At 52.8% G+C, this 57,671-nt stretch carries 52 protein-coding genes (1 of these 52 running past the window's edge); 12 read left to right on the plus strand and 40 right to left on the minus strand.

Annotated elements, in window-relative coordinates; translation table 11 throughout:
* Positions 1-72: 72 nt before the first annotated feature.
* Together modB and modA are read right to left on the minus strand one after the other, a co-directional pair.
* Entirely contained in the window at positions 73-747 is a 675-nt protein-coding gene (gene modB, locus F556_RS0101180) for a molybdate ABC transporter permease subunit (protein ID WP_020615048.1), read from the minus strand.
* Positions 744-1,547, minus strand: a complete 804-nt coding sequence (gene modA, locus F556_RS0101185; protein ID WP_026297031.1) for a molybdate ABC transporter substrate-binding protein — start codon at positions 1,545-1,547, stop codon at positions 744-746. Before modA ends, modB begins: the two co-directional genes overlap by 4 nt.
* Positions 1,548-1,761: 214 nt before the next feature.
* Here modA and F556_RS0101190 point away from each other — a divergent pair, with 214 nt between their 5' ends.
* Positions 1,762-2,697 (plus strand): helix-turn-helix transcriptional regulator, encoded by a 936-nt coding sequence (locus tag F556_RS0101190; RefSeq protein ID WP_020615050.1) that lies wholly within the window; start codon positions 1,762-1,764, stop codon positions 2,695-2,697.
* Positions 2,698-2,703: 6 nt separating this feature from the next.
* On the opposite strand, the gene F556_RS39205 is transcribed toward F556_RS0101190, so the two are convergent.
* Positions 2,704-2,832 carry a DALR anticodon-binding domain-containing protein gene (locus F556_RS39205; RefSeq protein ID WP_083937867.1) on the minus strand — a complete coding sequence of 43 codons (129 nt, stop codon included), beginning with the start codon at positions 2,830-2,832 and terminating at the stop codon, positions 2,704-2,706.
* A gap of 81 nt (positions 2,833-2,913) precedes the next feature.
* On the opposite strand from F556_RS39205, the gene F556_RS0101195 reads away from it, so the two are divergent.
* Positions 2,914-3,105, plus strand: a complete 192-nt coding sequence (locus tag F556_RS0101195; RefSeq protein ID WP_157272578.1) for a hypothetical protein — start codon at positions 2,914-2,916, stop codon at positions 3,103-3,105.
* Between the two features lie 15 nt (positions 3,106-3,120).
* Here F556_RS0101195 and F556_RS0101200 read toward each other — a convergent pair whose 3' ends face one another.
* Positions 3,121-3,681, minus strand: coding sequence for an SLOG family protein (locus F556_RS0101200; RefSeq protein ID WP_020615052.1), 561 nt, complete (start codon positions 3,679-3,681; stop codon positions 3,121-3,123).
* A 193-nt stretch (positions 3,682-3,874) separates the two neighbouring features.
* On the opposite strand from F556_RS0101200, the gene F556_RS0101205 reads away from it, so the two are divergent.
* A complete protein-coding gene (locus tag F556_RS0101205) occupies positions 3,875-5,383 on the plus strand; it encodes a stalk domain-containing protein (protein WP_020615053.1) in 1,509 nt (502 codons plus the stop codon).
* Positions 5,384-6,077: 694 nt separating this feature from the next.
* Here the strand turns inward: F556_RS0101205 and F556_RS33025 are convergent.
* From F556_RS33025 to F556_RS0101235, 6 genes are all read right to left on the minus strand, one after another.
* Positions 6,078-6,878: an ABC transporter ATP-binding protein gene (locus tag F556_RS33025; protein WP_020615054.1), complete on the minus strand. Its 801-nt coding sequence runs from the start codon at positions 6,876-6,878 to the stop codon at positions 6,078-6,080.
* Positions 6,875-8,530 carry an ABC transporter permease gene (locus F556_RS0101215; protein ID WP_020615055.1) on the minus strand — a complete coding sequence of 552 codons (1,656 nt, stop codon included), beginning with the start codon at positions 8,528-8,530 and terminating at the stop codon, positions 6,875-6,877. Before F556_RS0101215 ends, F556_RS33025 begins: the two co-directional genes overlap by 4 nt.
* A gap of 3 nt (positions 8,531-8,533) precedes the next feature.
* A complete protein-coding gene (locus F556_RS0101220; protein WP_020615056.1) occupies positions 8,534-9,664 on the minus strand; it encodes a Fe(3+) ABC transporter substrate-binding protein in 1,131 nt (376 codons plus the stop codon).
* 237 nt (positions 9,665-9,901) lie between these two features.
* Positions 9,902-10,942, minus strand: a complete 1,041-nt coding sequence (locus F556_RS0101225) for an extracellular solute-binding protein (RefSeq protein ID WP_020615057.1) — start codon at positions 10,940-10,942, stop codon at positions 9,902-9,904.
* The gene (locus F556_RS0101230) at positions 10,935-12,389 is read right to left on the minus strand and encodes a sensor histidine kinase (RefSeq protein ID WP_020615058.1); all 1,455 of its coding nucleotides are present in this window, start codon (positions 12,387-12,389) and stop codon (positions 10,935-10,937) included. The genes F556_RS0101225 and F556_RS0101230 overlap by 8 nt, the downstream gene beginning before the upstream one ends.
* The gene (locus F556_RS0101235; RefSeq protein ID WP_020615059.1) at positions 12,386-13,054 is read right to left on the minus strand and encodes a response regulator transcription factor; all 669 of its coding nucleotides are present in this window, start codon (positions 13,052-13,054) and stop codon (positions 12,386-12,388) included. The genes F556_RS0101230 and F556_RS0101235 overlap by 4 nt, the downstream gene beginning before the upstream one ends.
* Positions 13,055-13,325: 271 nt before the next feature.
* Between F556_RS0101235 and F556_RS0101240 the strand changes: the two genes are divergently transcribed.
* A complete protein-coding gene (locus F556_RS0101240) occupies positions 13,326-13,976 on the plus strand; it encodes a universal stress protein (protein ID WP_020615060.1) in 651 nt (216 codons plus the stop codon).
* A gap of 69 nt (positions 13,977-14,045) precedes the next feature.
* Here the strand turns inward: F556_RS0101240 and deoC are convergent, their stop codons facing one another.
* The 6 genes from deoC to F556_RS33030 all read right to left on the minus strand — a co-directional run bounded on the left by deoC (position 14,046) and on the right by F556_RS33030 (position 18,378).
* The gene (deoC, locus tag F556_RS0101245; protein WP_026297032.1) at positions 14,046-14,693 is read right to left on the minus strand and encodes a deoxyribose-phosphate aldolase; all 648 of its coding nucleotides are present in this window, start codon (positions 14,691-14,693) and stop codon (positions 14,046-14,048) included.
* Positions 14,694-14,852: 159 nt separating this feature from the next.
* Positions 14,853-15,776 (minus strand): aspartate carbamoyltransferase, encoded by a 924-nt coding sequence (gene pyrB / locus F556_RS0101250; RefSeq protein ID WP_020615062.1) that lies wholly within the window; start codon positions 15,774-15,776, stop codon positions 14,853-14,855.
* Between the two features lie 111 nt (positions 15,777-15,887).
* Positions 15,888-16,487 carry a nitroreductase family protein gene (locus F556_RS0101255; protein WP_020615063.1) on the minus strand — a complete coding sequence of 200 codons (600 nt, stop codon included), beginning with the start codon at positions 16,485-16,487 and terminating at the stop codon, positions 15,888-15,890.
* A 95-nt stretch (positions 16,488-16,582) separates the two neighbouring features.
* The gene (locus F556_RS0101260; RefSeq protein WP_020615064.1) at positions 16,583-16,891 is read right to left on the minus strand and encodes a hypothetical protein; all 309 of its coding nucleotides are present in this window, start codon (positions 16,889-16,891) and stop codon (positions 16,583-16,585) included.
* A gap of 86 nt (positions 16,892-16,977) precedes the next feature.
* A complete protein-coding gene (locus F556_RS0101265; RefSeq protein WP_020615065.1) occupies positions 16,978-17,760 on the minus strand; it encodes an alpha/beta fold hydrolase in 783 nt (260 codons plus the stop codon).
* Between the two features lie 3 nt (positions 17,761-17,763).
* The gene (locus tag F556_RS33030) at positions 17,764-18,378 is read right to left on the minus strand and encodes a TetR/AcrR family transcriptional regulator (protein ID WP_020615066.1); all 615 of its coding nucleotides are present in this window, start codon (positions 18,376-18,378) and stop codon (positions 17,764-17,766) included.
* Between the two features lie 710 nt (positions 18,379-19,088).
* Between F556_RS33030 and F556_RS0101275 the strand changes: the two genes are divergently transcribed.
* Positions 19,089-20,960 (plus strand): SLC13 family permease, encoded by a 1,872-nt coding sequence (locus F556_RS0101275; protein WP_020615067.1) that lies wholly within the window; start codon positions 19,089-19,091, stop codon positions 20,958-20,960.
* Positions 20,961-21,024: 64 nt separating this feature from the next.
* On the opposite strand, the gene F556_RS0101280 is transcribed toward F556_RS0101275, so the two are convergent.
* On the minus strand, positions 21,025-21,486 hold the full coding sequence (locus F556_RS0101280) for a hypothetical protein (RefSeq protein ID WP_020615068.1): 462 nt from the start codon (positions 21,484-21,486) through the stop codon (positions 21,025-21,027).
* A gap of 214 nt (positions 21,487-21,700) precedes the next feature.
* Here F556_RS0101280 and F556_RS0101285 point away from each other — a divergent pair, with 214 nt between their 5' ends.
* On the plus strand, positions 21,701-22,852 hold the full coding sequence (locus F556_RS0101285) for a ParB/RepB/Spo0J family partition protein (RefSeq protein WP_020615069.1): 1,152 nt from the start codon (positions 21,701-21,703) through the stop codon (positions 22,850-22,852).
* Between the two features lie 77 nt (positions 22,853-22,929).
* On the opposite strand, the gene F556_RS0101290 is transcribed toward F556_RS0101285, so the two are convergent.
* Entirely contained in the window at positions 22,930-23,760 is an 831-nt protein-coding gene (locus tag F556_RS0101290; RefSeq protein WP_020615070.1) for a squalene/phytoene synthase family protein, read from the minus strand.
* Between the two features lie 176 nt (positions 23,761-23,936).
* Here F556_RS0101290 and F556_RS0101295 point away from each other — a divergent pair, with 176 nt between their 5' ends.
* Positions 23,937-24,734: an ion transporter gene (locus tag F556_RS0101295; RefSeq protein WP_020615071.1), complete on the plus strand. Its 798-nt coding sequence runs from the start codon at positions 23,937-23,939 to the stop codon at positions 24,732-24,734.
* Between the two features lie 65 nt (positions 24,735-24,799).
* Here F556_RS0101295 and F556_RS33035 read toward each other — a convergent pair whose 3' ends face one another.
* The 4 genes from F556_RS33035 to F556_RS0101315 form a co-directional block, all read right to left on the minus strand.
* On the minus strand, positions 24,800-25,384 hold the full coding sequence (locus tag F556_RS33035) for a PepSY domain-containing protein (RefSeq protein ID WP_020615072.1): 585 nt from the start codon (positions 25,382-25,384) through the stop codon (positions 24,800-24,802).
* Positions 25,385-25,491: 107 nt separating this feature from the next.
* Positions 25,492-26,076 (minus strand): PepSY domain-containing protein, encoded by a 585-nt coding sequence (locus F556_RS33040; protein ID WP_020615073.1) that lies wholly within the window; start codon positions 26,074-26,076, stop codon positions 25,492-25,494.
* A complete protein-coding gene (locus F556_RS0101310) occupies positions 26,073-27,479 on the minus strand; it encodes a sensor histidine kinase (RefSeq protein WP_020615074.1) in 1,407 nt (468 codons plus the stop codon). The genes F556_RS33040 and F556_RS0101310 overlap by 4 nt, the downstream gene beginning before the upstream one ends.
* Positions 27,476-28,171 (minus strand): response regulator transcription factor, encoded by a 696-nt coding sequence (locus tag F556_RS0101315; RefSeq protein WP_020615075.1) that lies wholly within the window; start codon positions 28,169-28,171, stop codon positions 27,476-27,478. The genes F556_RS0101310 and F556_RS0101315 overlap by 4 nt, the downstream gene beginning before the upstream one ends.
* Positions 28,172-28,296: 125 nt before the next feature.
* Here F556_RS0101315 and F556_RS0101320 point away from each other — a divergent pair, with 125 nt between their 5' ends.
* Complete coding sequence (locus F556_RS0101320) at positions 28,297-29,493, plus strand: AI-2E family transporter (protein WP_020615076.1); 1,197 nt, start codon at positions 28,297-28,299, stop codon at positions 29,491-29,493.
* A gap of 92 nt (positions 29,494-29,585) precedes the next feature.
* Here the strand turns inward: F556_RS0101320 and F556_RS0101325 are convergent, their stop codons facing one another.
* The 5 genes from F556_RS0101325 to F556_RS0101345 all read right to left on the minus strand — a co-directional run bounded on the left by F556_RS0101325 (position 29,586) and on the right by F556_RS0101345 (position 37,404).
* Entirely contained in the window at positions 29,586-31,409 is a 1,824-nt protein-coding gene (locus F556_RS0101325) for a glycoside hydrolase family 20 zincin-like fold domain-containing protein (protein WP_020615077.1), read from the minus strand.
* A 36-nt stretch (positions 31,410-31,445) separates the two neighbouring features.
* A complete protein-coding gene (locus tag F556_RS0101330; protein ID WP_157272579.1) occupies positions 31,446-33,782 on the minus strand; it encodes an Ig-like domain-containing protein in 2,337 nt (778 codons plus the stop codon).
* 85 nt (positions 33,783-33,867) lie between these two features.
* Positions 33,868-35,451 carry an extracellular solute-binding protein gene (locus tag F556_RS0101335; protein WP_020615079.1) on the minus strand — a complete coding sequence of 528 codons (1,584 nt, stop codon included), beginning with the start codon at positions 35,449-35,451 and terminating at the stop codon, positions 33,868-33,870.
* 101 nt (positions 35,452-35,552) lie between these two features.
* Positions 35,553-36,419: a carbohydrate ABC transporter permease gene (locus tag F556_RS0101340; protein ID WP_020615080.1), complete on the minus strand. Its 867-nt coding sequence runs from the start codon at positions 36,417-36,419 to the stop codon at positions 35,553-35,555.
* 19 nt (positions 36,420-36,438) lie between these two features.
* Positions 36,439-37,404: an ABC transporter permease gene (locus F556_RS0101345; protein WP_020615081.1), complete on the minus strand. Its 966-nt coding sequence runs from the start codon at positions 37,402-37,404 to the stop codon at positions 36,439-36,441.
* 297 nt (positions 37,405-37,701) lie between these two features.
* Here F556_RS0101345 and F556_RS0101355 point away from each other — a divergent pair, with 297 nt between their 5' ends.
* The gene (locus F556_RS0101355) at positions 37,702-39,963 is read left to right on the plus strand and encodes a helix-turn-helix domain-containing protein (protein ID WP_020615083.1); all 2,262 of its coding nucleotides are present in this window, start codon (positions 37,702-37,704) and stop codon (positions 39,961-39,963) included.
* Positions 39,964-40,711: 748 nt separating this feature from the next.
* Here the strand turns inward: F556_RS0101355 and F556_RS0101360 are convergent.
* The 10 genes from F556_RS0101360 to F556_RS0101405 all read right to left on the minus strand — a co-directional run bounded on the left by F556_RS0101360 (position 40,712) and on the right by F556_RS0101405 (position 50,888).
* On the minus strand, positions 40,712-41,704 hold the full coding sequence (locus F556_RS0101360; RefSeq protein WP_020615084.1) for an ABC transporter permease: 993 nt from the start codon (positions 41,702-41,704) through the stop codon (positions 40,712-40,714).
* Positions 41,701-43,224 (minus strand): sugar ABC transporter ATP-binding protein, encoded by a 1,524-nt coding sequence (locus tag F556_RS0101365; RefSeq protein ID WP_020615085.1) that lies wholly within the window; start codon positions 43,222-43,224, stop codon positions 41,701-41,703. The genes F556_RS0101360 and F556_RS0101365 overlap by 4 nt, the downstream gene beginning before the upstream one ends.
* A gap of 121 nt (positions 43,225-43,345) precedes the next feature.
* On the minus strand, positions 43,346-44,476 hold the full coding sequence (locus F556_RS0101370) for a sugar ABC transporter substrate-binding protein (protein WP_020615086.1): 1,131 nt from the start codon (positions 44,474-44,476) through the stop codon (positions 43,346-43,348).
* A gap of 267 nt (positions 44,477-44,743) precedes the next feature.
* On the minus strand, positions 44,744-46,045 hold the full coding sequence (locus F556_RS33045) for a S1C family serine protease (RefSeq protein ID WP_020615087.1): 1,302 nt from the start codon (positions 46,043-46,045) through the stop codon (positions 44,744-44,746).
* Positions 46,046-46,213: 168 nt separating this feature from the next.
* Complete coding sequence (locus tag F556_RS33050) at positions 46,214-46,858, minus strand: pentapeptide repeat-containing protein (RefSeq protein WP_020615088.1); 645 nt, start codon at positions 46,856-46,858, stop codon at positions 46,214-46,216.
* Positions 46,845-47,720: a hypothetical protein gene (locus tag F556_RS0101385; RefSeq protein ID WP_020615089.1), complete on the minus strand. Its 876-nt coding sequence runs from the start codon at positions 47,718-47,720 to the stop codon at positions 46,845-46,847. Before F556_RS0101385 ends, F556_RS33050 begins: the two co-directional genes overlap by 14 nt.
* A 55-nt stretch (positions 47,721-47,775) precedes the next feature.
* Complete coding sequence (locus F556_RS0101390; RefSeq protein ID WP_157272580.1) at positions 47,776-48,690, minus strand: VanW family protein; 915 nt, start codon at positions 48,688-48,690, stop codon at positions 47,776-47,778.
* A 197-nt stretch (positions 48,691-48,887) separates the two neighbouring features.
* Positions 48,888-49,211 (minus strand): HesB/YadR/YfhF family protein, encoded by a 324-nt coding sequence (locus F556_RS0101395; protein WP_020615091.1) that lies wholly within the window; start codon positions 49,209-49,211, stop codon positions 48,888-48,890.
* A gap of 2 nt (positions 49,212-49,213) precedes the next feature.
* On the minus strand, positions 49,214-49,759 hold the full coding sequence (locus F556_RS33055; RefSeq protein WP_020615092.1) for a glycosyl-4,4'-diaponeurosporenoate acyltransferase CrtO family protein: 546 nt from the start codon (positions 49,757-49,759) through the stop codon (positions 49,214-49,216).
* Entirely contained in the window at positions 49,749-50,888 is a 1,140-nt protein-coding gene (locus tag F556_RS0101405) for a glycosyltransferase family 2 protein (protein ID WP_020615093.1), read from the minus strand. Before F556_RS0101405 ends, F556_RS33055 begins: the two co-directional genes overlap by 11 nt.
* Positions 50,889-51,068: 180 nt before the next feature.
* Here F556_RS0101405 and F556_RS0101410 point away from each other — a divergent pair, with 180 nt between their 5' ends.
* Positions 51,069-52,568 (plus strand): phytoene desaturase family protein, encoded by a 1,500-nt coding sequence (locus tag F556_RS0101410; protein WP_020615094.1) that lies wholly within the window; start codon positions 51,069-51,071, stop codon positions 52,566-52,568.
* A 75-nt stretch (positions 52,569-52,643) separates the two neighbouring features.
* Here F556_RS0101410 and F556_RS0101415 read toward each other — a convergent pair whose 3' ends face one another.
* The 3 genes from F556_RS0101415 to F556_RS0101425 are packed head-to-tail and all read right to left on the minus strand — an operon-like array spanning position 52,644 to position 55,801.
* On the minus strand, positions 52,644-53,015 hold the full coding sequence (locus F556_RS0101415; RefSeq protein ID WP_020615095.1) for a response regulator: 372 nt from the start codon (positions 53,013-53,015) through the stop codon (positions 52,644-52,646).
* Between the two features lie 21 nt (positions 53,016-53,036).
* Positions 53,037-54,743 carry a hybrid sensor histidine kinase/response regulator gene (locus F556_RS0101420; RefSeq protein ID WP_020615096.1) on the minus strand — a complete coding sequence of 569 codons (1,707 nt, stop codon included), beginning with the start codon at positions 54,741-54,743 and terminating at the stop codon, positions 53,037-53,039.
* On the minus strand, positions 54,740-55,801 hold the full coding sequence (locus F556_RS0101425) for an HD-GYP domain-containing protein (RefSeq protein WP_020615097.1): 1,062 nt from the start codon (positions 55,799-55,801) through the stop codon (positions 54,740-54,742). The genes F556_RS0101420 and F556_RS0101425 overlap by 4 nt, the downstream gene beginning before the upstream one ends.
* A gap of 303 nt (positions 55,802-56,104) precedes the next feature.
* Here F556_RS0101425 and F556_RS0101430 point away from each other — a divergent pair, with 303 nt between their 5' ends.
* Together F556_RS0101430 and F556_RS0101435 are read left to right on the plus strand one after the other, a co-directional pair.
* Complete coding sequence (locus tag F556_RS0101430; RefSeq protein WP_020615098.1) at positions 56,105-57,142, plus strand: LacI family DNA-binding transcriptional regulator; 1,038 nt, start codon at positions 56,105-56,107, stop codon at positions 57,140-57,142.
* Positions 57,143-57,458: 316 nt separating this feature from the next.
* Positions 57,459-57,671, plus strand: partial view of an ABC transporter substrate-binding protein gene (locus tag F556_RS0101435; protein WP_020615099.1) — the 5' end (the start) only. 1,095 nt of this gene lie beyond the right edge of the window; 213 of the gene's 1,308 nt are visible here — the first part of the coding sequence; its start codon is at positions 57,459-57,461; its stop codon lies beyond the right edge, outside the window.

The raw sequence follows: 57,671 nt of genomic DNA on the forward strand, positions 1-57,671 counted from the left end.
TCACCCCCATCAACTACACCACTTCCGGCATTGTAGCATGAGAAGCGCCAGAAGTATATTCCAATGGCCCCTCTAACGACGGGAAGAACGAGCAAGCTGCGGGGTGAGCAGCAGCAGGCCAAATGAGATTATAATGATAGAAACCGTCCAGACCCATGCCATGGAATAATGGCCTGAATCCACAGCAACATAGATGGCCGTAGGCAGCGTCTGGGTTTTGCCAGGTATATTCCCTGCAATCATCAGGGTTGCACCGAACTCCCCCAATGCTCTGGCAAAGCCAAGAATATATGCCGTCAGCAGCGAACGCCAGGCCAGGGGCAGCGAAATATAACGGAACACCTGCCAGCCCCCTGCTCCCATCGAACGCGCCGCATCCTCCAAATGCCGGTCTACAGATAGAAAGCCCGTCTTCATCGTCTGATACACAAGTGGGAAGGCAACAACGACGGCAGCAATCACTGCTGCCCACCAGGAGAAAATAATCGGTGCCGACCATAACCATTCAGACGCTTGGCCAATCCAGCTGTTTCTGCCCAGCGCGACCAACAGCAGAAAACCGACAACCGTTGGCGGCAGCACCAGAGGCAGCAGGAACAATGTTTCGACGACAATGCGTCCGCGGAAGCGTGCCCGACTCATCCACCATGCGGCTGCAATGCCAAGAGCCAGCGTCAATACGCTGGCCAGCAAGGCGACTTGCAGAGATAATCTTATCGGCGTCCAGAAGGCAGTCCAGTCCATCATGAAGCGGTGCCGAAGCCGTATTGTTCAAAAATAACGTTCGCGTCCTCTGTCTGTAAATACTCGTAGAGGCGCTCAGCCTGCTCGGGGTAATTACTCTCGGCGATGATGCCAATGGGATAAATGACATCCGGATAGCTTCCCTCCGGGGCCGCGAAGGCAATATCGACTTGATCAGAGGACAACGCGTCGGTACGATAAACAAACCCTGCATCCGCATTCCCAGTCTCCACATACTGCAGTACGCTTCGGACGTCTTTGGCTTGGACGAGCTTGGCTTCCAATGCTGCCCAGAGTCCGGCTGTATCCAGTGCCGCTTTGGCATATTCCCCTGCAGGAACGCTCTCTGGAATGCCTATGGCGATATGTCTTACCGAATCTTGCGTCAGATCCTCGAGTGCCTTTACATTGTCTTGTCCTGCTGGGACGACAACGACCAGTTCATTGCGCAGTAGATCCACGTGCTGCTCAGCTGCAATCATTCCGTTCTCGACCAATTGATCAATATGTTTAGGCGCAGCAGAGAGGAATAGATCCGTTGGAGCCCCCTGCTCAATCTGTTGCTGTAGCGCGCCGGATGCTGCAAAATTAAATAGAAGCTTGATGTCCTGGTGTTCCGATTCAAACTCGGTTTGCAGCTCGGTTAAGGCATCCTTCAAGCTGGCAGCCGCAGATATGGTTAGCTCCACTGTTGGCTTCAGCGGTATGTCTCCATTCGTATTCACATTCGTGCCCGCTCCACTATGGGACGTATCAGTGCCACACCCCGCGAGAAATAAGGTCATTGCCAGTGTCAATCCCATTACCCGTGTGCCGTACCCCTTTTTCGTTGCTTTCAAGCGATCACTTGCCTTTCTGAATATAACTAATTATAACTGTTTATAACTAAACATCATTATAACTAGCAATCAGATCGCTGTAAACCTTACACTGGCATTTAAGATGTATGATACAATTGTATTCGTCCCGTCAGGGAGAGCATATTTTACGATGCATTTTCACATGAGGGGGCCCACCATGGAGCAAGACATGTCCTATACGACAGAAGAAATTGCCAAGATGCTCAAAGTATCCAAGCTGACCGTCTATGATCTCATTAAAAAGGGCGAATTGCCCTCCTATAAAGTTGGGAAGCAAATGCGAGTCGATGCTGCTGACCTGGATGCCTACAAATACCGGTCCCGTCATGCTGCTGCTACTCAGCCTGTAGTTCCTCCAGCATCGGCTGTGCAAGTCGCTCCCCCAGGATCGCTGGTCATTACTGGCCAAGATGTGAGCCTCGACATTCTCGCCAATCATTTATCCAAAGCGATGCCCCAGCTCCGCCCGCTGCGCAGCTATGTCGGCAGTCTGGATTCACTGATCGCCCTCTATCGCGGAGAAACCGATCTGGTGAGCACGCATCTGCTCGACGGTGACACGGGAGAGTACAATCTTCCTTATATCCGCCGGCTGCTGGTCAACGATTCGTATCTTGTCGTTCATCTGCTCGCTCGCCGGGCCGGGTTGTACGTGGCACACGGCAATCCCCGCGCGCTGCACGGATGGGCTGATCTGGCCCAGCCAGGGCTGCGGGTCGTCAACCGCGAGCGCGGGGCAGGTGCGCGCGTCCTGCTGGATGAGCAGTTGCGGCTGCATGGGATCCCTCGCCATGAGGTGCGGGGATATGAGGACGAGCAACCAAATCATCTAGCGGTTGCCGCCCGTGTCGCCTCCGGTGCCGCCGATGTCGGGGTCGGCATCGAGAAGGCGGCTGCCATCATCGGCGAAGCGATAACTTTCATACCGCTCATCACCGAACGTTATGACCTCGTCATGCGCAAACGGCCGGATAATGCCCAATGGCGGGAGCACGTGCTGCAGGTGCTCCGCTCCGATAGCTATCGGCAGGAGCTGGCGGCCATCTCCGGCTATGATCTGACGGACACGGGCAAGATTCTGCTAGAGACTTAGCTGACATCAGATCGATTCCGGCGCCTGCAGACCAATCAGGTAGAGGCCGGTCTTCAGGGTCCGGGCTGTTGCTCTAACAAGCCTAAGCCTGGCTTCCTGGATCAAGTGAATTGTGCTGAGCTTATTGTCACCCACTGCATTTTAAGGTACCTTTGTATGAGAGCACTTACAGTTTAGAGGAATTGGAGCGAACGAACGATGCGAAAGTATAATTTTATGAGACCGATTTTATTGTTAGCGGTCGCCTTCTTTGTCTATAATGCCGTATCTTCATTATGTATCCTCGCCTTCGGCATGACGCCTGAGGCCGCAGAGAATTATGCCTTCGTGGCCATGATGATCAGCGTGATCTTGGCCTTTACCCGGATGCGTCGCAACCAGAGAAAACAGCAACAACCGCCAGGTTAACGGGAGTGAGATCGCCTACCCCTGATCGTTGTCCCATTGGGCTTCATCCGCCAGATTCTGCACCTCTTCGGCTGTTATCACGAAATAGCCATAACCTTCTTGCTCATGCTTGCGCCAGGCCCGTTGTTTCATAAACTTTGGGCTGGCCTCTCCCCTTTCCTCATCGTAGAAAAGTAAAATCCCGTCCGACTTGCGCATCAGCAGATCATCCCGTGCAGCCAGCTGCCACGTCCCCTGATAGGGTCCCTTCGTAACCAGGCCGTAATAATCCACCTGTTTCACCAACTCCTGATAGTACGTTTGCTTCTCTTCCTTCCAATTGGCCTCCGGATTCTCGTAAGCCGACATGATAGCAACCTTTAATTGGGGATATTCGCTGCGCAGCCCGATCACAACTTCACACGCCCAGAGATCTACCCCGTATTGACCAGGAGTCAGCACCCACTCTAATCCTTCATCCATCAATGCAATTAATCGAGCTTCTATGGCCTTTTTAATGAAGGGAACGCCAGGATGCTTGTCATCGTAAATATTCAGTTCATGGGCGCGATACCCCGTCACGAGCAGATTTTTCATACATGCCTTCTTTCAGGTGTCCAAGCAGATTGCTGAACCTTTCAGTTTCAATCAGTGTAGCCTGAGCAAGAGAAATTTGCAAAAAAGTTCCTCTGTCTCGAAACCTTTTCTTGAAACTAGGAGTCTAATATAGAAGAATCTTACACCCATGTAATCCTCATCCTATTCCCAGATCAAAGGAGCGAATTGTTGAATGAAACGCATTTGGGGCCGGGTTTGTCTGGCCGTCGGACTAACGATGTCGATGCTAGTCTCCTCAGCTGCCGCTGAATCGGGGCAGACCTACCGCAGCTACACCGAGCAATCGCTAATTAAGCAGGACGGAACATTCTGGACGTGGGGCAGCATGCAGCCGGTTCCCGTCCAGATCCACGGGATGGATGATGTCGTTACCGTCCATGACGGAGGTCTCATTCAATTAACAGATGGTACCGTTCACTATACAGGGCGTTTGCAGGCTGGCCAGCCCGTAGAGCCTGTAGCGCTGCCGCAATTCGACCATCTGAAGCAGGCCATGGCTGACTATTCCCAATTATTTATCGTCGATGCAGATGGCGGCCTGACCATCGTTCCGCTCGACTCATCTGGTGTCACCTTGGAAGCTCTTCAGAACAGTCAGCCGGTCCCTGCGCTGGAAGATGTGAAGAAGGTTAGTCACTATCAGGAATGGGACGGGAACAGGACGTATCAGACCATCATCGCGCTGAAAGAGGACGGCACCCTCTGGCGGGGGTACAAAACGGAGAATGGCACTTCCTCTTTCACCAGAATCCCGAATCTCGATGGGGCGGTCGACCTTCAACGCAACGTCGCCAGGCTAAGCAATGGCGAATTGAGAACCTGGCCCATCCGGGAGGGGACGGATTCACCTGTGATTAGCACCAAGGTCCCCATCAATCGCAGCATTGCCTGGTTGGGCACCCATCGCATGGCCAACCTTGCTGTCGATGTTGATGGACGGCTCTGGTTTTGGGGAAACACGGTGACAGGCTACTCTGACGGCACAGAGTGGCATGCGCAGTCGTCCCCTATCCGTTTCTCTGCGCTTAGCGATGTGCGCGAAGCTTATGTCGTCGAGCGCATGATATTTGCCCTTACGAAGCAAGGAGAGCTGTATGCCACCTCACTAAACCGGCAATCCATGCCAGCAGACGCCTCCTTCGACTTGATGGCCAAGGATGTGCGCAGCGTACAAGCTGGCTCTCGACATCTGATGATGGAACGCCAGGACGGCACCCTCTGGGGCTGGGGCGTCAACAAATCGGCCGAGCTGGGGGTCGGAGACTTTACCTTCATGTATGATAAGCCAGTTCCGCTTCTGAAGCCGGTCTCTGTCGTACTGAACGGTCAGTCCGTGCCGCTGACCGGTGGCGCGTTGCTGCATGACGGCCAGGCCTTCATCCCGCTCCGCTCGGTGTTTGAGCGATTAGGAGCCACCCTAACGTGGGATGTGCTGGCCAAGGAAACGCTAATCACAGGCGCTGCAAACGGCGAGGCAGCACCCGTTCAGATCCGCATCGGGTTCACCACAGGCGAAGTAACCATTCAGGACAAACCGGTTCTGCTGCCTTCCAAGCCCTTCATCATTGGCAGCGTCTCGTATGTGCCTTTGCGCTTGGTTAGCGAGTCATTGGGTGCCACCGTCCACTGGTCCTCCGAGGCGCGTGCCGTTCAGATTACTTATCCAGGGAAGACAAACTAATCGCTTACCTCTATTTCTCAGTGCGCGACACCGGAATCCTTAGTAGGCCACGGTCGTTCCAAGTTGAGTCAGAATCACTGCGAGTAAGCGAGGATAGGATCATCCGGCTACGACCCCATGCGCGGCGACTGAATGGGAGTGGCGCTGTTAGCCCGAACACCCCCGCCCGGTCTCGGGAGGGGGTGTTCGGATGCGTTGACCCGCACGTCCGGATCAGTGAGCACAGAGTGTCCCGCTAACGGACAAATTTGACCCTTAGCAGAGGAAATCTGAGCCGTTTTCTTTCTAACGGACAAAATGGATGCTTAGCCGCCTCAAAATGCTAAATTTGTTGAGATTTGAGCTTCTAAGCTGCAGATATGTCCGTTAAAAACCGCAGATCGCACAAATCCACTTCTAAGCTGCAAATATGGCCGTTACAGTGACAACCCCAATTAGTAACTAGTCAGCACCTAACTAACTAGCAATTAATCAGCACTTGATCACCTACTCAGCACCTAACAAGCAATTAAGCACTAGACCAATCACTAGTGCAATCACTAAAGCAACCCGTACCCAATCAGCACCGCAACTAGCACCATGCACACAACGCGATTGCGCCTACCAGGCTCCACTCATGCCAAGGAAGCCTCTGCAGCTGCTATGTGCTGACAGAGGCTTTTCGCTTGGTGGTAGCACTCGTGTGCCCAGCTTTCTATCGTGACAAGACAAGCGGCGGTTTGTCTTGCTTCGTTGGCTTATCTAGCTCTGTAGGCTGCTCATGCTTGGCTGCCTGGTCTTTGTTCGAGTTGTTCTTAGCATCCCCCCTCGTATCGTCCACTTGCGCATGCTCCGAATCAAGCTCTCGCCACACGCCGCTCTCGACATACAACGTTCTGTGACAGATCGCAGCCACATCGTCCCGGTCATGGGAGACGAGCAGACAGGATGTACCGGCTCGCTGCAGTATCGACCGCAGTTCCGTGCGAATGGATTGTTTGAGCTCGGCATCGAGGCTGCTAAATGGCTCATCCATGAGCAGTAGCGTCGGTCCGGGGGCTAGCGCTCGTGCCAGAGCGACACGTTGCTGTTGGCCGCCACTTAACTCATGCGGGTAGCGCCGGGCAAAGTCGGTCATCTGGATCAGATCCAACATCTCGTCCAATCGCTGCTGCCGATCCTTGCGCTTCATTCGGTGCAGACCAAACGCGATATTGTCTGCAGTGGTCAGATGAGGGAACAAGGCATAGTCCTGAAACACCATTCCGATTCCTCTGTCCGCCGGCGATACTTCAGCTCGCTCATTCACCAGAACCCGCTCTCCCAGCGTAATCGATCCCTGCTCGGGGGTCTCCAGACCGGCGATGAGACGAAGCAGCGTGCTCTTGCCGCTCCCGCTAGCGCCCAGAATGCCAACAATCTCTCCACGCGATACACGCATGGATACATCTTCGAGCACTGGAGACTGCCGGCGTTCATAACGATAGGTCACCCCGCTTACCATCAGCTCACTCATCTTATCCTTCCTTTCTCCAACCTTAGCACGATGATGACGGAGATCAAGCTCAGCATAATCAATAATAGTGACGGCAGCGCCGCTTCGTAGATTCTTTCGTCAATGGCGTATTGATAGGTTCTGGTGGCAAGTGTGTCAAAGTTAAACGGCCGCAGCAGAAGCGTCAGCGGCAGCTCCTTGACGATCTCGATGAACGTCAGGGCAAAGCCCGAGAGAATGGCTGGCTTCAGCAAGGGGAGCTCCACACGACGGAAGGTACTACCCTGCTTGTGTCCCAGTGACTGCGCGGCTTCTGTGTAGGTTCGGGGAATTTTGTCATAGCCTGCTTCTATCGCGTTGTAGCCTGTCGCCATAAACCGGATAACGTAGCCCGCCAGAAGCATGGGCAAGGACAAACTCAGCACCAGCGCACCTTCCTCCCTATCGAGGAGCCACACATACAGCGGGCTCAACAGCTCGTCGAGTCCAATAAAAACGGCCAGTGCGCCAATGGCGATAATCGCACCAGGAATGGCATAGCCTGCCGTCATTAAACGCGCAAGGGCATAGGCTCCGGCGTTGGATACCATGCGCACACTCTTTGCCGACAGGACCGCAATCCCCATGACTACAAGCGTCGCCCAAGCGGCCCCCGTAAGCGTGTTGCGAAGCAAATCAACAAAGTCACTTCGCCAGACGCTGCTGTATGTCCAAGTCGCCCACAGGAGGATCTGTCCAACCGGTACCAGAAAGCCTGCGCTGAAGACCAGGATACACAGACCGGTTGCACCTGCGGCAGCCCAGCCCTTCAATTGCACCGGCTGCAACGGCTTGCTGCGGCTGCTCATGGCCCCATACCTGCGCCCCTGGCGCAGCAGCCGCTCCAGGATAAAAATCCCGATAATGATGACCAGCAGCCAAGCGGCCAGACGCATCGCACTATCGATATCATACATGCCAAACCAGGTCTGGAAAATCGCCGTGGAGATCGTCTGAACGCCGAAGTAGCTGGCGACTCCATAGTCGCTGAGCACTTCAAAGATAACGAGCATTGCACCTGCAATGATGGCCGGCCGCGACAGGGGAAGCACGACTCGTGTAAACAATCCCCAGCCACTGCGGCCAAGCAAACGACCATTCTCGATATAGGAGCCGCTTTGTCTTTCCAGATAGGTCCGCATCAACAGGAATACGTAGGGAAACAAAAAGACCGATAAAGTGAACACCGCCCCGCGCAGCGAGCTGAGCTCCATCATCCCGTGAGGCAGCTGGATATTAAACTGATTGCGCAGCGTCGCCTGAATGATGCCGGTATAGCTGGTCATTGTCCCGTAAGTATAGGCTGCGATATAGGGCGGAACGGCCAGCGGGAGCACCAGACCCCATCGGAAAAACCGCCGCAGCGGGAAAGCATACCCTACCACCAGCCATGCCAGAAAAACGCCGGCCAAGGTGGAGAAAAAGCCGGTCAATAGAACCAGCTTGGCTGAGCCAATGACATAATCGGTGAGCAGATACGTTTTGACTGTAGCCCAGTTTTCGTTAACTGGACGAAACAGGCCAGACATAACATAGAGAATGGGCAGCAGAATGGCTGCTGCCCCGATCAGACTGGCAATGACCCAGCCGTTCGTATAGTTTCTTAACGTTCGATAGGTCCGATGGATCTGCATCGATTACTTCCAGCCGACCTTGTTCGCGATCTCGACAGCCTTCGGGTTGTTCTCCCCGTAAACCGCGAAGTCCAGCTCCTGATGCTTGAACTCTCCCCAGCTTGCCAGCAGCTCGGGCAGCTTCGCTTCTGCATTGACCGGGTACTCGTAATTGGCGAGCGAGATGGTCTCTTGAGCAGCTGGTGCAGTCAGGAATTCAATCAGCTTGACGGCGTTGTCCTTGTTCTTGCTGTGCTTGATCAAACCGGCACCACTGATGTTGATATGTGTGCCTGTCGTGTCCTGGTTCGGGAAGAACACGCCGACTTGCTCAGCAACCTTCACTTCTTCCGGATCATCAGAGACGCTCATTTGTCCAACATAGTACGTGTTCATAATGGCTACATCGCCTGCTCCTGCTACCACGGCCTTCGCCTGGTCGCGGTCGCCGCCTTCAGGTTCGCGCGCCAGGTTGGCGGCGATGCCGGCTGCCCACTGCTCTGCTGCTTCTTCGCCGTCAATGGCAATCAATGAAGCAAGTAGCGACTGATTATACAGGTTGGTGGACGAGCGTACCAGCACTTTGCCTTGCCAGTTGTCCTCTGCCAGCGCTTCATAGGTTGACAGCTCGGCAGGATCCACGCGATCTTTGGCATAGACAATAACACGCGCTCTCGTCGACAGGCCGATCCATTCTTTGTCTGTGTCCATCAAGCCTTCTCCAACCTGTGCATCAATGACTTCGGATTCAATGGGCTGCAGCAATCCTTCCACCTTGGCGGTGTTCAGAATGCCGCCATCCACGGTGATGAACAGGTCGGCAGGCGTGCTGGCGCCTTCCCGTTTCAATTTTTCGATCAGCTCGGGGGCCTTGCCTTCAATTACATTGACTGTAATCCCGGTCGCTTCTGTGAATTGGCTATACAACTCAGCATCCACATCATAGTGACGGGCAGTGTAAATATTGACCTCGCCACCAGCTTCTGGTTGTGCTTGTTCTTCTGGTTGTGCTTGATCTTGTCCATTTGTCCCTCCAGCAGCTTGCTGCGTGGGCTCCTCCGGTGTCCCACTACTGCCTGCACCACACCCGGCGATAAGGGCGAGCGTCAAAATAAAGGCTGCGGCTATGTACAGTTTCTTCCAACTTCCTTGCATGATAAGATGGCCTCCTTGGTCATGTTCAAGATGATTGCACAGCGATACTCAAACATTCACTTGTGATGAGTTTAATTCTCATTCTCAATCATGAATCTTTATAAAAGGCAGTGCGACAGCCTTTTTTGATTATGATAATGAATATCGTTATCACTCATTGTAATCTCAATGTTGATTATAACGAACGAAAATGAGAATTTGCTGTGGAAATGAAAAAATCATCTAAGCATCACCAAGTTACTGCCAATCTGTGTTGCTGACCAGCTCGACCGCCCGCGACTGACGTTCATCCAGCCGATTGTAATCAATGGCTTGCGGCTCTGGCTCTCCCCATTGCTGTAGCACCTCCGGCACTGCCGCTTGTGGATGTACAGGATATTCATACGTGCTGCCGCTCAGAGCGGTTTGCGCTTCCTGGCTCGTCAAAAATTCAATGAGCTGTATGGCTGCTGAAGGGTTGGGAGCTTCCCGCAGCAAGCCGATCCCACTCAGGTTGATATGCGTACCTCCGTGCTCCGCATTGGGGAAAACCATCCCCAGTTGTCCTGCAGCCTGCCGCTCCTCCCAATTATCAGAGGCCAGCATTTGTCCAATGTAATAGGTGTTCATCACACTGACGTCTCCCGTGCCTTTGGCCAATTGCAGAGCCTGCTCCCGGTCTCCTCCTTGCGGATCAGTCGCGAGATTGTGCGCAATCCCCTCTACCCAGTGCCTTGCCGCCGCTTCACCACGCTGATCAATCAATGAAGCCAGCAAGGATAAATTGTATTGGTTGCCGGAAGAGCGCATCAGCAGTCTGCCATACCATTCCTCATCCGCCAAATCATCATATGAGGCAAGTAAGTTGCCATCTACCCGATCCTTCGCATACACAATGACCCGTGCCCGGGCTGCCACACCTACCCACGTTCCGTCAGGATCTCTCCACTGGGCAGGGACGTGCGCTTCCATTTTCTCGGACAGAATAGGCTGCAGAAGGTCTTCATGCTTGGCCTGAGCCAGTGCAGCCACATCTACTGTAATGAGGACATCAGCTGAATGGGCTTCATCCTCTTTGCTAAGTTGACTCATGAGCTCCTGGGAGGTCCCTTTCTTTTCAATGACTCTTATGCCGGTTTGTTCTGTAAAGGCGCTATAGAGCGCCTGGTCTGCCGCGTAGTGCCGGGATGAATATACTGTAACTGTCGCTCCCTCAGCAGTTGTACCTGCGCTGCAGCCCGTTACAACAGCTGCCAGCACCGGAATGATGGTGCAGACGATGGCTATTCGTCTAAGCATCGAAGGTCCCTCCTTTGTTGTGGTTAGCCGTAATTGACTGCACTGGCAGCTCCAGATGGACGACTGTCCCCATATGCTCCGTGCTGTGGAGACGGATCGAGCCACCCGCTTGCTCCACCAAGCGCCTCGCGATGGACAGTCCAAGTCCGGTTCCGCGGTTGTCCCCGCTTCTTGCCTTGTCCGCCCGGTAGAACCGGTCAAAGACATGGGGCAGATCCTTCTCCGCAATGCCTATCCCCTCGTCCGATACTTCTATGTGAGCGACCGACTCCGTCAATCGGCAGCTGATGCGGATGGGTCGTCCCTCTTCTGAATAGCGGGCGGCATTATCCACTACGATAATTAGGAGCTGTTCCAGATGTTCAACAGAAAGGGTCAGCGGCACTCCAGCCAGCTCCTCCGCCATAAGGCTGAGCGGATGATGAGGATGCACGTAGCGAACGTTGGCCGCAAGGGCCTCCAGGACTTTGCCTGCATCGTCCAGTCCCTGTTCCTCTGGTCGAGAGGGCTGTTGTTCAGCTCTGGTAAGAGCCAGCAGATCCTCCACCAGCCTACTTAATCGGTTCATCTCTTCACTGGTTGCCTGCAACGATTCCTTCAATACTTGGGGATCGTCCGCTCCCCAGCGTCGAAGCATGTCTAGGTGACCCTGCACAATGGCAATTGGCGTTCGCAGTTCATGGGAAGCATCCTGGGTGAACCTGCGCTGTCTGTTGAATGAACGCTCGACATCGTCCATCATCTCATTAAACATACGCATCAGTGTGTCCATCTCATCACGACTGCCGGACACCGGCATCCGTGCCTGCCAGCCGTCCTCCCGCACCCTCCGAATGGTGCCAGCCATGGATCGCAGCGGCCGCAGGAGCAGCCCGGATAGCCAGGCACCTCCCAAGGCACTGAGCAGCACGGCGCCCAGTCCGGTATAGAGCATAACCTGACCCATCCGGTTAATGACGAGGGTCGTTTCCTCCATCCCACGGACGATCTCCACCGTTCCTTGAAACGCCAGGACGACAAGTGGTGCTCGCAAGACCATGAATTTGGCATCGCCGCTTGACTGGATGGACAACTCTGGAAGCACGGCCGTGACGTGTTGGATTAGCGGTTCTCCGATTCCATCCGTCACATAGGCGATCTCAAGGCCATCCTGATCCAGAATCCGGATCTGCTGATTTCGCTCGTTTAGCCTATGCAGCGTTTGTCGCAGCACGGGGAGATCCGCTTCTTCAAACCCCATCTCCCGCTCCAGGATATGATTCAGCACCGTATCCATGGATTCCCGCACCGATTGTTCGATCCGGGACGTCATCGTCTGTTCAATCGCCAGATATTGAGCAAGATGATAGAAAGCAAAAATGAGCAGCAGCATGCATGCTGAACCAAGCGTCAGCTTCCAGCGAATCTGCAGCTTGCCCAGCCTGCGCAGGACGCCCGAGCGTCTCATCGTTTCAAGATATAGCCAATGCCGCGCAAGGTCTGGATGTAGCTGACCGAAGCATCTGGCGGATCGATTTTGTTCCGGAGATAACGGACGTATACATCAATGACATTGGTATCCACCTCTGCGCCGGGCCCCCACACTTTATCCAGCAGCATCTCCCGCGAGAGCGCACGGTTGGGATAGGTCATAAATGCAGCCAGCAAATCGTATTCCCGCTTGGTTAGTCCGATCTCGCTCCCGTCTCTGGTCACGCTGCGTGTATCCAGTTCCATTCGCAGATTTTGAAAGACCAGCACATCCCGTTCCTCCTCCCCCCGGCGGAAGACGACCCGGATTCGAGCCAGTAGCTCTTCCATGGCAAAAGGCTTGGGCAAATAATCGTCCGCACCAAGATCCAGGCCAGACACCCGATCGGCCACAGCGTCTCTGGCAGAGATCATCACGATCGGCGTCCGCTTGAGCGCCCGCAGCTGGCGACAGATCTCCAGGCCGTCCACGCCTGGGAGCATCAAATCTAGCAGAACCAAATCCCAATGGCTGGCCAGCGCAGTCTCAAGGCCGGTTCGCCCATCATATACCACGGCTACGTCGAACCCCTCATGTCGCAGCTCCAATTCGATAAATCGAGCCATATTTTTCTCATCTTCAATGAGCAAGATTTTTTTCATCTATTACGGGTCCTTTCGGGTCTTTATCTCCTGTCCTCATACTCCAATGTCATTATAATGAGAATCTTTATCAACTACAAGCATTTTCACGGATACCCATGATTTCTCTCTTGTTTCAGTGGGCGAAAGTGGGGGTAAATCATCGAGAAATAGCCTTATTTCGCCCGTTTTATGACAATTTTAATAAAAATGGCGAACATCATTTGAAATTCGTTGGAAAATAGCGTAACTTAGAGGACAAAGGCGGCCCGAAAGGAGACAAAACAATTTAATGACTACAGAGAGTATTATGGTGTGTGTGTATTATGGACCGACCGGTGAACGGTTGATTAAACGGGGGATACGGCTGTCGCAGCTGCTTAATTGTCCGTTATACGTGCTGCGCGTGGACACGGTTCCAGATGAAGAGCTGGACATGGACGAGGTTAGATATCTGTCGGTATGGAAAAAACTCGTCGAGGATGCCGGCGGTGAGTTCATAAACAAGGAATGCAAGGATCGCAAAATTACGGAGACCATCATCAAGGTAGCAGAAGATAAGAAAATTACCCAGCTCATTCTCGGCCAATCCGGCCAGACGCTGTGGCAGCAAATGACCAAGGGATCGCTCGTGAACAACTTGCTGAACCGCGTCGGCGCAATCGACATTCATATTGTCGCCGTCAAGCGCGCGGTGGATCAGCTCGAAGAAACGCATGAGAGCGGCGTCAAGGCCTACCTCGTGCCGAGCGGCAATACCTTTCAATTGAGCGAGTCGCCAAGCGGCAAGGATGTTCGGGAAGGTGTTTTCTTCAAGGATTTGCACACTGAATTTGACAGCGGCCTGTTCAAGTTGCAGGTGGAAGGAAACTATATCTATGTGAAAATCAACATGGGCAAGGTTACCGACCCTTCTGTCATCACCGGCAAGGTAAAAAAATAAGTTGCTTTCATGACAAGAAAGGGAGTCCCGGGCGGGACTCCCTTTCTACGGTCTGTACCTCTATATCGATTAATACCCCTGCCCTTCGCCGCCTGTGACAAGCTGTACCCCAGAGCTGGTACCCAAGCGGCTAGCCCCAGCCGTAATCATGGCATGCGCTGCCTCAGCTGTTCGTACACCACCGGAGGCTTTAACCCGAACGCTCTTCCGAGTGTACTGGTTCATGAGGAGGACATCCGCCTCCGTCGCGCCGCCCGTTCCAAAGCCTGTGGATGTCTTGACATAATCCGCACCCGCCAGGTCGCAAAGGATACAGGCGGTGATTTTTTCTTCCTCGGTCAAGGAACCTGTCTCCAGAATAACCTTCACCAATGCGCGTCCGGCTGCCGCTTCTACCACCTGCCGGACGTCCGTATACACCTCGCTCAGCAATCCCGATTTCAGCGCTCCCACATGCAGCACCATATCGAGCTCGGTAGCACCCGCATCGATTGCACAGTAGGCTTCAAACACTTTTACCCGTGTCGTGGCTGCACCCAATGGGAAACCAATGACCGTTGCGACGCCAACGCCGCTTTCGTGCAGCAGCTCTGCCGCCAGCGACGTCCACGCCCCATTCACGCATACCGTTGCAAACCGATGAGTCTTCGCCTCTTGACACAATTGGGCAATTTGCTCCTGCGTCGCGTCCGGCTTAAGCAGCGTGTGATCAATCATGGAGGCTAGTCCAGTACTAACGTCTGGACATTCGCCCTCCTCCGCATCGCTGCGAAGAGCCTGCTCCGGCACATGTATGCCCGCCGCCACCAGCTGGCCCAGCACGCTCTGTCTTCTCATGGCTGCGTCGTCTGCACTTGTCATTCCTTCATCCCCTTCCTATGACTCAAGACACTGATTAATTAGCGCCATCCGGATATACAATCCATTCTGGGCCTGGCGAAAATACGCAGCCCGCGGATCGCTGTCCACATCCGTATCGATTTCACCTGCACGCGGCAACGGATGCAGGATCAAGGCATCCTGTCGCATCTGTTCCAGGAGCGGTTGATCGATAATGTACTTGCCGGCTGCCAGCTCATATTGCTCCAGGGAAGGGAACCGTTCCTTCTGAATCCTGGTCTGGTAGAACACGTCCGCTCTTGCAGCGGCGGCAAGCAAATCGCCGGTTTCTTCATAGCTGACGCCTTTCTCATCGAGATAGCGCTTGACGCTCTCAGGGATCCGAGCATTAGGCGGAGCTATGAATGTGATGCGAATGTCCTTGTAATTGGCGAGCAGATAACTAAGCGAGTGAACCGTTCTTCCATAGGTCAAATCGCCAATCATCGCAATGTGGATGCCGTCAATCTCGCCGCGCTCTTTTTGAATGGTATACAAGTCAAGCAGTGCCTGCGTCGGATGTTCCCCGGATCCATCGCCAGCATTGATGACGGGTACGCCTGACACCTGTGCTGCACGGTGTGCAGCGCCTACCTCGGTATGACGCAATACGATGAGATCACAGTAGCCGGATACCACCTGGATGGTATCCTCCAGCGTCTCGCCTTTGATGGCCGAGGAGAAGGCTGTCGCATTCTCCGTACCGATGACGCGTCCCCCCAACCGGTACATTGCTGATTCAAAGGATAAGCGTGTCCTTGTACTCGCTTCAAAAAACAAGGAGCACATAATTTTGTCCGAGCGGATCAGGGAGCCACCGGTATTGGCGATAGGCTCCATCGTCGATGCTTGATCGAATAAACGCTGCAATGAGGCACGATCCATTGATTTGGATTCAATTATATGTAATAAACGACGCATGAAGTAGGGCCTCCTTCAAATGATGTGTACGCAACCCGTATTATAACGCAATTGAGCTTAATGGTAAAAAAACTCAAAGAAAACCGTGTGCGTAACGCACACGGCCTGGGTTTATTCAAATACTTTGAAGCGGCCTTCCAGGGATTGAAACGATTTGTCACCGGGTTCGGCAGTAGGCTTGCCGAATGGCATCTGGGCAATCAGCTTCCAAGTCTCCGGTAGATCCCACTCAGCAGATACCTGCTCATCGATCAACGGGTTATAATGCTGAAGCGATGCGCCATACCCTTGCAACCGGAGGGCGGTCCAGATTACATATTGATGCATGCCGGAGGATTGCTCCGACCACGTAGGGAAGCGATCCTGATAGGTGACGTACTGCTGCTGCATCCCTTGGATAACCGATTGATCTTCAAAAAAGAGAACCGTACCGTAGCCTGCTTTGAAGGCCCCCATTTTCTCCTCGGTTGAAGAGAATTGGTCGGCAGGCACGACAGCCCGGAGCGTTTCCGTGGTAATTTCCCACAGTTTGTCGTGCTGCTCACCCAGCAGCAATACAATGCGAGCGCTCTGGGAGTTGAATGCAGACGGCGTGTGAAGCAGCGCTTCCTCGATCAGATGCTTCAGCTCGTTGTCAGTCCCTACTTGTTCCTTACTAATCCCGTAAATACTGCGCCGGCTTTTCACGGCTTCCAAAAAGTCTTTTGCCATATTTTTCACTCCTATTCGTAAACAGTCTCGCAATAGATTACCCTGCGACAGGAATTTTTACACAGATGTTTACGAAAGGACATAACCGCACAGCATCAATCGTTGGATTTAAACGTGTAATCCTTAATTTTATCCAGACTTTTCATGCGGGAATTGCCTGTAGCAGGGCGGCTTGCAGGGTTATCAGAATGGACTACGCGCTCTATCGTCGTCAACCTATCCGTGTTATACTCCGCCAATTCAACCAAGTAGGCCAAAGCCGTTAATACGGATATAACTACAACAGTAATCAATAGAAATAAAAACGCTAGAAATTTACCACCGTCTATAAAGAACACCCTCAAACTGATGAGCGTGCCGACAATTCCGACCACCCATGCTAGACCTTTTAAAATTTGCGGCATCCTTACTCCTCCTTAATCACAGGCTCCAGACGATTGCGCCCTAGATAATCGATCCTAGATTATACGATGGGAGGAGTATAAATGTTTCAGGTTGTCTCCAGACGCTCCATAAATTCGGCCACATGACGGTTCACTTCTTCAGGGTTATCACGGTTCGTCAGATGGTGTGCATTCGGCACGACATGCAGCTCTGCTCCTGCAATCTGGCGGGCAAGCTCATGCTGCTGGCGCATCACCATCGTATCCTGGTCGCCATATAGTACGAGCGTCGGACATGAGACACGATGCAAATCCTGCTTGCTCTCCATACGTAAATTACCTGACCAATGACGGACAAAGGCATCATGGCTCATCATGCTAAATGCCTCCTCAATGAATGTCCGATTATCAGGATTGATTCCCGAGAGTGCCTTGGCCGTTAAAGATCCCGTTGTCCGAAGCGGCAGCAGACGTACAGATAGCTTGCTGATCGGCGTGGTGAGCCGCTCAAATAAATTAAATGTGTTCGTAAACGGACTGCCGATCAGGATGAGTCCCCGCACACGTTGCGGATAACGGATGGCGGTTTGGATGGAGATATGCCCTCCCATTGACAGGCCGCACAGGACGGCTTCGGGGATGTCCAGCGCCTGCATTAGACCATTCAGATCGCGGCTGAAATCCTCGGGATCGACTCGGCCTGGAGGGAGCGCGGACCGGCCATGACCTCTTACATCCCACAGGATGATCTGATAGCGATCGCGCAACGCTTCCACCTGGGGTTCCCATTGCCTGTGATACATGGAATGGCCATGCGTAAATACGATCGGAGGACCGCTGCCATGAATCTCGTAATATAACTGTACACCATTAACCAGACAGGTTGGCATTTATTATCCCTCCTCTTCCACTTGAGGTACCGACTGCTCCGTTCTGTAAGGACCTAATACAATGGCAAAGCTGTCCCTCACCCACTGCTCCAGCGGCTTGCCGGGGTCCTTGAGCCAAATAAGCAGTGAGCCGCTGATGGAGGCCTGCAGAATGTCGCTAACCTGGCCAATGTTGGCAAGCTTCAGCTCTCCGGCCTCTACGGCTCGCTCAAGCCAAGTGCGCACATGCCGGTCTATGAGCTGCACTCGTAATCTGGAGCGTTCCAGCAGTTCAGGATCATCATTGCTTTCCAGATACAGAGAAGTGGAATTGGCAACCGTACGCGGGTCGCCCAGATGGCTCACCGACTCGACAAATATCGATTCGAGCGTATAGATGTAACCTTCTCCCGACACAGGTCTATTCTCGAAGGCCTCATTCGTCATAGCAATCACATAATCCATATAGAAGAGCAGCAAAGCTTTCTTGGAGCCAAAGCGCTTGGAAAGCGCTGCGGGAGACAAGCCGATCTCGGCGGCTATCTTATCAAGCGTCAGCCCTCCATATCCTGTCTTAATCAGCGCCGCATACACTCCCTGATACACCATTTCATCTGTCATTTCTCGAGGTCTACCCATACTAAACCCTCCGAATGTTAATTAGTAAGTGTCCAACCACTTACTATATAGTGTAGCTGACGATACTTAATTAAACAAGTATAATATGAGATGTTCAGGGTGTTGAAAAACGGCCGTAGAGGTACGGAATCGAATCTGGAGAAGCGAAGCGTTCGCCTTTGTCCCCGGATTTCACCCCTAATAGGGTTAAAAATCAAAAAAATCTGGGGGACAACAGCGATTGGAAGATCGATCCGTGACCGTAGGCTTTCTTTTTTCAACAGCCTGAGATGTTGACCCTATTTAACCCCATTAATTAATGCCATTAACTACATTTGTCACACGTATTTAGGGTCATTAAATGTCTTTTGTCATCGAATAGTCACCTTCTTTGTCCCCTCTTAATCTTGTTTGTATGTTCCACCTGCCTTAAGTCATGCTATCATTGAGTCAAATAAATAATATAAATCTATTTTCAAAAAATAGACTGTTGAATAAAGGCCGAAGAGGCACGGAATCGAATCTGGAGAAGCGAAGCGTTCGCCTTTGTCCCCGGATTTCACCCCTAAAGGGGTAAAATCAAAGAAATCTGGGGACAACAGCGATTGGAAGATCGATCCGTGACTTTAGGCAATTCTTTTCAACAGTTTGCTTTTCATCACCGAAAAGGAATGAGCTACTTCGTGATCAAAAGCGATTTTTTGAACCACCTCTAAAAGAAGGAGCAACGTATGAATACGGACATGATCTTCACCCTCATCATTCTCGCAGCAGCGGCGGCCTTGTTCATGAGCGGCAAAGTCCGTTCCGACTTGGTTGCTGTCTGCTCCCTCATTCTGTTAGTTACGCTAGGGATTCTTAGTCCGGGTGAAGCGCTCTCCGGCTTCTCCAATTCAGTCGTCATTATGATGATTGGCTTGTTCATTGTCGGAGGCGGTATCTTCCAGACCGGTCTGGCCAAGATCGCCAGTGGTCAGCTGCTCAAGCTCTCGGGGACCAGTGAAACGCGTTTGTTGATCACCGTCATTCTCTCTACGGGATTGATGGGTGCCTTCGTCAGCAACACAGGTACAGTTGCCGTCATGCTGCCGATCGTAGTCAGCCTGGCTGCGGGAGCGGGCATCAGTCCCGGCCGCTTGTTGATGCCATTGGCGTTTGCCAGCAGCCTGGGCGGCACGCTCACCTTGATCGGTACCCCGCCCAACATTGTCATCCGCGAAACGCTGATGAATAATGGCTACGGCGAGCTGTCCTTCTTCTCCTTCACGCCGATCGGCCTCGTCTGTCTGGGTGCAGGCACAATCCTGATCGTCTTGTTAGGCAAGCTGCTGCTTCCCAAGACAGCTCCTGGTACGGGCAGCAGCGGCTCAGGCAACCGGACGCCTGCCGAGCTGGAGAAGCGATATCAGCTCGCGCAGAATTTGTTCCGGCTGCAGGTCGGCGATGATTCGCCTTTCATTGGCAAGCCACTGAGAGAGCTGGACATTACCAATCAGTATCATGTACATATTATTGAATTGCGTCGGCGCACATCAGGCAGCAATCCATTCTTCAAAACACTAGATCAGCAATCGGCCGGCCCCTCTACCGTCCTGAATCCGCAGGATATCATCTATGTCTACGGGGAGTTCGCTCCAGTCGAAGCCTTTGCCGCTACCGGCAAGCTCCAGTTGCTGGATGCCCGGACGTCAGAGCAAACCAAGCCAGCCCAGTCTGCCCCTTATGTGTCCAGTGAAATCGGAATCGCTGAGCTGCTGCTGCCGCCAGATTCCGGGCTCGTAGGCAGCCTGGTAAAGGATACGGGGTTTCGTGAAACCTACGGCATCAACGTGCTGGGCATCCGGCGCAAAGAGGAGTATAAGCTCCACAGTTTGAAGGATGAGAAGATTCGGTTCGGTGATGCCATTCTGGTGCAAGGCAGCTGGAAAAGTATTAATCGTTTATCACGCGAGCACAGTGAGGTGGTTGTCGTGGGACAACCGCTCGAAGCCGCTGCCTCTGTTCCGATGAGCAGTAAGGCTCCGCTGGCTGCAGGCATCATGCTGCTAATGGTTGTCTTAATGATTCTTGAGGTGTTCCCGGCGGTCATATCCGTCATGATTGCAGCCGTACTAATGATTGTTACCGGCTGTCTGCGAAGTATGGAAGCCGCCTATAAGACAGTGAACTGGGAAAGTATCGTTCTTATCGGAGGCATGATTCCGATGTCGATCGCTCTGGAGAAGACCGGCGCCGCGTCAATGATCTCAACCCAGCTGGTCGACAGTTTGGGCAGTATGGGACCGATGGTGCTACTAGCAGGCATTTATTTTACCACCTCCCTGCTCACCTTGTTCATTAGCAACACAGCCTGTGCTGTGCTGTTTGCCCCGATTGCCCTGACAGCTGCTGTAGGGATCGGCGTCAGCCCCGTGCCGTTCATGTTTGCCGTATCCATAGCTGCTGGCATGTGTTTTGCCGTACCGTTCTCCACACCACCCAATGCGCTTGTCATGGCCGCTGGGCGTTATACCTTTAAGGATTATGTGAAGCTCGGACTGCCGATCCAACTGCTCATGGGCGCAATCGTCGTGCCGCTGCTGCCCTTGTTCTTCCCGTTCTAACACAGAAGGACTGACGTGCTTCGCGGTAGCGACAGCTCGTCAGTCCTTTCCCTTGAACATCTATTTAGTTGGCTAGCTTGCTAAGAGCCGGATATTCGTCCAGGTAGCCGTGCTGCTTAAGCTCCAGCAACGCTTTGCGGATGCTGTGCTCGTCCTCTCCGGATTGATCGGACATTTCAAGCAGGCTGCTGACCGTAACATTTTCCTGGGTTTTGCAGAAGGTTAGCAGGCCCTTGGCAGCCCAGGACAGACGGTCATCCTGAAATTCGCCGACCATCTGACGGAATAATTTGTGCGGTACCAGCTTAAGCTCGACGAGCCGTTGCATGGCCGAGATGGCCTCTTTGATCGTCATGCGACCCTTGCGGGCAACATCCTTGAGCACGGGCATTCCGGCATCGGAGCCGTAGGAGCTGAGGACAAAATACATCATCTGTGAGTAGATATCGAGGTCCGGTCTCTGAAAAACATCAGTGGAAAGCGTAAAGTTGCGAACGCCGGACGAGCTTGGTTGTTCGTTATTCATGTTGTCGTGGTTCTCCCTTCAGACAATACTTACTCTATAATCATACGAGAACAGGAACCGATTTCCTGGTTTATGAAGAGGATTTAATCCACTCTTCCGATTTCTAATCTAAATCCTAGACTTGCTCAGAGGGCTGCAGGTTGGGCTATAATAGAATAGCAGAAGACAGATCGGTCGCATCAGACTAGACTACCTATCGACAGGAGAGATCGCCATGAATATCATAGAATTGCCGATCACACAGATCGAGGAAGACAAGGATCAACCCCGTTATCAATTCGATGAAGAGGCGCTACAGGAGCTCATGCAGAGCATCGAGGAGATTGGTCTCCTCTCGCCGATCAAGGTGAGAGCTACGGGCAAGAACCAATATAAAATCATCTACGGAAACCGCCGCTACAAGGCATGCCTGGCACTTGGGCGCACCAGTATTCCTTGCATTATCTCAGAAGCTGCAAGCGAGCAGGAAATTTACCTGGAGCAAATCGCCGAGAACCTAACGCGCGAGGGCTTCTCTCCCATCGAGGAAGCCGAGGCCTTCCATAAACTGATGAATGATCCCAAATTCAGCAGCTCGGTCAAATATTTATCCAGCAAGCTTGGCAAACCCGAAGCGTATATCAAAAATAAATGTGAGCTGCTGAAATTCGGCAACGCCGTCAAAAAACTCGTCGTTAGCGGCACGGCCATCCGCAAGGATAAGCTCACGGAGGATCAACTGCTCCCGCTGAAGGATCTTCCCCTGGAGCACCGGGATCCGCTCGCGCTCATCATGGCCCGCGATGAAATGCCGGTCAGCGACATCAAGAAAATTGCCCGTCTCTTCAAATCAAAGGACATCTCGACGTCGACCAAGGACAAGCTGCTCTATAAGTCAGGCCTCGAACTGTATGAGACCTGGTCGGTCTATGAGCAGAACCGGGCGGAACGGGCCAAGCCTGCCGAGCCGAAAGCCAAGCCCAAGTCCAAGACCTCTGATTCCGAGCCTGCGCCAGTGGTGCCGTCAGCGTCATTGCCGCCCGCGACTGAACCGCCGGCCTCCTCTGCTACTGCCCAGATTGCGTTCGGCGATATCCGCCCTGCTGATGTTAGAGAAACGGCATCAGCAAGAGCCCATTCCGCGCCGGAGCAGGTAACTCAACCAACTGCCCCTTCATCGCCGCTGCTGATGCAGGTTGGACAGCTGCTCCATATTCTCGACGCAGCAGCTGCTCCAACGGCTGAGGACCTGCCTGCCGTAAGTGGATTGAGTGCTGCGGATAAAGAGCGGCTGCAACAGGAGCTGCAACAGCTGACTGCCCGACTTGAGACCGAACTGCAGGGCTGGAAAGGTCTGCTGGAGGAGCTCTACCAAACTACACGCTGACAGCCTTGCACCTCAAAAGGGCAGCCTCAAACGCCAATGATGGCGTTTGGAGCTGCCCTGCTTTTTGTGTAAAGAGGCTACTGAATCCCCTGTTCCGTTACGCGACTGACAATACTCATAACACTCTCTCTGCTGAGCTTGCCGTCGCCGCTGCTCAAGGCTTCAAGCGTACCGTGAGCCAGCGCAAGCGGAATCGTGCAGAATTCCAGAATCTGCCCTGGCTGCAGCACCTCCACATACGCATCAGCACCCTCAAGATTATGGCGAGCATAAGCGAACATCTGCTCGAGGTCCCAATCGTTCGGGAAGAAGCTGACGCCGCGCTCCTCATCTTCGCCGTAGTTACGCAGAATATTGACTGCTTGCAGCCCCCGTCCGAACGCGATCGCTTTGACCCGGTCCGTATCTGTGCCGTCATGCCAGCGCCACAGATCGGAGAGCAGCTCACCCACTGCACCAGCTACACAATAGGTATAGCTGTCCAAATCCTCTCTCGTCTCAATCTGCCAATTCTTATCGACCCAGTCAGCCATACCCGTGGCCATGACCGCCGTGCTCTGCTTCACAAGCGAAGCTGCAGATTCCGGTGCCAGGCGCACCCAATCCTTCAGACGCAGTGTCACCTCAGGCAGCACCTCGCCGTAAGGAGCAAACACGCCGTCCAATGTGCTCTCCGGCTCCTCTGATTGTAACCAGCTGCTTACTTCACGCAACAGATGGGATTTGGTATCCCGCGGCATTTCGGGGTGGTCTTCAATCTCGTCAATGGCGCGCATACAGAGATAAGCCGAGGCTACCGCCTCTTGCAGTTCACCGCTGAGCCGGCTGATCGGGATAAAAAAAGTGCGGCTGTTCGTTAATAGATGATTCATTCCAATGGTCAGCAATTCGTTTTGGTTGTTCAACATAGCGCTCCCTCTACTATTACGTTGACTCTAATAGCGACTGTTTTCTTTAATTATAGCTACATTTGCATGCGTGTTCAAATCGTGGCTCCCCGCTTCTCATGTGCGGCCGAATATGTTACGATTTGGTGTGGTGCAAGTTAGCAGATTGAACTGGTAAGAGAGGAGGATTCTGCAAGTTGAGGATACAAGCTTGGATTGATCACCCGAGATTCACGCAGGTTGTCATGGTTCTTATCCTTCTTAATGCCATCCTGGTAGGTCTGGAAACCTACCCTTATATCTATGATACCTATTTCCCCTGGATTCAATGGACCGACCGTTTGCTGCTCTGGGCGTTTACGCTTGAGATTGTGCTCAGGCTCATAGCCAGTCGTCCGACCCGTTCCTTTTTTCGGGATGGTTGGAATGTGTTCGATTTCGTTATCGTTGCCAGCGGACACCTCTTCGTCGGAAGCTCATTTATCACCGTCTTGCGTATTTTGCGGGTTCTTCGTGTACTACGAGCAATTTCGGTCATGCCATCCCTGCGAAGGATTGTCACGGCACTGCTGCTGACCTTGCCTTCACTGGCACATATTGCCTTCCTGTTATCGATCTTGTTCTACATATTTGCAGTGACGGGAACGATGCTTTTTGGCAAAGTATCCCCGGAATACTTTGGCACCCTGCATGACACACTACTTACACTAATGCAAATGATAACCCTCGATTCGTGGGCGAGCGGCATGATGCGTCCGATGCTCGATAGCACGCCTTGGGCGTGGATCTACTTTATGCTGTTTGTTCTGCTTGGTTCATTTATCGTGATGAATCTAATCATCGGTGTCATTGTTACCAACCTCGATCGGGCAGACAACGAAGGGAAGCCTCAGCAGCAACCGGATCACGACCAGGACAATCAGCTGCAGGAGCTTCGCAATGAGGTGGGAGAGCTCAAGGCGATGATTCAACAGTTGAGTGAACGGAGCAAATAATATGTATTAAAAGAACGGACAAACCGCCCTGTGCAGGCGCGTTTGTCCGTTTTAGGTGAGACGAATTAGTCATCGTAGCGGTCGTCATCGTCATGGTCAACTTGGAGGACCTTGGCGGTATAGGCATCGATCTCTACCTCGGTTTCTCCACGGCTCGTACGCAGTTCTACCTCATAGATCGCGCGCCCGTCATCATGATCGAGACTGACTTCCTGCACACTGCCACCAGTATGCTTCTGTGCCGCTGCTGCGGCAGCTGCCGCACCAATCAGACGGTTGTGATCATATTTGTGATCATCATTATCGTCATCTCTGTCTTCCTTGATGCCAAGCGTTTGGCCGGTTCGCGCATCGATTTTCACTTCAGTTTCGATGTTGCCCTTCTCAATATCGACCTCATAATAAGCTGAGTTGCGGCGCTGCTCGAGCTCAATGCTCTCGACACGTCCGTCGAATTCAGCCAGTGCACGCTGTTGTGCTGCTGCAAAGCCAATATAGCTTGGAGAAGTCGAAGCTGCTGTAGTAGTCACTGGAGTGGATTCCGAATTTCCGTTACCCGCTCCGATCCCTGTAGCACTTGCTACACCGTATACGCTTCCTACTGCAATTGCTGTTGTCAACACGCCAATCCATAGTTTTCGTTTCATCATGTTCCATCTCCTCCTCGAGTTCGTTTGTCTCTACATGTACAAATATAACTGGCGTACATGAGAACAAACGAATAGTCAGATTAGAAATTGATGAGAAAAAGATGAGTTTACGTATCGTCATCATCATCCCAGATCACCGAAATGACTGTACCGGTGATGGCATTAACCTGGATGACCGCTTCCCGCTCCTCAGGCGTTTCGATTTCAATCAAGTAGTAGATCCCATTGTCATTGCTCCGCAGTTCAACATCTTCCACCTTGCCCAACACTTGACCGAGCGCAATCTTGATGGCTTCTTCTTCAGTCAGTGGCAATGGGGGTGGTTCTTCACCGCCAGGCTCCTCCGGCTGATCTGTCCCCGGCTGTCCGGGCTCTCCCCCCGGATTGGGAACCGGTTCAGGTGGCTCGAATGCTTCGAGCCGCAGGATGCGTCTGGCCTCGCCTGCCCCGCCAAGCAATAGTTCATACACGCCCAGCTCCGACTCCAATGTAACTTGATAGCCCTCACGCAGCGATTGCACCTCTCGGATCTCACCGCCGTATTGGCCAAGTACCTGATCCCGGATCTCGGATTCGCTCAGTTGGCGAACAGGTTCGGACCCGGACTGCAGGAGCAGAATACCAGCGGTCGCCGTAAGGAAAAGCACGAGCAAGCCCACCAGCAGCCATCGCATTCGCCAGACCTGCTTCATCGTGAATCCGCTCCCCTCTCCGTCTTGGTAGTCAATAAGGCCGCCTCTGGAGCCGCCTGCGGTTTGCACCAAATGGTCGCTGTCGTTCCTGCTCCCTCTATACTCTCCAGCTCGACGCGGACATCAATCGCTTCTGCCAGCTCCACGGCAAGCGACAGCCCTAGCCCCGCGCCACCGTCCTGCCGATTTCTTGCTTCGTCCACTCGGTAGAAGCGGTCGAATACCCGGGGCAACTGGTCCTTGGGGATGCCGATACCGCGGTCAATCACTCGCACAAACCGCTCTCCACCGGCAGCGCCAATGATGATACGAATCGGCTCATCACTGAACTTGCGGGCATTGTCGAGAAAGATATAGAGCAGCTGCTTCAGCTTCGCTTCATCCGTGTAGCCCATCTCCACCTGCTCGGCTTCTACATCGACCTGCCGATCGTAAGCCTTGCGATACGCCTTGGCAGCATCAAGCGCTAGCTGCACCAAATCCACATCCGTTAACGTCACATCCCATTGCTCCTTGCGCTGAGCAAGCAGCAGCAGCTGCTCGGTCATCTGCTTCATACGGACAGCCTCCGAATGGATGGCTTCTACGGATTCGCCGAACAGCTCAGGATTCTCCATCCCCCTTCGTTTTAACAGGCTGGCGTAGCTTTCAATGATCGTTAGAGGGGTCTTCAGCTCATGGGAGGCGTTCGATACGAATTTTTGCTGTTTGTCATAATTCGCCTCCAACAGCTCCATCATCTCATTGAAGGTCACGCCCATCTCATACAGCTCATCACGCGACTGCTCCTGCAGCTTAAGTCTGCGGTAATGTCCGCTCTGCCGAATCTCCCGCATCGTTGAGGTCATCGCACCGATCGGCTGCATAATCAGCCGACCCAGAATACGACTGGACAACAGGACCGGGATGAGTGCGAGCGAAGTGATGGCGAGCAGTACGATCCGGAGTGTCTGCAGCGTAGTCAGCATGCCAGCCAAGCTGTGCACCAGCTGAATCTGGACGACCTCACCGGTGGTCCAAATCGCAGGTATGGATACGGAAGCATACGTCTGTCCCTCATGTCTTATCGTCTCAACCCTTCGTTCTGCCGTGTAGTCTGTCGGGAGTGCCATGAGGTGTTCTTGTCCTGGTGATGTAATGCCCGGATAATCGACGGGACCGCCGCCGCTGATTCGGATCATACCGTCCACGGGCACATAGCTGCGCAACGCATCGGCGGCAGGCACGACAGCTACAGCGTTCAGGATGCCGCTGCTGATATGACTGCCTTCAGCCTCTACCCGGCGAAGCTCGCTGTCCATCATCATCTTGCTAAAGGCAAAATAGATGGACAAGTTCATCAGAATCAACAGAACGGCGAATAACACCGAGGAGTACAAATTGATCTTGCTGCGCAGCTTCATGGCGAATCCTTCAGCACGTATCCGACACCGCGCACGGTATGAATCAACTCGCTTGAGAAGCCGCTGTCTACCTTTTTGCGAACATAACGGATATAAACGTCCACCACATTGGTGTCTCCCGCATAGGCATAGCCCCATACCGCCGTCAACAATTGATCGCGGCTGAGCACCTGCCTCTGATTCCGCATCAAATAGACCAGCAGATCAAATTCCCGGGGAGTCAGCTCAATGGTCTTCTGATCCCGGTAGACTTCGCGCGTGGACTCATTGAGCCGGAGGTCCGCGCATTCCAGCCACTGTTCCATAGCCGGGGGCTCTGTGTGCAAGGCGCGTTGTCTGAGCGAGGCCCGGATGCGCGCTAGCAGCTCCTCAATGACAAACGGTTTGGTAATGTAATCATTGGCGCCCAGATCAAGCCCGGACACCTTGTCCTCCACCGATCCCTTGGCCGTTAGCAGCAATACAGCCGTCTGACTGTCTGACGCGCGAATCCGGCGCAGCAGCTCAATACCGCTGAGTCCCGGCAGCATCACATCAAGCAGGATCAGATCATAACTGCCTGCGCGATAAGCCTCCAGTCCGTCGAGGCCATTTTTGGCAAGTGTGATCTCATAGCCTTCGAAGCCCAGTTCAATTTGCAGCAGCCGGGCGATTTTTTCCTCATCTTCTACGATCAATATCGATTCGCTCATTTGGCCTCTCCTTTATGGACAACCGCTCTTGGATTCCCTATTTGATCTTCGGCGCCTTTGCCGGATATAATGGAAATAACAGCTGTTTGGGGCTGATCACCATACGTTCAAAGGCGGGCTGAAGGATGGAGTCATTGCGCAACAATACAGGGCGGTTCAAAGAAATGATTCTGAACAACAAATTTGTGTTGTTTCTGATGATTTTACTGCTTCTGGGCTTGAATATCTTTGTGTTTCACAAGATATCATTTATATTCACACCGATCGCCGTACTGCTCAAGACCGTGCTGCTGCCCATTGTCCTGGCGGGCATCGTATACTATCTGTTAAGCCCGATTGTCGATTATCTGGAAACCCGCAAGGTACCCAGAGTCTACTCTATTCTTGTTCTATTTATCCTTATTATAGGGCTAATCACGCTTCTGCTGGTAGCGGTTATTCCGATCATTACGCATCAGGTGACCAATTTGATCGCCGAACTGCCAGGATATGCAGGCCAGATTCAGACCGAATTCCAGGAATTTTTGGACAGTGGCATTCAGAGCCAGCTTCAGCAATGGTTCGATTTTAATTCAATGGACTTGACGGGCAACATCACCGAGCGGTTAACTGCCGCGCTTGAAACAACGTGGTCGAGCATCGGTTCTATCGTCGGCGCGCTCAAGGACGTCATTCTTGCTATCGTCACCCTGCCTTTTATTCTGTTCTACCTGTTGAAAGACGGCAAGCGTCTGCCCTCGTTCATCGTTAAGTTTTTCCCAATCGCGATTCGTCCAGGCACGCTGCGTGTGATGGGTGAGATGAACCAGCAGATCAGCGGTTATATTCGCGGTCAGATTCTGGTCAGCTGCTGTATCGGAGTACTCCTCTACATCGGCTACCTGATCATTGGACTCAAATATTCGCTCGTTCTGGCTTTGATCGCTGCCTGTACGGCCGTTATACCTTACCTGGGGCCAGCGATCGCTATTACACCTGCCATGATCGTCGCACTCGTGACATCACCCTTAATGTTGATCAAAATGATCGTGATCTGGACGATTGTTCAGCTCATTGAAGGAAAGTTCATCTCCCCGCAAATTATGGGTAAGACACTGCAGGTCCATCCGATTACGATTATATTCGTCATTTTAACGGCAGGCAACCTGTTTGGGATTGTAGGCATCATCCTGGCTGTTCCCGGATACGCTGTGTTGAAGGTTATCGTCACGAACCTGTTCAACTATCTCACAACGAACTCCAGGCTGTATCGACAGGACCCTGAACCACATCTGCCTGGCGAACCACACCTGCCCAACCAGCCAAATCTGCCTAACGGGTAGAGCACATTCGCCCGACATGCATACAAGCCGAGCAGACAGCGCGCATGCGCGCTGTCTGCTCGGCTTTTTTCAATTCCATACCTATGATATGACTATACAGGCTGTTCTTCCAGATGCAAGCCTATGTCCTGGTAAATCGTGCGTTCCAGGTATTCATGCAGATAATATCGCGAGCGTACGAAGTGGTCGGCCATTTCTGGCGTCTGGTACAACTCCAGTAGCGCCTGCATGCGGGGTTTGGTCTGTTCGCGCTTTCTCCGGTTACGCTGATAGTTGTTCAGCAAGGAGCGCCATTCGGCCGAATCGCCCGGGAAGAGCTCCCAGCGGTAGAGATACTTATGAATAGCACGGGAGCGGTCGGTTGCCACTTCATACGCATGCATGACATCAATCAGCTCAGCTTCCTCCCGGTGACGCTGTACATGATCCAACACTTTCCAGATTGAATCATAATAATCTTCGATACGATAGCGTCCCAGTTCCTTCTCCAGCGTCTCCTGCGGGATGCCGTGGAAGACGCCCATAAACCTCGTCATAAAGCTGTTCGTATCTGCCTTGCGATTCCAACTGAGCTCTGCATGCAGTAGCATAGGGTACCAGGTTGACTCGAAGATCCCATAAGGCACACCCAGGCTGAACGGACCGGTCCAGTTGGTGCCAACAATACAGTCCAGATCGAGCGTCTCCGATACCTCTGCCCATTGCACCAGATTGTCAACGCGGTTCACCAGTACCGGATAATTCTGATGCTCGGCCCAGTCGAAGCTCCGGACAGACGGCCCGCCCATCACCTGGATGCCAAGTCGGCGGAACTTGTCGGTCAGCTGGCTCACATCACGGACAATGTTGCGCCCGTTATAAATCCAGATCATGGCCGCACTGCGGCGGTCCAGACGCTCCAGCTCCTCCGCTGGACATTTGTCCAACATGTCATGCCAGAAAATAGGCGTCTTCCCTCTGGCAGCAACAAAACCAATCAGCTGATTAAGAAATGCGATGAACGCCCGCTCCCGAATCCCGTCAAAGCGCTCGATACATACCGGGCATTCGCACAGGCTGTAGACCTCATCGCAGCCCAGATGCACATAACGGGCATCGGGATGGCGGTTTATTATTTCCTCCAACAACCCCGTGACCAGCTCATACGAGGCCGCTTGTGAAGGGCACAGCTCCCCTGTGGACGTCTCCGTTTCCCTCAAATGCTTGTACTGATCGTAGCGTAACACATATTCAAGATGTCCGAAGCTCTGCTGCAGCGGAATCACCTCGATGTAATATTCATGAGCCGTCTCCAGTAGCTCAGCCAGCTGTGCCGACGTCAATGCATGCTTCGGATGCACCAGCTCGGGGTACGACTGAAACGGAAATTTGTCTTCATACTCCACCAGCAGGCCGTTGATCTTGGTACGGGCAAACTCGGACAGGTAACTGATTAAGCGTTCGGGGCGTGAGTGAGTCTGGCGCAGATCATAATTCATACAGCGCAGCGCGGTGTCCGGCCAATCCGTGACCGTCAGCGGCGGCACACCGCCCTCCGTGCCCAGTTCAAGCAGCTGCAACAGCGTCTGAAGTCCGTAGAACAGACCCGCCGGGCCAGCGGATACAATACTAGCCTGTGCGGCCGTAATGTCCAGCCGATACCCCTCAGGCTGTCCTGCTGGATGTGGAGGCAGCGAGTCATCACCCGCTGCTTTTTCCACTTGATAAGCCGCTCCGTTTATGACCAGCTGCCAGCCGGAAGCACTCCGGTTCTCCTCCAGTTCCAATGCAGGAAACGCACGTGCCAGATGGCGCGAGAGCCGGGGATCGTCATGCTCCATAGCCAACCTGACTTGGGGGCGCTGGGGCAGCTGAAAACTATCACCTGTTCCATCGCTTAGATTCAACTGCCTTGGTTGAGGGATTAAAGAGATCATGGTTTACCTCCTCATGTTGTATAGTGCGTTAGAAAGCTATTGGTCATAGGCACTGGCATAATAGTAACCTGGGAAGCCAATTCTTCTCGGTTCGAAACCTGCATGCAAATGCGACGCCAGATCCTCTGATGCAAATGTAATGCTGCCTGAAGCATCGGTTGTCCCTTGCATGTAACGGCCGCCAGCAAACGTAAACCGGCCTTCGGCAAGCGCACCGGGCAGTGCGGCTCCCGTGTCATAATCGACAACCGTCAGCGTTGCTCTGAACTTGCCGGAGCTGTAGCTCATATTCAGATCCTTCACAATCAGCGGTTGCAAATGCGTATTGCCTGTCGTTGCCGTTACCTCTGCCGAAGCCGGGCCGATATTGCCCTGCAGGTCTCGGGCGGCTATTCGGTAGTAATAGGTGGTATCGGGCAGCAGTCCCTTGTCCTGATAGGTCTGACTACGAGATAGACCCGCGATGTTGGATGCACTGGGCACAAACCCCGGAGACTCGCTGCGGTACACAATGTACCGGTCGACCTCGGTGTTGTCAGTGGCCATACCATAGCGCAGGTTCACCGTCTGGTAGTCGAGAGCCGCCGCTGTTGGCGTACCGGACACCGCAGATGGCGGAGTTGTATCTGCCGGCGGCTCCCAGCCGTAACCGCCAGCGCCCCAATACGCGGGCAGCATCCGATACGAGTCATAGTGATGAACAGCAATCCCTCCAAATGCCGGGCTCGGATCAAAGGCGGTGTACACCTTATCTAGTTCCGTTTCCATATGAAGTCGGCCTTCCTCCCAGAAGGTGATCGTCTCCGGATCGCCGCTGTTGGCAATATCCAGCGTCTCCACACCGACGACGACTGAGCCCGGTTTGCCGATCAGCTCGGCATAAGCGATTTCTCCAACTGCGCCAGCAATAATACCGGCCGTACCATCTGCAGTATCACGATAGTCCATGATCGAGATGTAATCCGAGATGTCCTGGATGTGCTCAGACAACCATTTGGTTTCCCCGTTCCAAGTAATGTCTGCGCCTTGATCCGAGGTGTCGTACCATTTCGGTATGGCAGGACCAAACGGCAGATTGATGCCTGCGGCGTCCCGGCGGTCGATCAATTTTTGCAAGCCATTCAAATACTCGATCTGCAAGAACTTGCTGCTGTCCTTGAAATCGGGCGAAATATAAGGCTCGATATCCACATTGATGCCGTCAAAGCGCTCATTAGGGGCAACCGCCAAATTATAATTGACGATCTGCTCCATCTCTCGAACTGCATGATGGTGATAACGCTCATAAGCCCCCATATATGCTGGAGACGTACCACCTGCAACAAGGGCATGCACTTGCAGATTCCGGGCATGTGCCCACCGCATGAATGACTTGAGCTGCTCCACCTGCTCTTCCAGCGCCCGATGCCCCGCATAGCTTCCTACAGCCAGATATAGGGTAGTCACAGGAGCACTATCAAAGGTTGTATCTCCAATGAAACTCTCCAATACGGCCCTCGATCCGCTGTTCAGCAGCAGCTTGTAGCTCTCCGGCTCCCAGATCCACATGGCCCGGTCCTGACCAGGCATGACGAAAGGTTCAACTGTGCCGGTGCCTACCTTCGCATAGACGGTTGGACTATAGCCATAACGGCCCGGCGCATTCGTCGCCCGGGCCTCCAGGCTGAAGGTGCGGTTCCCGAGACCGGCTGTATTCCAGGCGTACGTGTAGGTTCCAGCTCCACTAGTGACAACTGGCTGCCAGGCACCACGGTTAATACGAACCTGCACCAGATTCACCGTCGTCACCGACTGTACATCGATTGCGATGTGCACCTGTCCGCTGAGCGACACGCCTTCGGCTGGACTCGTAATCGTAACAACCGGTGCAGTCGCAGCTGCATTCGTGACGTTCAGCTCGGCCTTTTCACTCCACACACCATACCGGGTTGTCGTATCGAGCCCTCTCGCGACCAGCTCCACATTCCCGTGTCGTCCAGATGTGTCGAGTGAGTACGACCAAGTGCCGGTATCCACACCTGTTGGTGTGAGCTGCGGCTCAACCTGCTCCGTTCCGTTGATATAGAGACGAATATCATACGCGTTGCTATACGTACCACTGACCAATACCGGCCCTCCAGTGGCTGTATCACCATTGGATGGACTGTCCAGTGTAAGTGAAGCTGCTGCTTGCGCCGGTGCAGGCAGCACCAGCAGTAAAGGGGAGCAGAGAAGCACTAGCATGGCTACGATCAAGGTGAGACGGCTACGCCGTCCTTTGGCGGCGTTGTCAGTTTCATTCCAGTGAAATGTAAGCCAAGTAGATGAGAAATCATATCCTTTCTTATATTTCAAGCTGACACTTGGATAGCTGCGAACCTTGACGAACATCATGAATCATCCTCTCGTTCATGGTATGCTTCCACAGGCTCAATACATGGGTACCCTCCGCCAAGCGGAGGGTACTTGGATAGCAGAATCAGTTCACCTTCAATTCGACGTTCTGCAACCTTTCGTAGGCAGTTTTGTAGGTTTCCAACAGTTTCGGCACGCCGAGATTCTCCAGCTCGGCAACATATTTGTCCCACTCCGCTAGGTCACGGGAGCCGGTCACGAACTTGGCAAAGCTCTCGTCCCGGTGCTTCTTGATCGCTTGACCGGTGAGTGAGATGACCTCATTCTCTTCCTCCGTGAACGCCGGACGCGGCTGCATATTGTCGGGATCATATTTGGCCGCTTCCGTATAGGCTCGCTGCAGGTCCTCGGAGAACAAGGACAGGTGGGCATTATAATCGATCCAGGTGTAGGTGCCGCTCGTTTGCAGACCAGTTTGCTTGCGCATTTCTGTCACATCCGTGAATTCCGGCTTGAACTTGTACGTGTCGCCTTCTTTTTCGAATGTCTCTCCCTCTACGCCCCAGCTTGTCATGATACGCCCCTCTTCAGAGTAGAAGAAATCCATATACTGCATAATGTCTTCAATCTGCTTGGACGTAGAGGCTACGGTCAACCCGCCTTCCATATAGTGAAGATAAGGGTTATGCTGCTCGACGCCTGACACGCCTGCAGGCGGTGCCATGAATTGCATGTTGTAGTTCGGCTCATCCTTTTGCATTGCATTGTTGAAGAAGTCGACGCGGCTAATATAATCAATCGTTACGAACGCTTGGCTGGTCGACATCATGTCCTGCCATTGCTTGGTCTGCAGCGACAGGAAGTCCGGCGGGATCAGACCCTCATCATAAAATTTCTTCCACATCGTAACCAGCTCTTTATAGTTATCCTGAACCGGACCATAGAGCCACTCGCCTGCATCAAAATCATAATACGCACCTTCGCCAATGCCATAGTTAACGGCCAGATTGATATTCATCTCATCTGGAATCTGACCGTAGCGGAGCGAGAGCGGATACGTGTGAGGGTATTTGGCTTTTAGTGTCTTGAGCGCGTCGTAGAGCTCATCAAACGTAGCCGGCGCCTCCAATCCCTCTGCCTCGAAGATGTCCTGACGGTAAAGCCAAATCATCCGGTTCGTTTCACCAAAGCCCTGGTTAGGGAACATGTACATCTTGCCTTCTGCTGACAATGCAGCCTTGGCTTCATCAGGATACTCTGCCATCCAGGCGGTTAGGTTCGGCATCTGATCGACATACTCGAGAATATCCACCAGAGCCCCTTGCTGACCAAACTTGTTGGACTCGCGGCGGTTCGGCATGTACATCAGATCGGGTAAATTGTTCGATGCAATGGCCAGGTTAAGCGATTCACCCAGCTTGCCTGAAGGCGTCTGCACGTCCAGTGTGACGCCCGTCTGATCTTTGAGCCATGTCCAGAATGGCCAGTCTTCGGTATATGGGAATGTAGCATTGTTATCGAGCAGCGCTGTAAACGTCTTGCTGGGCAGCTCCGCCTGCTCTGTCTGCTCATTCGTTGACTCCGGCGTGTTGCCCTCCCCTGCCGTTCCCGGTGTTGGGACATTGGTGTTGCCGTTTCCCGAGGTACAACCAGCCAGCAAGGCAACAGATAGCAGACCGGTCATCATCATTGCGTAAGGTTTTTTCATTGCTTTCTTCTCTCCCTTTACGTATTGTGGACAGCATAACCCGGCGAGCCTCCAACGGACAAGCAGGCAGGTGTTCGCCGGGGCGGGCCGTCAAGATGTAATCATCCCTTGACGGCGCCAATCATGGCCCCCTTTACAAAATACTTCTGAATAAACGGATACACGATGAGGATCGGCAGCGTCGATACCATGATGGTGGCAAACTTCAGCGACTCCTCGACGATCTGGTTATCACCTCCAATCCGTGTGACATCACCGGAGCTGACACTTCCGGCCAGGACCAGATTGCGCAGCAGCACCTGCAGCGGGAACATATCCTGCGATCGCAGATACAGCAGCGGGAATATGAAATTGTTCCACAGTCCGACCGCGTAGAACAGCGCGATCGTGGCGAATGACGCTTTGGACAGGGGAACGATGATCCGCAAGAAAATACCAATATCATTGAGTCCATCCATTCGGCCAGATTCCTCAAGCTCTCTGGGAATACCCGAGAAGAACGTCCGCATGAGAATCAGATTCCAGGTGCTGACGGCACCGGGGAGCACCATCCCCCACAAGGTATCGACCAGACCCAAGGAACGAACGACCAGAAAGGTTGGAATCATGCCACCGCTGAAGAACATGGTAAACACAATAATCATGGTCAACGGGGTGCGGAACGCCATATTCGGTCGCGACAGCGCATAAGCACCCATGGAGGTGACGACCATTGCAATTAGCGTACCAAGTACCGTATAGACCAACGTGTTCTTGTATGCGGTCCAAATTTTCGGATCACCCAGAACAATCTCATACATCTTGAAATTCAATCCCTTGGGAAAGATGGATACCTGATTCCGCATGACATAGACATCGCCGCTAAGCGATACCGCCAGCATATGGACAAAGGGATAGAGTGTAATCACCACTACGATTAGCAAAACAATGGTGCTAAAGATTTGAAACAAACTGAGCTTTTTGAACATGCGCCTCTCCCCCTTTCTTCTACCACAGGCTCGTCTCGCTGACCTTGCGGCTGATCTGGTTGGCACTATAAATAAAGATCAGGCTGATAATGCCCATGAACAAATCGATTGACGCACCGTAGCTGAAATTGCCCTGCTCCATCCCTACCCGATAGACATAGGTGCTGATGATATCCGCCGTCTCATAGATGGCGGGATTCTGCATCAGGAACACTTTCTCAAAGCCGATCTCCAGCACTTTACCAATGTTCAAAATAAGGGTGATCACGATCGCAGGAGAAATTCCGGGCAGCGTCACATGCCACAGCTTGCGCATCCGGCTGGCTCCATCAATGCTCGCTGCCTCATACAGTCGCGGGTCGACTGCCGTCAGGGCAGCCAGGTAAATAATCGTCTCCCACCCGATATGCTGCCAGATCTCGGAGAGCACGTAGACGCTGCGGAACATCTCTGGCTTCATCATGAAATTAATCGGTTCGAATCCCAGCGAGACAATGATGTTGTTAATCAATCCACCCGAAGGGGACAGGAACATGATCGCCATACTGGCCACGATGACATTGGAGATAAAATGCGGCAGATAGCTGACCGTCTGTACGAATCGTTTGAAGACAGCATTCTTTAGTTCATTAAGCAGCAGAGCCAGAATGATCGGCGCCGGGAAGCCAAAAACCAGCTTATAGAGACCCAGTAGGAATGTGTTCTTCATCAATAAAAAGAAATCGGGATTCTCCAAAAACATCCTGTAATACTTGAACCCCACCCATTTGCTATCCCACATGCCTCTGAAAAGATTGTAATCTTTGAAAGTAATGATCAGGCCGAACATCGGAAGATAGCGGAAGATGATGAAGTACAATAGACAGGGCAGGAACAGCAGCCACAAATATTTGTTGTTGTGCCACAGCCTGGCCCACTTTGACCTCCGGACTGGATTCACATTCCCCTTCCCTGCGATGTTAGGTGTTGAGCTTACTTGCGCCATACGCATGTCTCCTCGTCGTAGTTAATCGTCCTGTGTCCGTCTGACGGCGGAGGACCTTGTGAGCTGAGTATACCCGGCGCTGCAGGCAAAAATAAATCGCCACCTTGCGGGATACGTACGCAAATGGGCGATTCTCGCAAAGATGTAGATGGATGATGAAAAGTGCATATTGTCTCCGGCACGCCCCGGAGGCTATGATATACTTAATGGAAGCGATCCAACATCATGTCAATAAATATGTCGCGGGATTCTACATCTACCAGACGATCCGCCACTGACCCGGGAGGTATCACATCCATGATGAAACGCCTGCTCCGATTTCGGCTTGCCTCCAGCTCACTGTTGGCCAAGTTGGTGCTGAGCTTTCTCAGCGTTATCTTGTTGCTCGCAGTATTCAATGTGGCCAGCTATCTCTACATGCGCAACAAGCTGTACGATGAAATCGTTCGTTACAATGAGCTTGGCATTAAACAGTCCGTCGAGAATTTCGAGAACCATTTCCGGTTAATGCACAGTACCTTGATGGCCATCACCCAATCGGACAAATGGATCGCCAACATGGGCGTATTGAGCCGGGTGCAGGAAAATGGCAGGTATGACAAAATCGCTGAGGTCAAGGAAGAGCTAACCGCCCTGTATACCAATCCTTTCTTACATATCGAGAATTTCATTCTTTATTTTCAAGAGGCGGGGTATGTGCTGGAGAAGGACGGAACCAGCAGCAGCGAGGTCATGTTCGGCAAATACTACGCAAGCGATGCGTATTCTCCGGCGTTCTGGTCCGAGCAACGTTCGAATGATTACTTCTTGCAAATGCTTCCAGCAGCGCGGTTCACGGAAACGACCGTCAATACGGAACGCTCGCTCGGTTTGCTCATGCCCGTCATGGTGAAGGCTGCGCCTTATGAAGAGGTGTATTGTATTCTCATGATGAATGTGAGCAAGCTCTATCAGTCGTATGCCTATTCCGGGAATACGCCATTCTACATCCTGGACCGCGAGGGACGCACACTATATAACTCTCACGCTAGTGTCGAGGTCCGCCCGCCCGCCAGTTACATTGAAGGCAAGCATCACGAGCGGACGGGAGATCAATTTTATTTCTACGAGACAGGCGCAGCCACAGGGTTCACCTATGTACGCGTCACGCCGATTACCAGCATCACTGCCGAGATGTTGCGGCTGAATATTTTGCTGATTACCCTGCTGGCTGCAGCGATTCTAATCAGTGTCGTGACAGCTGTGCTGTTCAGCGTACGGCTGAACAATCCGATTAAACGGATCATCGACATGCTGGAGCGCAAGCAGGTCGCTGCCGCTGCTACGACTACCAACATCAAGGAATTCGCAATTATCAGCGACCGAATGAGCCATATTCTTAAGACAAATGAGAAGATCAAGCTCGATCTGGACAACAAGAATACGCTGGTCCGGCAGTATGCGTATACGAACAAAGTGAAGAATATCCCGATGAATCTCAACCTCAAGGAGCTCGATGACAGTGTTCAGGTGAATCGGCCTTACATCGGTGTCTTGTATCAGATTCAATTCAAGGAGCCGGAGCACAACTATGAGCAGGAAATTCAACTGCTGTGGCGGCTTGTGCAAAACATGCTCAAGGACGCGTCCGAGGAGCCTGTGACGCTGCAAATGGAGCATAACCAGTTGATGTCGCTATTGTTCCGACCTGGTTCGCAGCGAGAGGTGCTGCTGGTACTGGAGACGCTCAAGCAACTGTTGAAGGTCGATGATTATATGTATCTGACGATTGCCGTCAGTCCGGTCTACACTGAGGATACGGCCTTCACCGATGCGTATGCCGCCCTCTCCCAGCTGCTCAAGGAACGTCGTTTGAATGAGGAGACGCAGATTATCGTTGAGCCAAGAGCGACGCTCACCCGGTCCTTGCACTTGACGGTTTCTCAGGGCGATGAGCTGCACACCCGTCTGACGTCCGGCAGCGAATCTGCAGTTATGGAGTGGATTGATCGTCAGCTGGAACAGCTGCGTCAACAGGATGCGGCCATTGAGGACTATCTGGCGTTTGCCAAAGGCGTAGCGGAACAACTGGAGAAAACGCTGCTGCAGCTTAACATTTCATCTGAGGGTACGATACTCGGCGATCCGGCAACCTTCCGCAGACTGCGGGATTACTATTCCACCGAGCAGCACCGGAGCTGGCATCGTGAGCTGCTTGCTCCTGCACTTGAGCTGATCAGCAGCAAGCAGGAAACCAAGGACCCGGTAACCACGTTTGTCACAGCCTATCTGGATGAGCATCTGCATGAGGACATCAATCTTGACCTGGTTGCCGACAAGCTGAATATTACTCCCGGCTACTTATCCAGCTCGTTCAAAGAAAAAACCGGCACCAACTTCAGCGACTATCTAAACGACCTGCGCATTCGCAGAGCCAAGGAGCATCTGACCAACCTTGAACTGCGCATCCAGGATGTCGCGGGCCTGGTCGGATACCACAACGTCAATTCGTTCATTCGGATGTTCAAGCGCTATGCCGGCATCACCCCCGGTGAATACCGCAAGCGAAATGTGCGCTGACAGAGGAAATAAAAAGATAAAAGCGTGGTGAAAAAAGGGCCTACGGCTTGCAAATCGTTCTTACGATCGCTGTTGTTCCCAGAATTCTTGATTTGATAACCTCTATAGAGGTTGAATTCTGGGAACAAAGGCGAACGCTAAACGCTTTCTGCAAGAAAGCGACTTCGAAAGCATATGCTTTTCTCCAGAACCGATTTACACCTCTTCGGCAGGTTTTCACCAATCTTTTAAGGATTTAAGAGATAGAACTGGATGAAGAAAGGCATCCGTTCACCTGAATCCCGAGGCTCACAAAGGTGACGGACCAACTTGTCTGTAAATAAAGGTGCGTTACTGCTGGGGGTTGGCGGATTTACGACCATGCAAAGGAACAAAGGTGTGCTACTGCCGATAATTAGTGGTTTTACGGATCTGTAGGGGAAGAAAGGTGTGTTATTGACGACGGCTGGAGGTTCTACTCACCTGTAGAGGAAGAAAAGTGCGTTACTGCTGGCGGTTGACGGTTCTACTCACCTGTAGAGGAAGAAAGGTGTGTTATTACCGACGGTTGGCGGTTCTACTCACCTGTAGAGGAAGGAAGGTGTGTTACAGATACAGACTGCGGTAGGTGAATCTGCCAGGCTCCCGGCCGACTTCCAAGACTGGTGGATTGAAGGATGTCTACCTCCTCTTCATCCGATAATTCAAAAGGACCTCATTTCTCACCTAAACGTGAGTATGAGGTCCTTTTCATTGGCTTGACTTGGTATTAGTGCTTGCGCTTGTAATAGGTAATGGCCAGAGCCAGGGCGAGCACGGAACCCTTCACGATGTCCATTGCATAGTACGGAACGGACATCATGATGAGTCCGTATGAGAGAATTTGAATCAGGAGTGCGCCAAAAAAGGTGCCGAGCGCGTTGGGCTTGCCTGCTCCCAGAACCGAGTAGCCGATGAAGGCCGCCGCGACGGCATCCATCAGCATAGGGCCGCCCGAATTGACCTCGGCGACCATGACCCGTGCGCCAATCATAATTCCGCCAATCGTTGCTAACAGTGCCGAGATCAAGTAGGCGGCCAGTCGGTACCGGCTGACTGGGAGCCCGGACAGCTCGGCTGCTTCACGGTTACCGCCGATCATGTACATGTAACGACCATGCTTGGTGTATTGCAAAAAGAGATGTGTCAGCAGCACGACAACAAGCATGATGATAATAATCCATGGTACTTTGCCGATTTTGCCGAACAGCGCCGGAATCGTACCTGTCGCATAGTCCCCGCTTGGCATAATCATATTTTGCGATACCGTTGCTCCACGGGTGTAGGTGAGAGCGATGCCCTGAAAAATAAACATCGTCGCGAGGGTCATCAGCATGTCCTGAATTTTGAAGTTAATGACGAGGAAGGCATTGACCACCCCGACAACAAGACAGAACAGGATCGTTAAACCAATGCCGACACCCATTGACTGGCCGTGCCAGACAAATAGCGAAATGACAATGGCATTCGCTAGAGAAGCCGTCGAGCCGATCGACAAGTCGAACCCACCAACCGCCAGCGAGACCGTCAACCCTGTAGCTATAATAGTGCTAACTGAAACCGCCAGCAGAATGTTGATGAGTGAAGAACTGGTCAAGAAATTATCGGTAAAGATACCGAAAAACGCAATCAATAGGACGATCGTCAATAGCGTGCCGTATTTGTACATAAAATCGATGAAAGAAAACGAGTTTTTGTGCTTGGCTCGAGCCGTGGCGTTCATGCTTGTCCTCCCCCAGTGCAATAAATCATAAGTTCCTCTTCATCCGTATCATCCGAGTCCAGCTCCCGGACGATCCGGCCATCGTACATGACGTAGATCCGGTCCGTGATGCCGATAATTTCGTTCAGCTCACTGGAGGCGTAAAGGACGCTTTTGCCGCGGGCGGCCAAACCGGCAATGAGCTCAAAGATATCCTTCTTTGCCCCGACATCGACGCCCTTGGTCGGTTCATCGAAGATATACACCTCGCTGTCCGCAAGCAGCCATTTGCCGATCGCTACCTTTTGCTGGTTGCCTCCCGACAGATTGCGCACCAATGTACGCTCGCTCGGTGTTTTGATGCCAAGACGTTCGATCATCTCGGTAGCGGCCCGCTTTTCTTTGGCCGGACTGAGCCAGGCCATCGCTCTCGTGAAACGGGACAGTACGGCGGCCGTCAGATTGGTCCCTACAGGCTCGTGAACAAAAATCCCTTCCCTTCGCCTTTCTTCAGGGATTAAGGCAATCCCTTGCTTGACCGCCTGATTCGGCGAACGCAGCCGCAGCTTGCGGCCGTGCAGCGTGACTTCAGAAACGGCACCGGGACTGGCACCGAACAACGCCCGGCACAGCTCAGTCTTGCCGGCGCCGACCAGCCCCGCCAGTCCGACGACTTCGCCTTTCTTCAGGTGCAGCTGGATGTCATGAAGCATGCCCCCGTCGCTCAGTCCAGTAACCGCAAGAGCAGTCTCTCCCACAACTGGCGTCCGATCCGGGAACTGCTGCTCCATTCGCTGACCTAGCATATACTGCACAATGGTAGCTTGGTCCATATCAGAGAGCTGTCCCGTAATGACCCCCTTGCCGTCACGCATCACGGTGATATCCTCGCAGATTTCATACAGCTCAGGCAAACGATGAGAGATGAAGATGATGCCGACGCCTTCACTCTTGAGCTGGCGGACCAGTGTAAAAAGCCGGGCCGTCTCACTACTGCTCAGAGGCGCCGTCGGTTCGTCGAGAATCAGAAACCTGCAATCGACCGCAACAGCCCGGGCAATCAACACCATCTGCTTCTCTGCCAGCGTCAGCTCACTCACAAGCTTGCGTGTTGGGATCGAGATCCCCATCCGTTTCAACACTGCCCCTGCAGCTTCATGAAGCTCGCGCCAGCGGATGAATTGACGGCCGCCCATCCCATGAACCGTCTGATCGAGCATAATATTCTCGCCTACACTCAGGTAGGCGATCAACGCTGTATCTACCTCCTGGTAGACAATCTGAATACCGATTGCTTTGGCATCACGCGGCGAGCGGATCGATGCTGTAGTACCATCGACATGAATCTCGCCGACATAATGATCATAGGCGCCTGCAAGCACCTTCATGAGCGTAGACTTCCCTGCTCCGTTGGCGCCAATCAGTGCGTGCGTCCGCCCGCTGGCAGCAGCGAAATCCACATTGGACAGTGCCTGCACGCCCGGAAAAGCGATAGAGATGCTCCGCATCTCCAAACCGCCGCGAGCCGGCTCATTCATCATCATCGCTCTCCTTCCCTAAACAGGATTGGGCGCCCTTATGTCAGACATAAGAGCGCCTTTTGGTTAAATCCCGTAAGGCAGCTGCCTTACGCAGTATAGAAGGTCATGGACTCGGCAAATCTTAATTGCCAGCAGCCGCTTTCCGTTCTTTCATCCAATCTTCCTCGAAGGCATCGGTCACGCCCCAGCCTGGAATCAGGTCGGCCAGATTCACCATGTTGACCGGTTCACTGGACTGTCTCAGCGTTTCAACGTCAATGAGTGTAGCTTCAAGGCTGTATTCCGCGGGTGTTTCTTCCCCGTTCATCTTCTTGGCCAGCAAACGCATGTTGACTTGACCAATCATCATCGGATCCACTGCAGCCGTAGCAACCCAAGGGCTATTCTCTTCCTGCATCAGCTGCAGATCCGCATTGGAGACGTCGATACCGTAGATTTTGATCTCGGTCCGGCCAGCTTCCTTCAGTGCGCGGGCTGCCCCGATCGCAAATGCGTCCCATGTCGCGAAGATTGCATCAATCTCGCCTTCTGGATGCTTAGTCAGCATGGCTGCAACTGCATTCTGTGTCTGTACGGACACATCACCAGCTGCTGTTCCGAAACGCTCAACCTCCGACCAGCCCGGGTTCTGAGACAGCATGTCCTGGAACACCGCATTCCGGCGCACCATTGGCGGGAAGCCGTCTACCCAGAGGTATACGATCTTCGCATCATCGCCTTGCTCTTCAGCCAGACGATCCAGCGCCAATTGAGCGAGTGATTCATCGTTTTGCGAAGTCAGCGTGACGCCTTCAATCGCAGCCAGCTCAGGTGTTGAGTCAAAGGCAACAACAGGCACACCATTGTCGGACAGCTTCTGAACTGCTTCGACTGTAGCCGGGTCATCACCATGCGAGATGATAATGCCGTCATAATCTCCTGCGGTCGCTTGTGCGATCGCGTCATGGAACTTGGTCGTTTCGCCATTGGCCGAGAACGTATCGACTTTGTAGCCGAGCGCCTCGCCTTCCTTCTTGGCACCTGCCAGATATTGTGCAGTATGGTCGTCTCCACCGATTTTGCGGATGACCATGACTCGTTTTTCATCATCTTCTGTGTTACTAGCCGCGCCATTGTTGGCCGGTGCATTGGCATTGGTTCCCCCATCGGTTCCAGCGGTGTTGTTGTTTGGGCCAGCTTGTCCACAGCCAGTCACGATCAAGACGACCGCCAACAGCAGCATGGCCAGCTTCTGATACGTTGCTTGCTTCATTGCTCTTTCTCTCTCCTTTAATTAAAAAACTCTCACTAATACTAGTAATCCTATAGGATATACAGAGAATCGTCAACTCATTTTTGCCTGAACTTCGCCAAGCTCCTGCAGCCGACAATTTCCGCCAGTACCTCCTGCCATTCGACACCTTATCTTACCAAAAATCCGATGCTTTGGGAATAGCTTGCGACCCCCTGGTGAGGTCAACACAAAAAGCCGGGTCCCGTGCCTTGAAAGGCAGGTCCCGGCTTAAAACGCACACGAATTTTAGCTAATTGTCGTTGTCTGGTTGCGGTCGCCAATTCGAACATCAATCGTTAGCTGCTCCTCATTTCTAACTACGGTCAGCTTGAGCTCGCCGCCTACTTGGGCGGACTGAATCAATTCCGTCAGATCTGTGGTGCTGCCGATCGCTTCTCCATTGGCTTCGATAATAATGTCGCCCGGCTGCAATCCTGCCTGTGCGGCGGGATCTCCCTCTTGTACGAAGGCTACGCCCACGCCTTCATCGTCCGACAGTCCCAGATTCCCTCTCATCTGAGGGGTAAGATCCTGCAGGCTCACACCAATATAAGGCGATGGAATCGGCTGATCGTTCAGCAGATTATCAAGCACGGACTTGATGGTGCTCGTCGGTATGGCGAATCCGATGCCCTGGGCGTCGCTGCTCACTGCCGTATTAATTCCGATCACTTGACCTTTCATGTTGAGCAGAGGTCCGCCAGAGTTGCCGGGATTGATCGCCGTATCGGTCTGCAGCAAATGCTTGTAATTGCGCGTTCCTTCCTGATCCGGAATGGTGATCGAGCGTTCGCTTGCACTCAACACACCTGTGGTTACTGTGTAATCAAGATCATACGGATTGCCGATGGCCACGACCCATTCGCCGATTTTCATCTGATCCGATTCGCCCAGCTCCAGGTAAGGGAATGCTGTCTCCCCTTCGATCTTGAGCACGGCCAGATCCAGCTCATAGCTGCTCCCCACCACCTGAGCTACAAAGGGTTCATCATAGCCCTGCAGCGTTACTTTGACCTGCTCCGCCCCATGAATAACATGTTCGTTGGTCAGAATGTAGCCTTCCGGATCAAATACAAACCCCGTTCCCAGCCCACTCTCGACCAAATCCCCGCCTTCACTGCTTCCACCTTGCATGCCATACCAGCCAAACCCGCTGTTGCTTGCTCTCGATTCCGCTCCAATCCGCACCACTGCCGGTCCGGCCTGCTCGGCAATATCGGCAACCGAGCCCGTCCCACTCGGGGACGAATAGGAGACGTTCTCCACCCTTGGGCTGTTGGCGCCCTGAACCGGAGTCGAATCTCCGGTGAACAGATTATAGTGGTCAGAGGCAAACATCAAACTGCCAATCAGCAGCGCACCAGCCATGAAAGCCGGGAAAATGCCTCGCCCGCGCTGGCCGCGATCAGAGCCTGAGGGTCTCCGTTTGACGGCCTCCAGCTCCTGATTGTTATCTGAAGACGGAATAACCTCATACACGGTTCTTTCCTCTGCGCGATCATGTTGGCTGTGTGTGCTGTAATCATCATTTCTATAACGGTTATCCATGTTCTATCCCTCCGTATTGGGTTCGTTGTGTCGTTCGATGTACTTATCGTAACGTCCACGCCTGAAACCAATCTGAAAGGAAGCTTATGTGAAATTAAATGTTTGCTGAAAAGAAGCTTAAAAACCCCGCCTGCGCCGAGCTGTCGGACACAAGCGGGGTCATGCGTGCTACGCGTCTACAATTAATCCAAGCAGTGGTGCAAAAGCAATCGCCTGGGCAGGAGAAATCTTGCACCCGCGTAAATCGCCAGGTTCAGCATCGATTGCGTCAAATTCGCAGGAGCTCAAATCCAGGCCAGCCAGCTTGACACCTGTTAGCTGGATTTGATCCACATTAGAGCGGGTAATCGACACTTCCTGGAACGAAGCCTGATAGGCATCAGCATTCATCATTGCACATTGGTCGAAGCTTACGCGTTTCAAGTCTGCATACCTCATATTCATGTACCGCATGTCACAATTTTCAAAGCTCACCTGCCGCAGCGTAGCTTCCGACAACTCAAGCCCCATCAGCTTGCAGTCCCGAAACAATACACGGTGCATAATAGCATTGCTCAAATCAAGGTTGGACAGATCGCAATGCTCAAAGATGACATCGACCCATTCGCTCTCATCCACCCGATATGCAGTAGCATCGACATGGCGGAAATGAAAGGAATCGATCGTCATCTTCCCTTGCAGCCTGGCCTCCAATCGTTCATGACTTATGGACCCCTTGTCCACATAGCCATCCTCGTTCAGACGCTCCACCAACTCTGCTGCCGTATATACAGCGAGCTGATCGGGCAGCCTCGGTTTATCATGCTTGGTCATCGCTTTGTTCCCCCTTGCCGGTTACCTGTATCAACTGATCCCGCTGCCAAGTATACCATGTTTCGGTGGCTTCGGCTGTATGATCCTCAGTAAAAGCAATGAGTAACTCCCCTTCCGTGACGGCCAAACGCGCCATAGATCGCTGCCCACCCAGGGCTTCTGTGGCTATACGCTGGCTCATCTCCGGCCCTTGCTCACCATTTCGGACAAGCACCATATCTGGAGTTGATAGGTGGAGGCCTGGCAACACAATTGCAAACATCGCCTCGCGATCTTCAGTTGCTGGAGCCAGTTGTCCACTGCCCCACGCCTCGAACCCTCCGAGCCCACCTGACTCTTGATCATGAATCAGAAACAGCTGGCGCCCCGGCCCGTTGCCGAACATGTCAATGCTGGAAATCACCTCATAAGAACCGCTGCCCGGCCCTGGAAGCCTAATCCCGTAAGGAGTCACTGCTGAATGTGCACCTTTCTCATTACTCAGCAATTCTTCTGCCACATCTTGTATAACAAACTTCTCTCCTTGCCAGCTCAGGACACCCGTCAGCCTTCGAGGAAGCAGCTCTGTTGCAGGCTCTGCCTCATATACGCGCATGACCAGTTCTTGTTCCGCAGCCTCGCCTAGCACCACTTCTCCCAGCTCCAGCCACTCATCACTTGCTCCACCCTGTTCCAATGGGTGGAAATAAGGGGTGAATTGAAGCTTTACCGGTTCTACAAAATCCTCGTGGACATTCAACGCGTCATCCCTGGCCTGGATCTGCTGAGTCCTGGGTTCACCGGATTCGCTCGTCCCTTCATGAACTCCGCATCCCGCTGCCAGCACCAGAGCGGCTAATCCTATTTGAAGTGTTCTCTTCATTAACTCGCACCCCCGTCTCTCCATACCTTATAGACGAGTTATGCAATGAATCCGTTTAATCTCTGGTCGTAGTCACTGATTCCTCTTCCGGTAGTTTGGTCTTGCTCATACCTGGGACCTCTCGGGGCTTATACTCGATAAGCTCGCTGGAATAGACCGTGACATACATCTTGCCATGGATTGACAGCGCCTTAATCAGCACCGGCTGATTATAATCATTGCGGAAGCTGAAGTCCGGTCCTCCCCAGCTGACCGTCGCATCCCGGCCAGCAAGCACGTACGGCACGCGTTTGCTGTGGGAATAACGTTCGATGATCGTCAAGCCCGCCCGATCAACAGCATTATACAACGTGGATGAGACCTGACAGATGCCACCTCCCACGCCTTCTGACAGCTCGCCTCTGACAATGATTGGCGCTTCCTTATATCCTCTATCCCTGGTGCGTATACCAACCGTCCGGTTAAAGGAGAACAACTCTCCGGGAAAAACAACAGCTCCGTCGATCGCCTTGGCGGCCAAATCGATGTTATGGGAGCGTTTGGCATTGCGTGAATTGAAATACGTCGCGTAATAACCGATCGGCTTCTCACGTATGGCAGCCAGCAGCTCGCGGTCCACGCGAGGGTAGGCCTTGACGATTGGGGTCGGAACGATCTGACCATGGTCGCCTTCCCGATAATAATGAGCAGCAAACCTCTTATAGAAGTGTCCGACGTCCAGTACCGTTCCCACGCGTTCCGAGCGAATTGAGCCATCCGGTGCAATTCGGGCATTCTCGGCCGCTACATACACCCGCTCTGCAATGCTTCCCATCAATTTGTCCAGCTTGGCGACGTCCAGCATGTGCAACCCGGGCAACGAATAATCCGCTTCTTTGATTTCGATCAATTGGCCGTCCGGTAGTTCGAGCTGCCACTCCTCCGAAGGCACAGCATAAGGATTCAATGTCGTCAATGTTACATGTAACATTAGTACGGCAAGCCACCCCAACATGTCATTCACTCCTGTCGCTTGCAAGCGCGTGTCGCGCCGCAGGATTCCAATGTTGGTATTATGATCCACCCGGCGCAATCTATACAGGTGAAGAGAACACGATGACGCTTGAAATATAGAAAAACAGCCCCATCAGCTGGGCTGACGGGGCTGGCATTTCATCAGGAGTTCGTTTAACGAACCTCCATTTTAATTTCTTCGGTGGCAGCATCGAATGAGATATGAAGATCTCTGTTATCGAGATACCATAACTGATCCTGCTCCATATAGAAGTGGACGCCTTCGACCTGCGTCTCGACACCCGGCTCACGGGGTTCGTCTCTCATAATGCCAAGGGATAGACCTGGCAATACGCTGCCACAGCCACCCAATCGCACAAACAAACGCAAATGATCGCCTTCCATCAGCGCCATTTCTTCTTTATACCAGTTCGCGGCTTTCTCTTCCACCTGCAGCTTCATCAGATCCCGCTCCCTTCGTTCGCCTCTTGTGACCATCTCTAGCGTTCATCCTTAGCCACTTCTGTCCACGGTTGTCTTGCTGCGATGTCTTCAGTATAGCACAACTGCTGCCGCAAGCCTACGACACGGAGAAGCCTGACACGATTGTACCGCTGGACGAGAATGCAGGGCAGGTTGGCAGCCACCAGCCATACGGCCACGATAACCATCCCGCCCCAGCTATTCCACAAGCCAAAGAGCGGCAGCGCCAGCAGCATCCCCCAATGCGTCCATTCGCCGCGCCGGGTTTCCCTTACAAAACGTTCCATATACTCGGGCTCGCGTGAAGTCAGCACAGCCTTGGCGAAGCCGCCTTTAAACCATGCTCCGCCATCAGGGAGCCGATCCTTCCAACGCCGGATCTGCAGCAGCCGCTCATATAGCTGACCGCCATACTCCAGGCTCCGAGGCGCCGTTAGCCATGATTCGTTCGCGAACCAGCGATCAGGCAGCCGAATGGCCACCCAGGCAGCCGTCATGTGGATGATCGTCAGACTAACCCCGTTCAACAGCCATGGCAAGGAGGCCTCGCCTTCAGCGAACATCGATCGTTCTCCCCTTCCAGCTGACTCTGCGCACAATATAAGAGCGCAGCACCGCATAGCCGAACAAGCCGAAGAAAAAACTTAAAAACAGCGGGTACAATAGCGCCGTGTACCAGCGGAAGGTTCCAAGCCGCCTAGCTGTCAACGCAACGGAGGCGACTCCAGCGAAGTAAGCGACGATAGCCATGCCCACCTCAACCTGCCCTTGGCTGCCCACCTGTAGCACTAGATCCGACAGTCGCATGGCGCAACCAAGGAGTGCAGACAGCCAGGCAATGGCCAGTAGCAAGTACACGGGGTGGGCCGCCCCCGCCCCGAGCGCGATACTTTTTGCCCACCCGTTCATCAGTTCCTTCCAGCCAGCCGGATACATCCGAAACCGCAGGAGGTCCGGAACGATTGCACTACTGACAGCTAGCCCTTCCCCGCGAAACCGTTCCCCCAGCTTCAGGTGCTCCAGCACCTCCCCGCGAACCGCGCGATGACCATCGACTGCGCTATAATCGCTCTTCCAGCATGCAGCACATGGTCCAAAAGCAGTACGTCGCCCCGGCAGCCAACTCATGGCTCCGCTTCCTGCTACCAGCACAGTATTGAAAAACACGGACCATTGTTCCCTGAAGGAAGGCGTCTCGTGGTACGGCTGCAGTGTGACCAGCCCGCCCCGCAACCGGAGCAGCTGCCCCATTCGTTCTACAAAGTCGGATGAAGGTCTCGTATCTGCATCGAGGAAGATAAACCAGCTGCCGCTAGCTACAGACGCGCCGTTCCAGCAAGCCCACGATTTGCCGAGCCAGCCATATGGCAGCGGCGGAGCTTCAACCACATGCGCGCCATAAGCGTCAGCTACTTTCGCCGTTTCATCAGTCGAGCCGTCGTCCACAACGATGATCTCTACCCGCGAGTTCTCATGGATCCTGAGCAGCGGTAACAGTGTCCGCAAGTTATCTGCTTCGTTTCTCGCCGGAATAATGATGGACGCAGGGGGCATTAACGGCTGTAATTCTGCAGCTATGAAGTGGTTAACGGATGCACGGGACGAAGCAAGACTTGTCAAACCCGAGCAGCCGAGCAGAAGAAATCCCAGTCCCGTCCCCACCACTTGCAGCAGTCCTATCCAGTCTATCATGTCTGTTGATCCTCCTTTGTGAGGTTGTTCACCTGCACGGTGTGCGAGAGCTTCAATTTTTTGTCAATACGGTGGTATGCCGCGCAGGTCATGCGTGCAGAATGGATAATACAATCCGTCTCTCGCAAAATGTACTAGACAGTATCGACAAATTCCGAAGCTTCGAATCAGGAGGATGCTATGAAAGCAAAAAAAATCGTCGTTGTGGGCGCCGGTATCGCCGGAATGTCAGCAGCAATCCGGTTGCGGGCCGACGGACACGACGTCACCGTGCTTGAGAAAAATGAGCGGGCCGGAGGCAAGTTAAACATTCGTCAGGGCAAAGGCTATCGTTTTGACACCGGACCATCGATCTTGACGATGCCGTGGGTATTGGAGCAGCTGTTCGCCTCAGCAGGACGCAAGCTCTCGGACTACCTGCAGTTGGTAAGAGTTGAGCCGCAGTGGCGGGCGATGTATGGCGATGGATCGATCATTGACTTGTTGGGCGACCTGCCAGCCATGCTGGAGCAGATTGGTGAATTGTCTCCACGAGACCAACAGCAGTTCATCCCCTACCTGAACTATTGCCGCAAACAATACGAGCTCAGTACAAAAAGCTTCTATAGCCGCAGTCTTGCCGGTCTGCCGGACCTGCGTCAGCAGCACAGTCTCAAGGAGCTGCTGGCGATGGACCCGCTCAAAACCATGGCACAGATGACGGAGCAATACCTGGAGCATCCGAAGCTGCGTCAGCTCTTCAACTTCCTGATCATGTACGTAGGCTCATCGCCCTATGCCGCTCCAGCCGTGTTATCGCAGCTGATCTACGTTCAGATGGGGCTGGGCATTTATTATGTGAACGGCGGAATGTATAATATCGCCCGGGCCATGCTGCAACTGCTGGATGAGCTGGGCGTTGAGGTGCGGACATCCTGCGAAGTAAGCGAGGTCATCATTGAGAATGGCCGTGCTGCAGGTGTTGTCGCTGGCAATGAAACCATCCGGGCTGACGCCGTCGTCAGCAACCTGGAGGCGATTCCTGCCCACCAGACGATCCTCTCCGGACATTCCCAGAGCTCCCGTATGGTGAAGCGTCTGGAGAAATACGAGCCCACGGTCTCGGGCCACGTCATGCTCCTCGGGGTTGATCGGACGTATGAGAATTTCAAGCATCACAATTTTGTGTTTGCCGATAACGCCCAGCTTGAGTTCGATGAGCTGTTCACCAAGAAACGGCCGGCTGCTGATCCTACCATTTATGTCGGAATCTCTTCCAAAACCGATGCTTCTCAAGCGCCTGCAGGCAAAGAGAATTGGTTCGTGCTCACCCATGTTCCGCCGCTGACCCCGGGTGAAAGCTGGGAACGCTGGCGCGTCCCTTATCGTGATCTGGTGCTCGACAAACTGGAGCGGCTTGGCGCTGCCGGCTTGCGCCAGCATATCGAATGGGAGCACACGTTTATCCCGGACGATCTACAGTCTCTGTACGGCGCCAATGGCGGCTCGATTTATGGCACGGTGACGGATCGCAAGCTCAATGGCGGTTTCAAAATTCCACAGCGGAGTCCGATGCTGAACAATCTATACTTTGTCGGCGGGTCTACTCATCCCGGTGGCGGTGTGCCAATGGTCGCGCTCAGCGGTCAATTTGCTGCTGATCTGATTCGGGACGATTTGGCCAAGCAAGCCGTCATTTAAATGTAAGATCAACACAGATAGCCCCGGCAGAACGTCACACAGACGTTTCTGACCGGGGCTATGTTGTCTACAAGGTTATGCTCGTTGGCCCATCGCTTGCTCAATCTTGCCGATTAGACGCTCCAATTCAATCGGCTTCGTATCGAAATCATCGCAGCCCGCTTCGAGCGCTCTCGTCTGATCGGAAGCCATGGCGTGAGCGGTTAGTGCAATGATTGGGATATGGAGCGTTGCCGGATCGGATTTAATTCGGCGTGTGGCCTCCAAGCCATCGAGCACAGGCAAGCTCAGGTCCATTAGTATTAACTCTGGCTGGCGGGAAATCGCCAGATCCACGCCCTGCTGCCCGTCTTCTGCCACAATAATCTCATATCCGCGGCGCTGCAGGCGCCGGGATAGCATGTTGCTGTTCATCTCGTTGTCTTCCACGAGCAGAATCGTGTGCATGGTGTAATCTCCTTCTCCACGTTAATTCAAGCAAGCCCTAATCTCATCCAGCAGCTGTGAGCGGTTGAAGGACCCTTTTTGAATAATATCCTTCACGGAGCCGTTCAGCTTGTTTCGGTCGTCAGCTGTGATCGTTTTGGCGGTCAGGACGATGACTGGAATCTCACTAAGATGGGACGTCTGTCGCAACTCTGCAATAAATTCAAATCCGTCCATTTCCGGCATCATGAGATCCAGCAGGATCAAATTCGGCTTTTCAATTTTAATTTGCTCCAACGCTAATCGCCCATTGTCTGCCTTGTGGGCGGTATAGCCCTCCCTGTGCAGCATGCGTGTCATCATCTCGCTCGTCGTCTCGTCATCCTCAATAACCAACACCGAATGATGTTCCCGATCGGTGATGAACCGGTCCATGACTTCGATTAATCGGTTGCGGCTCACCGGCTTGGTCAAATATTCGGCAGCGCCCAGAGAATAGCCGAGCTGACGATCGTTCGTCAGCGATAGAATAACGACCGGAATATCGGCTAGCTCCGGATCATTCTTCAGCTCCGCCAGCACGGCCCACCCGTCCATACTGGGCATCAGGATATCCAGACAGATGACCTGAGGCTTGAGCAGCCGCGCGAGCCGGATGCCCTCTCTCCCGCTCTGGCTGAACGCCAGCTTCCAGTTCTCCGAAGCAAGATACCGTTCGATCAGCAACCGGTTCTCTGGCTCATCGTCAATGAACAGAATACTGATGCCATCCTCATGCGCTGTCTCCAGATTAATATCCGACAGCTCCTCGATATCGGTAGAGGGTACCTGACGCGTCGCGAATTCCAGCGCTTGTGCTGGCTTGGCCGGGAGCCAGCAGGTGAATGTGCTGCCGCTGCCGGGCACACTTGTCACATCAATTCGTCCGTCCATAATTTCGCAGAACCGTTGGCTAATCGATAGCCCCAAGCCGGTACCTCCATATTTGCGTGTTGTGGAATTGTCCGCCTGTACAAAAGGCTGGAACAATTGCTGAAGCTGTTCGGCCGAAATGCCGATTCCCGTATCGCTAACTACGAATGAATAGCCTGGAATTCCCTGACGGGACTCCTCGGCGATCGCGAAGCGGATATGCCCCTGCTCCGTAAACTTGCTGGCATTCGTCAACAGGTTAATGAGAATCTGGCGCAGCTTGGTGACATCTGTTGTCATCTCTCCATTGACGGCATGAATTTCATAGGTGTTGCCGCTCCGGTCCAGAAGCGGACGAATGGTCGTCATCACATCTTCAATTAATTCATCCAGCATATAAGGCTCGTAATACACATCCATTTTGCCTGATTCAATTTTGGAGATGTCCAAGATATCATTAATGAGAGAAAAGAGATGATTGCCCGATCGGTTAATTTTGTACAGATCCTCTGCAAAAGCAGGCTCTCCTAGCTCCCTAGCCTCATCCATTAACAGCTCGCTGTAACCAATAATCGCATTGAGCGGAGTCCGGAGCTCATGACTCATGTTGGCGAGAAACTGACTTTTGGTGCGATTGGCGCGTATGGCTTGATCATGGGCCTTGCTAAGCGTGGCCGTTCGCACAGCGATCATATCTTCAAGGTGCGTGCGCTGATACTCCAATTCCTGCTGTAGCTCCCGGATTTGCGCCAATTGCTCCGCCTCGCGGAGCTCGGCTGCCAGCCGCAGCTTGCGCTCTTGCTCCAGCTCTTCTCTTGCCTGTTCCAGCTCGTTCATCGTGCAGGCTCCTCCACTAGTAAATCTGGCTTCTCCTGGATGACCTTCAGAAATGCATCCACAACATCCGGGTCAAAATGGCGCTCACGCTGCAGCAGGATCTCAGCTGTCGCTTCTTCCGGCGTCCAGGCCTTCTTGTACGGCCGCTCATGAGTCAGCGCATCATAAAAATCCGCAAGCGCAACAATCCGCGCCTCCAGTGGGATGGACAAGCCGCTTAGCCCCTGCGGATAGCCGGTTCCATCCCACTTCTCGTGATGAGAATAGGCGATGACACCTGCAATCTTGAGTACTTCAAAGGAACTCGCCTGGATGATGTTGTAACCGATGGTCGTGTGCGCCTTCATCCGCTCCAGTTCCTCTGGATCAAACCGCCCTGGCTTGAGCAGGAGCTCGTCCGGAATACCAATCTTGCCGATATCATGCAGCGGGGCCGCCATAATGAGTAATTCAATGGTTCGTTCGGGTAGCCCTAGCTCTCTGGCAATGAGTCCCGAGAGGCGGCCAACGCGCTGAGTGTGCTGACCGGTCATGTCATCCCGGTACTCCGACGCACGGCCAAGCAGCTGAAGAATCTCATGCTTGGCTTGCTGCAATTCGACCGTACGTTGTTGCACACGCTCTTCCAGGGTATCCTTCTGTGTCCGGAGCTGCAGATGCAGATAACGAGTACGCAGCAGATTATTGATGCGCAGAATAACCTCTGTGCGATCCACCGGCTTGGTCAAAAAGTCGTGTGCCCCGGCTTGTAATGCTTTCTGCTTGGCATCGCTAGTCACATCTGCCGTAATCACAAGGACAGGCAGATACTGGTCCTCCCCGCTCAGCTCACGGATCATTCCCAATGCCTTCATGCCGTCCACTCCGGGCATATGCCAATCCAATAAGATAATGTCAGGTTGGACTTCGGTAATGACGCGCTGAATATGTTCCGGCTCCACAAGCGAGATGATATTGGTATAGCCCGCCCTTCCAAGTATCCGTTCCAAAAGATGAATGTTGTATTCCTGATCATCCACAATCAGGATGGTGGCCGAATTGATCCGTTCATTGTCCATAGCATGTTCTCTCCCTACATGATTCTGAGGTGCGTGTATCAAGATGCGGCGGTTTCCGGCCAGGCAGGCGCAAGTCGATACGTTCTCCTGCTATCCGCGGCAGCTTGGAATCTCTCTTTGCTCTCTTTGTATGTATTGCGTTGAACAGTTCTCTATTAGTATAACGGCATTTTGATGTCAGGTTATGAATAATTCACGCATTTTTTTGCGAAAAACAACTTTACTATGCACTCGCGCTCTGAAACGAAGTATGTTAGGATAGAAAAAAACTCAGAAACCGATTACTAAAAGAGGTGAAACTCCATGAAAAAGCCGGTGACGATCCACGACATCGCCAAACTGGCCAATGCTTCATCGGCTACGGTGTCCCGGGTTCTCAGCAACAGCAATTATCCCGTCAGCGCAGCCATGCGCGAGAAAATAACCCGTATCGCCAAAGAGGCCAATTATATTCCCAACATGCTAGGCAAACAGCTGAAGACGAATACAAGTATGACAATTGGGGTCATCATCCCTTCAATCAGCAATCCGTTCTACTCCTCCGTCATATTGGGGGTCGAAGAAATCGCGAGGGAACATAATTATCATGTCATTGTGTGCAATTCTCTGCAAAACCCTGATTTTGAGTTGGGGTACCTGCAGACCATGGCTGAAAAACAGGTCAAAGGCATTATACTCTCTTCCATCGCCCAGAACACCTCTCTGCTCAAAGGTCTGCTTCAGAACGGTATGCATGCGATTGCTATCGATCAACGTATTGATGAAGAAGAGATATCGCAGATTGAATTCAATTATGCCAAGGGCGGCTACATGGCCACCAAGCATTTGATTGAACACGGGCATACCCGGATCGGTTATGCTACTTCCGAGCTGGATCGCCATAGCCGCACCGAGATTCATCAAGGATATCTGAAGGCAATGAGCGAGGCTGGACTAAAGCCCGTGGTCGAGATCTCTGGTGCAGGGAAAGTGTTCAGCTCCAGCAACGAGTTCGATAGTGGCAAACAACTGGCTGACAAGATGCTGGAGCGGCATAAGGACTTGACTGCCATTTTTGCTTGCAACGACGTCATGGCCTTCGGTGTAATCCACACGTTAACTTCGCGCGGCCTTCGGGTGCCGGATGATCTATCGGTGATTGGGTTCGACGGTATCGAATACGGGCAGATGATTCATCCGCCGCTGACTACCATCAAGCAGCCGGATTACGAGATGGGAATTCTCGCCTGCAAGCTGTTGCTGGACAAACTGCAAGATAAAGACAGCTCGCATTTATCCGTTATGCTGCAACCCCGGCTTGTAGAGCGTGCGTCAGTTACAACAAGGCAGGCAGGAGATTGAACGCTCCTGCCACAGCCTAATAGCAATCGGTTTCTAAATAAATTGATTTTCCTTCCTTAACTCTTCCCCCAAACATGAAAGCTACATGAAAATGAAAGTAATTGAATGGAAACTTTCATTTTCACGCGTTTCTGGAAGCGTTACCTGTATGTTTTTCTAACACAATCATTCAATTCTCATAAAAAAAACAGCTTTTTTCAAAAAAATTAGTTGGTTTGTTCACATGAACCATGCTATACTACACTCAAAGAAATCGATTTCTATAGAATTTTGCTTCGCCACTGTTCCTTTATTTCTAAATCAGGAGGTCTTGAAAATGAAGAACAAAGCAAAGGTTGTTATGATGATGTCGTTATCCGCGGTTCTGCTCTCTGCCTGTACACTCTCCAACAGCGGCAGCGGTTCGGCGCCCGGGGGTTCCGGAGATGGGGAGACAGTCCGCATCACACTTGGACTGCCAGGGGGTTACGATGTAACGAACAAAGAAATTATCGACGGCTTTATCGCTGCCCACCCGAATATTGAGGTG

Source organism: Paenibacillus daejeonensis DSM 15491, assembly GCF_000378385.1.
Classification (GTDB): domain Bacteria; phylum Bacillota; class Bacilli; order Paenibacillales; family Paenibacillaceae; genus Paenibacillus_D; species Paenibacillus_D daejeonensis.

What these genes read in the sequence shown, in the direction of transcription:
- F556_RS33025 (WP_020615054.1), bottom strand. Translation starts at nt 6,878, where the DNA reads ATGAGTGAGCTGATGGTAAGCGGGGTGACCTATCGTTATGAACGCCGG.
- F556_RS0101345 (WP_020615081.1), bottom strand. Translation starts at nt 37,404, where the DNA reads ATGGCGCAAGTAAGCTCAACACCTAACATCGCAGGGAAGGGGAATGTG.
- F556_RS0101260 (WP_020615064.1), bottom strand. Translation starts at nt 16,891, where the DNA reads ATGCCGCAAATTTTAAAAGGTCTAGCATGGGTGGTCGGAATTGTCGGC.
- F556_RS0101385 (WP_020615089.1), bottom strand. Translation starts at nt 47,720, where the DNA reads ATGAAGAGAACACTTCAAATAGGATTAGCCGCTCTGGTGCTGGCAGCG.
- pyrB (WP_020615062.1), bottom strand. Translation starts at nt 15,776, where the DNA reads ATGCGTCGTTTATTACATATAATTGAATCCAAATCAATGGATCGTGCC.
- F556_RS0101355 (WP_020615083.1), top strand. Translation starts at nt 37,702, where the DNA reads ATGATGAAACGCCTGCTCCGATTTCGGCTTGCCTCCAGCTCACTGTTG.
- F556_RS0101335 (WP_020615079.1), bottom strand. Translation starts at nt 35,451, where the DNA reads ATGAAAAAACCTTACGCAATGATGATGACCGGTCTGCTATCTGTTGCC.
- F556_RS0101320 (WP_020615076.1), top strand. Translation starts at nt 28,297, where the DNA reads ATGGAGTCATTGCGCAACAATACAGGGCGGTTCAAAGAAATGATTCTG.
- deoC (WP_026297032.1), bottom strand. Translation starts at nt 14,693, where the DNA reads ATGATTGATCACACGCTGCTTAAGCCGGACGCGACGCAGGAGCAAATT.
- F556_RS33040 (WP_020615073.1), bottom strand. Translation starts at nt 26,076, where the DNA reads ATGAAGCAGGTCTGGCGAATGCGATGGCTGCTGGTGGGCTTGCTCGTG.
- modB (WP_020615048.1), bottom strand. Translation starts at nt 747, where the DNA reads ATGATGGACTGGACTGCCTTCTGGACGCCGATAAGATTATCTCTGCAA.
- F556_RS0101200 (WP_020615052.1), bottom strand. Translation starts at nt 3,681, where the DNA reads ATGAAAAATCTGCTCGTGACGGGGTATCGCGCCCATGAACTGAATATT.
- F556_RS0101390 (WP_157272580.1), bottom strand. Translation starts at nt 48,690, where the DNA reads ATGTTACATGTAACATTGACGACATTGAATCCTTATGCTGTGCCTTCG.
- F556_RS0101405 (WP_020615093.1), bottom strand. Translation starts at nt 50,888, where the DNA reads ATGATAGACTGGATAGGACTGCTGCAAGTGGTGGGGACGGGACTGGGA.
- F556_RS0101365 (WP_020615085.1), bottom strand. Translation starts at nt 43,224, where the DNA reads ATGATGAATGAGCCGGCTCGCGGCGGTTTGGAGATGCGGAGCATCTCT.
- F556_RS0101195 (WP_157272578.1), top strand. Translation starts at nt 2,914, where the DNA reads ATGAGACCGATTTTATTGTTAGCGGTCGCCTTCTTTGTCTATAATGCC.
- F556_RS0101315 (WP_020615075.1), bottom strand. Translation starts at nt 28,171, where the DNA reads ATGAGCGAATCGATATTGATCGTAGAAGATGAGGAAAAAATCGCCCGG.
- F556_RS0101220 (WP_020615056.1), bottom strand. Translation starts at nt 9,664, where the DNA reads ATGCAAGGAAGTTGGAAGAAACTGTACATAGCCGCAGCCTTTATTTTG.
- F556_RS0101255 (WP_020615063.1), bottom strand. Translation starts at nt 16,487, where the DNA reads ATGGCAAAAGACTTTTTGGAAGCCGTGAAAAGCCGGCGCAGTATTTAC.
- F556_RS0101420 (WP_020615096.1), bottom strand. Translation starts at nt 54,743, where the DNA reads ATGAACGAGCTGGAACAGGCAAGAGAAGAGCTGGAGCAAGAGCGCAAG.
- F556_RS0101370 (WP_020615086.1), bottom strand. Translation starts at nt 44,476, where the DNA reads ATGAAGCAAGCAACGTATCAGAAGCTGGCCATGCTGCTGTTGGCGGTC.
- F556_RS0101285 (WP_020615069.1), top strand. Translation starts at nt 21,701, where the DNA reads ATGAATATCATAGAATTGCCGATCACACAGATCGAGGAAGACAAGGAT.
- F556_RS0101265 (WP_020615065.1), bottom strand. Translation starts at nt 17,760, where the DNA reads ATGCCAACCTGTCTGGTTAATGGTGTACAGTTATATTACGAGATTCAT.
- F556_RS0101190 (WP_020615050.1), top strand. Translation starts at nt 1,762, where the DNA reads ATGGAGCAAGACATGTCCTATACGACAGAAGAAATTGCCAAGATGCTC.
- modA (WP_026297031.1), bottom strand. Translation starts at nt 1,547, where the DNA reads ATGGGATTGACACTGGCAATGACCTTATTTCTCGCGGGGTGTGGCACT.
- F556_RS0101275 (WP_020615067.1), top strand. Translation starts at nt 19,089, where the DNA reads ATGAATACGGACATGATCTTCACCCTCATCATTCTCGCAGCAGCGGCG.
- F556_RS33045 (WP_020615087.1), bottom strand. Translation starts at nt 46,045, where the DNA reads ATGGATAACCGTTATAGAAATGATGATTACAGCACACACAGCCAACAT.
- F556_RS0101290 (WP_020615070.1), bottom strand. Translation starts at nt 23,760, where the DNA reads ATGTTGAACAACCAAAACGAATTGCTGACCATTGGAATGAATCATCTA.
- F556_RS0101360 (WP_020615084.1), bottom strand. Translation starts at nt 41,704, where the DNA reads ATGAACGCCACGGCTCGAGCCAAGCACAAAAACTCGTTTTCTTTCATC.
- F556_RS0101425 (WP_020615097.1), bottom strand. Translation starts at nt 55,801, where the DNA reads ATGGACAATGAACGGATCAATTCGGCCACCATCCTGATTGTGGATGAT.
- F556_RS0101240 (WP_020615060.1), top strand. Translation starts at nt 13,326, where the DNA reads ATGACTACAGAGAGTATTATGGTGTGTGTGTATTATGGACCGACCGGT.
- F556_RS33055 (WP_020615092.1), bottom strand. Translation starts at nt 49,759, where the DNA reads ATGTTCGCTGAAGGCGAGGCCTCCTTGCCATGGCTGTTGAACGGGGTT.
- F556_RS0101205 (WP_020615053.1), top strand. Translation starts at nt 3,875, where the DNA reads ATGAAACGCATTTGGGGCCGGGTTTGTCTGGCCGTCGGACTAACGATG.
- F556_RS0101280 (WP_020615068.1), bottom strand. Translation starts at nt 21,486, where the DNA reads ATGAATAACGAACAACCAAGCTCGTCCGGCGTTCGCAACTTTACGCTT.
- F556_RS0101410 (WP_020615094.1), top strand. Translation starts at nt 51,069, where the DNA reads ATGAAAGCAAAAAAAATCGTCGTTGTGGGCGCCGGTATCGCCGGAATG.
- F556_RS0101225 (WP_020615057.1), bottom strand. Translation starts at nt 10,942, where the DNA reads ATGCTTAGACGAATAGCCATCGTCTGCACCATCATTCCGGTGCTGGCA.
- F556_RS33035 (WP_020615072.1), bottom strand. Translation starts at nt 25,384, where the DNA reads ATGATGAAACGAAAACTATGGATTGGCGTGTTGACAACAGCAATTGCA.
- F556_RS0101330 (WP_157272579.1), bottom strand. Translation starts at nt 33,782, where the DNA reads ATGATGTTCGTCAAGGTTCGCAGCTATCCAAGTGTCAGCTTGAAATAT.
- F556_RS33030 (WP_020615066.1), bottom strand. Translation starts at nt 18,378, where the DNA reads ATGGGTAGACCTCGAGAAATGACAGATGAAATGGTGTATCAGGGAGTG.
- F556_RS0101415 (WP_020615095.1), bottom strand. Translation starts at nt 53,015, where the DNA reads ATGCACACGATTCTGCTCGTGGAAGACAACGAGATGAACAGCAACATG.
- F556_RS0101235 (WP_020615059.1), bottom strand. Translation starts at nt 13,054, where the DNA reads ATGAAAAAAATCTTGCTCATTGAAGATGAGAAAAATATGGCTCGATTT.
- F556_RS33050 (WP_020615088.1), bottom strand. Translation starts at nt 46,858, where the DNA reads ATGACCAAGCATGATAAACCGAGGCTGCCCGATCAGCTCGCTGTATAT.
- F556_RS0101215 (WP_020615055.1), bottom strand. Translation starts at nt 8,530, where the DNA reads ATGCAGATCCATCGGACCTATCGAACGTTAAGAAACTATACGAACGGC.
- F556_RS0101340 (WP_020615080.1), bottom strand. Translation starts at nt 36,419, where the DNA reads ATGTTCAAAAAGCTCAGTTTGTTTCAAATCTTTAGCACCATTGTTTTG.
- F556_RS0101310 (WP_020615074.1), bottom strand. Translation starts at nt 27,479, where the DNA reads ATGAAGCTGCGCAGCAAGATCAATTTGTACTCCTCGGTGTTATTCGCC.
- F556_RS0101430 (WP_020615098.1), top strand. Translation starts at nt 56,105, where the DNA reads ATGAAAAAGCCGGTGACGATCCACGACATCGCCAAACTGGCCAATGCT.
- F556_RS0101230 (WP_020615058.1), bottom strand. Translation starts at nt 12,389, where the DNA reads ATGAGACGCTCGGGCGTCCTGCGCAGGCTGGGCAAGCTGCAGATTCGC.
- F556_RS0101325 (WP_020615077.1), bottom strand. Translation starts at nt 31,409, where the DNA reads ATGATCTCTTTAATCCCTCAACCAAGGCAGTTGAATCTAAGCGATGGA.
- F556_RS0101395 (WP_020615091.1), bottom strand. Translation starts at nt 49,211, where the DNA reads ATGGTCACAAGAGGCGAACGAAGGGAGCGGGATCTGATGAAGCTGCAG.